Annotated in this window: 48 protein-coding genes (2 of these 48 only partly in view); 20 read left to right on the plus strand and 28 right to left on the minus strand. The window is 71.1% G+C overall.

Features of this window, described 5'->3' with window-relative positions:
• Both RBL05_RS09870 and RBL05_RS09875 read left to right on the plus strand, forming a co-directional pair.
• A protein-coding gene (locus tag RBL05_RS09870; RefSeq protein ID WP_308739643.1) for a hypothetical protein crosses the window boundary here: on the plus strand, positions 1–60 show its 3' portion. 852 nt of this gene lie to the left of the window's left edge; the window shows 60 of its 912 coding nt (coding positions 853–912); its start codon lies off the left edge, out of view; it ends in the stop codon at positions 58–60.
• Between the two features lie 57 nt (positions 61–117).
• Complete coding sequence (locus RBL05_RS09875; protein ID WP_308739642.1) at positions 118–1,335, plus strand: toxic anion resistance protein; 1,218 nt, start codon at positions 118–120, stop codon at positions 1,333–1,335.
• Positions 1,336–1,442: 107 nt separating this feature from the next.
• Here the strand turns inward: RBL05_RS09875 and RBL05_RS09880 are convergent, their stop codons facing one another.
• Complete coding sequence (locus tag RBL05_RS09880) at positions 1,443–2,468, minus strand: Gfo/Idh/MocA family protein (protein WP_308739641.1); 1,026 nt, start codon at positions 2,466–2,468, stop codon at positions 1,443–1,445.
• 330 nt (positions 2,469–2,798) lie between these two features.
• On the opposite strand from RBL05_RS09880, the gene RBL05_RS09885 reads away from it, so the two are divergent.
• The 4 genes from RBL05_RS09885 to RBL05_RS09900 all read left to right on the plus strand — a co-directional run bounded on the left by RBL05_RS09885 (position 2,799) and on the right by RBL05_RS09900 (position 8,546).
• The gene (locus RBL05_RS09885; RefSeq protein ID WP_308739640.1) at positions 2,799–3,788 is read left to right on the plus strand and encodes a sugar ABC transporter substrate-binding protein; all 990 of its coding nucleotides are present in this window, start codon (positions 2,799–2,801) and stop codon (positions 3,786–3,788) included.
• A gap of 158 nt (positions 3,789–3,946) precedes the next feature.
• On the plus strand, positions 3,947–5,077 hold the full coding sequence (locus tag RBL05_RS09890) for an ABC transporter permease (protein WP_308739639.1): 1,131 nt from the start codon (positions 3,947–3,949) through the stop codon (positions 5,075–5,077).
• Positions 5,074–5,892 carry an ATP-binding cassette domain-containing protein gene (locus RBL05_RS09895; protein ID WP_308739638.1) on the plus strand — a complete coding sequence of 273 codons (819 nt, stop codon included), beginning with the start codon at positions 5,074–5,076 and terminating at the stop codon, positions 5,890–5,892. The genes RBL05_RS09890 and RBL05_RS09895 overlap by 4 nt, the downstream gene beginning before the upstream one ends.
• A 305-nt stretch (positions 5,893–6,197) precedes the next feature.
• The gene (locus tag RBL05_RS09900) at positions 6,198–8,546 is read left to right on the plus strand and encodes an AAA family ATPase (RefSeq protein ID WP_308739637.1); all 2,349 of its coding nucleotides are present in this window, start codon (positions 6,198–6,200) and stop codon (positions 8,544–8,546) included.
• 150 nt (positions 8,547–8,696) lie between these two features.
• Here RBL05_RS09900 and RBL05_RS09905 read toward each other — a convergent pair whose 3' ends face one another.
• Entirely contained in the window at positions 8,697–9,770 is a 1,074-nt protein-coding gene (locus RBL05_RS09905; protein WP_308739636.1) for a LacI family DNA-binding transcriptional regulator, read from the minus strand.
• A 124-nt stretch (positions 9,771–9,894) separates the two neighbouring features.
• Between RBL05_RS09905 and RBL05_RS09910 the strand changes: the two genes are divergently transcribed.
• Positions 9,895–10,452 (plus strand): dihydrofolate reductase family protein, encoded by a 558-nt coding sequence (locus tag RBL05_RS09910; protein ID WP_308739635.1) that lies wholly within the window; start codon positions 9,895–9,897, stop codon positions 10,450–10,452.
• Positions 10,449–10,973 (plus strand): SRPBCC family protein, encoded by a 525-nt coding sequence (locus RBL05_RS09915; protein WP_308739634.1) that lies wholly within the window; start codon positions 10,449–10,451, stop codon positions 10,971–10,973. Before RBL05_RS09910 ends, RBL05_RS09915 begins: the two co-directional genes overlap by 4 nt.
• 15 nt (positions 10,974–10,988) lie before the next feature.
• Here RBL05_RS09915 and RBL05_RS09920 read toward each other — a convergent pair whose 3' ends face one another.
• From RBL05_RS09920 to RBL05_RS09940, 5 genes are all read right to left on the minus strand, one after another.
• Positions 10,989–13,772, minus strand: a complete 2,784-nt coding sequence (locus tag RBL05_RS09920) for a sugar-binding protein (RefSeq protein ID WP_308739633.1) — start codon at positions 13,770–13,772, stop codon at positions 10,989–10,991.
• 74 nt (positions 13,773–13,846) lie between these two features.
• Positions 13,847–15,031, minus strand: a complete 1,185-nt coding sequence (locus RBL05_RS09925; RefSeq protein ID WP_308739632.1) for a carbohydrate kinase family protein — start codon at positions 15,029–15,031, stop codon at positions 13,847–13,849.
• Positions 15,031–15,834 (minus strand): carbohydrate ABC transporter permease, encoded by an 804-nt coding sequence (locus tag RBL05_RS09930; protein WP_308739631.1) that lies wholly within the window; start codon positions 15,832–15,834, stop codon positions 15,031–15,033. The genes RBL05_RS09925 and RBL05_RS09930 overlap by 1 nt, the downstream gene beginning before the upstream one ends.
• Positions 15,831–16,730, minus strand: a complete 900-nt coding sequence (locus RBL05_RS09935; RefSeq protein WP_308739630.1) for a carbohydrate ABC transporter permease — start codon at positions 16,728–16,730, stop codon at positions 15,831–15,833. Before RBL05_RS09935 ends, RBL05_RS09930 begins: the two co-directional genes overlap by 4 nt.
• 4 nt (positions 16,731–16,734) lie before the next feature.
• The gene (locus RBL05_RS09940; protein ID WP_308739629.1) at positions 16,735–18,102 is read right to left on the minus strand and encodes an ABC transporter substrate-binding protein; all 1,368 of its coding nucleotides are present in this window, start codon (positions 18,100–18,102) and stop codon (positions 16,735–16,737) included.
• Positions 18,103–18,259: 157 nt separating this feature from the next.
• Between RBL05_RS09940 and RBL05_RS09945 the strand changes: the two genes are divergently transcribed.
• Positions 18,260–19,027: a DeoR/GlpR family DNA-binding transcription regulator gene (locus RBL05_RS09945; protein WP_308739628.1), complete on the plus strand. Its 768-nt coding sequence runs from the start codon at positions 18,260–18,262 to the stop codon at positions 19,025–19,027.
• Positions 19,024–20,463: a 6-phospho-beta-glucosidase gene (locus RBL05_RS09950; RefSeq protein WP_308739627.1), complete on the plus strand. Its 1,440-nt coding sequence runs from the start codon at positions 19,024–19,026 to the stop codon at positions 20,461–20,463. Before RBL05_RS09945 ends, RBL05_RS09950 begins: the two co-directional genes overlap by 4 nt.
• Before the next feature lie 49 nt (positions 20,464–20,512).
• Here RBL05_RS09950 and RBL05_RS09955 read toward each other — a convergent pair whose 3' ends face one another.
• The 8 genes from RBL05_RS09955 to RBL05_RS09990 all read right to left on the minus strand — a co-directional run bounded on the left by RBL05_RS09955 (position 20,513) and on the right by RBL05_RS09990 (position 29,183).
• A complete protein-coding gene (locus RBL05_RS09955; protein WP_308739626.1) occupies positions 20,513–21,346 on the minus strand; it encodes an aldo/keto reductase in 834 nt (277 codons plus the stop codon).
• A gap of 265 nt (positions 21,347–21,611) precedes the next feature.
• Positions 21,612–22,343, minus strand: a complete 732-nt coding sequence (locus RBL05_RS09960) for a GntR family transcriptional regulator (RefSeq protein WP_308741186.1) — start codon at positions 22,341–22,343, stop codon at positions 21,612–21,614.
• Positions 22,344–22,574: 231 nt separating this feature from the next.
• On the minus strand, positions 22,575–23,642 hold the full coding sequence (locus RBL05_RS09965) for a Gfo/Idh/MocA family protein (protein WP_308739625.1): 1,068 nt from the start codon (positions 23,640–23,642) through the stop codon (positions 22,575–22,577).
• Entirely contained in the window at positions 23,639–24,520 is an 882-nt protein-coding gene (iolB, locus tag RBL05_RS09970; protein WP_308739624.1) for a 5-deoxy-glucuronate isomerase, read from the minus strand. The genes RBL05_RS09965 and iolB overlap by 4 nt, the downstream gene beginning before the upstream one ends.
• Before the next feature lie 37 nt (positions 24,521–24,557).
• Positions 24,558–25,514, minus strand: a complete 957-nt coding sequence (locus RBL05_RS09975) for a deoxyribose-phosphate aldolase (RefSeq protein ID WP_308739623.1) — start codon at positions 25,512–25,514, stop codon at positions 24,558–24,560.
• Complete coding sequence (iolC, locus tag RBL05_RS09980) at positions 25,511–26,548, minus strand: 5-dehydro-2-deoxygluconokinase (protein WP_308739622.1); 1,038 nt, start codon at positions 26,546–26,548, stop codon at positions 25,511–25,513. Before iolC ends, RBL05_RS09975 begins: the two co-directional genes overlap by 4 nt.
• 340 nt (positions 26,549–26,888) lie before the next feature.
• Positions 26,889–27,278 (minus strand): tautomerase family protein, encoded by a 390-nt coding sequence (locus tag RBL05_RS09985; protein WP_308739621.1) that lies wholly within the window; start codon positions 27,276–27,278, stop codon positions 26,889–26,891.
• 294 nt (positions 27,279–27,572) lie between these two features.
• Positions 27,573–29,183, minus strand: coding sequence for an MFS transporter (locus RBL05_RS09990; protein ID WP_308739620.1), 1,611 nt, complete (start codon positions 29,181–29,183; stop codon positions 27,573–27,575).
• Between the two features lie 458 nt (positions 29,184–29,641).
• On the opposite strand from RBL05_RS09990, the gene iolD reads away from it, so the two are divergent.
• The 5 genes from iolD (at position 29,642) to RBL05_RS10015 (ending at position 36,635) form a co-directional block, all read left to right on the plus strand.
• Entirely contained in the window at positions 29,642–31,642 is a 2,001-nt protein-coding gene (iolD, locus tag RBL05_RS09995; RefSeq protein ID WP_308739619.1) for a 3D-(3,5/4)-trihydroxycyclohexane-1,2-dione acylhydrolase (decyclizing), read from the plus strand.
• 153 nt (positions 31,643–31,795) lie between these two features.
• Positions 31,796–33,292, plus strand: coding sequence for a CoA-acylating methylmalonate-semialdehyde dehydrogenase (locus RBL05_RS10000; protein ID WP_308739618.1), 1,497 nt, complete (start codon positions 31,796–31,798; stop codon positions 33,290–33,292).
• Between the two features lie 302 nt (positions 33,293–33,594).
• Positions 33,595–34,563 (plus strand): TIM barrel protein, encoded by a 969-nt coding sequence (locus RBL05_RS10005; protein WP_308739617.1) that lies wholly within the window; start codon positions 33,595–33,597, stop codon positions 34,561–34,563.
• 13 nt (positions 34,564–34,576) lie between these two features.
• Entirely contained in the window at positions 34,577–35,458 is an 882-nt protein-coding gene (locus RBL05_RS10010) for a sugar phosphate isomerase/epimerase family protein (RefSeq protein WP_308739616.1), read from the plus strand.
• Complete coding sequence (locus RBL05_RS10015) at positions 35,451–36,635, plus strand: Gfo/Idh/MocA family protein (protein WP_308739615.1); 1,185 nt, start codon at positions 35,451–35,453, stop codon at positions 36,633–36,635. The genes RBL05_RS10010 and RBL05_RS10015 overlap by 8 nt, the downstream gene beginning before the upstream one ends.
• A 12-nt stretch (positions 36,636–36,647) precedes the next feature.
• On the opposite strand, the gene RBL05_RS10020 is transcribed toward RBL05_RS10015, so the two are convergent.
• From RBL05_RS10020 to RBL05_RS10065, 10 genes are all read right to left on the minus strand, one after another.
• On the minus strand, positions 36,648–38,309 hold the full coding sequence (locus RBL05_RS10020) for an ATP-binding cassette domain-containing protein (protein WP_308739614.1): 1,662 nt from the start codon (positions 38,307–38,309) through the stop codon (positions 36,648–36,650).
• Positions 38,310–38,337: 28 nt separating this feature from the next.
• A complete protein-coding gene (locus RBL05_RS10025) occupies positions 38,338–40,017 on the minus strand; it encodes an ABC transporter substrate-binding protein (RefSeq protein WP_308739613.1) in 1,680 nt (559 codons plus the stop codon).
• Positions 40,014–41,066 carry an ABC transporter permease gene (locus RBL05_RS10030; RefSeq protein WP_308739612.1) on the minus strand — a complete coding sequence of 351 codons (1,053 nt, stop codon included), beginning with the start codon at positions 41,064–41,066 and terminating at the stop codon, positions 40,014–40,016. The genes RBL05_RS10025 and RBL05_RS10030 overlap by 4 nt, the downstream gene beginning before the upstream one ends.
• Entirely contained in the window at positions 41,063–42,016 is a 954-nt protein-coding gene (locus RBL05_RS10035) for an ABC transporter permease (protein ID WP_412523761.1), read from the minus strand. Before RBL05_RS10035 ends, RBL05_RS10030 begins: the two co-directional genes overlap by 4 nt.
• Positions 42,017–42,566: 550 nt before the next feature.
• Positions 42,567–43,448 (minus strand): NAD(P)-dependent oxidoreductase, encoded by an 882-nt coding sequence (locus RBL05_RS10040; protein ID WP_308739610.1) that lies wholly within the window; start codon positions 43,446–43,448, stop codon positions 42,567–42,569.
• 64 nt (positions 43,449–43,512) lie between these two features.
• A complete protein-coding gene (locus RBL05_RS10045) occupies positions 43,513–44,871 on the minus strand; it encodes a four-carbon acid sugar kinase family protein (protein ID WP_308739609.1) in 1,359 nt (452 codons plus the stop codon).
• A 133-nt stretch (positions 44,872–45,004) separates the two neighbouring features.
• A complete protein-coding gene (locus RBL05_RS10050) occupies positions 45,005–46,405 on the minus strand; it encodes a GntP family permease (protein WP_308739608.1) in 1,401 nt (466 codons plus the stop codon).
• Positions 46,406–46,656: 251 nt separating this feature from the next.
• Complete coding sequence (locus RBL05_RS10055) at positions 46,657–47,628, minus strand: 3-hydroxyacyl-CoA dehydrogenase family protein (protein WP_308739607.1); 972 nt, start codon at positions 47,626–47,628, stop codon at positions 46,657–46,659.
• A gap of 214 nt (positions 47,629–47,842) precedes the next feature.
• Complete coding sequence (locus RBL05_RS10060) at positions 47,843–48,646, minus strand: SDR family NAD(P)-dependent oxidoreductase (RefSeq protein WP_308739606.1); 804 nt, start codon at positions 48,644–48,646, stop codon at positions 47,843–47,845.
• Between the two features lie 37 nt (positions 48,647–48,683).
• Entirely contained in the window at positions 48,684–49,613 is a 930-nt protein-coding gene (locus RBL05_RS10065) for a sugar phosphate isomerase/epimerase family protein (protein ID WP_308739605.1), read from the minus strand.
• Between the two features lie 506 nt (positions 49,614–50,119).
• Between RBL05_RS10065 and RBL05_RS10070 the strand changes: the two genes are divergently transcribed.
• The 5 genes from RBL05_RS10070 to RBL05_RS10090 all read left to right on the plus strand — a co-directional run bounded on the left by RBL05_RS10070 (position 50,120) and on the right by RBL05_RS10090 (position 54,969).
• Positions 50,120–50,338 (plus strand): hypothetical protein, encoded by a 219-nt coding sequence (locus RBL05_RS10070; protein ID WP_308739604.1) that lies wholly within the window; start codon positions 50,120–50,122, stop codon positions 50,336–50,338.
• 97 nt (positions 50,339–50,435) lie between these two features.
• The gene (locus tag RBL05_RS10075; RefSeq protein WP_308739603.1) at positions 50,436–52,154 is read left to right on the plus strand and encodes a dihydroxyacetone kinase family protein; all 1,719 of its coding nucleotides are present in this window, start codon (positions 50,436–50,438) and stop codon (positions 52,152–52,154) included.
• Positions 52,155–52,328: 174 nt separating this feature from the next.
• Positions 52,329–52,796 (plus strand): ribose-5-phosphate isomerase, encoded by a 468-nt coding sequence (locus RBL05_RS10080; RefSeq protein WP_308739602.1) that lies wholly within the window; start codon positions 52,329–52,331, stop codon positions 52,794–52,796.
• A 222-nt stretch (positions 52,797–53,018) separates the two neighbouring features.
• Positions 53,019–53,792: a triose-phosphate isomerase gene (locus tag RBL05_RS10085; RefSeq protein WP_318603619.1), complete on the plus strand. Its 774-nt coding sequence runs from the start codon at positions 53,019–53,021 to the stop codon at positions 53,790–53,792.
• Between the two features lie 277 nt (positions 53,793–54,069).
• Positions 54,070–54,969, plus strand: coding sequence for a hypothetical protein (locus tag RBL05_RS10090; RefSeq protein ID WP_308739601.1), 900 nt, complete (start codon positions 54,070–54,072; stop codon positions 54,967–54,969).
• A gap of 141 nt (positions 54,970–55,110) precedes the next feature.
• Here the strand turns inward: RBL05_RS10090 and RBL05_RS10095 are convergent, their stop codons facing one another.
• The 3 genes from RBL05_RS10095 to RBL05_RS10105 form a co-directional block, all read right to left on the minus strand.
• The gene (locus RBL05_RS10095; RefSeq protein ID WP_308739600.1) at positions 55,111–55,824 is read right to left on the minus strand and encodes a GntR family transcriptional regulator; all 714 of its coding nucleotides are present in this window, start codon (positions 55,822–55,824) and stop codon (positions 55,111–55,113) included.
• 295 nt (positions 55,825–56,119) lie between these two features.
• Positions 56,120–57,139 (minus strand): Gfo/Idh/MocA family protein, encoded by a 1,020-nt coding sequence (locus RBL05_RS10100; RefSeq protein WP_308739599.1) that lies wholly within the window; start codon positions 57,137–57,139, stop codon positions 56,120–56,122.
• Positions 57,133–57,367 carry the 3' portion of a Gfo/Idh/MocA family oxidoreductase gene (locus RBL05_RS10105; RefSeq protein WP_318603622.1) on the minus strand. It continues 758 nt past the right edge of the window, so the window shows 235 of its 993 coding nt (coding positions 759–993); its start codon lies off the right edge, out of view; its stop codon occupies positions 57,133–57,135. The genes RBL05_RS10100 and RBL05_RS10105 overlap by 7 nt, the downstream gene beginning before the upstream one ends.

The raw sequence follows: 57,367 nt of genomic DNA on the forward strand, positions 1-57,367 counted from the left end.
TCCGAGTTCCTGCGCCGGCGCTTCGCCGACCAGCACCTGGACCCGATCATCGACGTCTGACCCGTCCCGCCGGCATCGACCACCAGCCATCACCCGCGACCCGCCCAGGAGGCACCGATGGACAAGCTCCAGCCGCCCACCCCCGCCCAGGACATCACCCCGGCCGAGCCGGTCGAGGAGATCAGCGACGACGACGCCGTCTCCGTGCTTCCCGACCTCCCTGCCGAGCAGCAGCAGGAGCTCGAGCAGCGGGCCGACGCCTGGGTCGACCAGGTCTCCCAGCTGAACCCCCACTCCCAGGAGTTCACCGCGCAGGTCAACGCCCTCGGCGCGGTCGCGCGGCGCACCTTCGAGCGCACCTCGCAGACCTCCTCGCGCTTCATGGAGCAGTCGCTGCGCGACGCGAAGGACAAGAAGGGCAGCGCCCAGGAGAACGTCGCGAAGTCGCTCACCGAGCTGCGCACCACCATGGAGGAGCTCGCGCCGAAGGAGGAGACCTTCGCCGACAAGGCGCTCGGCTTCCTGCCCGGCCGCAACCGCGCCAAGCGCTACTTCCGCAGCTTCGAGTCGAATCAGGACCAGCTCGACCACGTCCTCGGCGCGCTCTCCCGCGGCCAGGAGGGGCTCCAGCGCGACAACGCGGAGCTCGCCGTGGAGCGCCGCGCCCTCTGGGAGGACCTCGGCGCCCTCCAGAAGGCCTCCCACCTGCTGGGGCTGCTCGACGATCGGGCCGTGCGCAAGGCCGAGGAGATGCGCGCCTCCGGCAAGCAGGCCGACGCCGACGCGCTCGAGCGGGACGTGCTCTTCGCCGTGCGCCAGCGCCGTCAGGACGTCGCCACCCAGATCGCCGTGACCGTGCAGGCCTACCTCTCGATGGGCGTCATCGAGGACAACAACACCAAGCTCCAGCAGGGCGTGGAGCGGGCCCGCACCACCACCGTCACCGCGCTGCGCACCGCCGTGATCACCGCCCAGGCGCTCGAGAACCAGAAGCTCGTGCTCGACCAGATCGACGCGGTCAACGCCACCACCGACAACCTCATCTCCTCGACCTCGAAGATGCTCGCCGACAACTCGGTGAAGGTGCAGCAGCAGGCCGCGAACTCCGGCGTCTCCGCCGAGACGCTGCAGAAGGCCTTCGACAACCTGTTCACCACGATGGACGGCATCGACTCCTTCCGCACCCAGGCCAACCAGAACTTCCTCACCACGGTGACGAACCTGGAGCAGCAGGTCGAGCGGGCGCGGCCGTACATGGAGCGGATGCAGAAGGAGCGCCCGGAGCACGAGGAGATCGAGAGCGCCGCGAGCCTGCTGGAGATCGAGGACCGCTGAGCCCGGGCGGGGCCGGGAGGGGGATCCGCACAAAGGGGCTCCCAGCGGCACGCTGAGGAGCTGAGCTCCGCGGCGTGCCGCTGGGAGCCCCATTCTGCTGACGGGCCTCAGCCCAGCCGCACCGTCTCCCCAGTCTCGGCGGCACGGCGGGCGGCATCGAGCACCTCGAGCACGGCCACGCCCTCCTCGGCGGGCGACGGGACGGGGCCCTGCCCGGCGCAGGCCGCGGCGAACTGCTCGTAGAACGCGACGTAGCTGCCCTGCGCGGAGGGCACGATCTCCTCACCGTCGGCGGTATGGAGCGTGCCCCAGTGCTCGGGGGCGTCGTGCCCCCAGGCCACGGGGTCGTCCGCCGGGCGCTTCCCGGCGAAGATCGCGTCGGCCTGCACGTCGGTGCTGGCCACCTCGTAGGCGCCCTCGCTGCCGTAGGCGAGCAGGGTGCGGCGCTGGACGTGGTTCAGCTTGGTCGAGCTCGCGGTCGAGGTGACGCCGGAGGCGTGCTGCAACGTCACCATGAACGCGGCGTCGGTGCGTCCCTCGGGCAGGTCCACGTGGTCCAGCCGCGCGCTGACCGCGGTGACCGGACCGAGCAGCCACATCAGCTGATCCACGAGGTGGGTGCCGAGGTCGCGCAGCAGCCCGCCGTGGGGGCCGGCCTCGAGCTGCTCGGGCTGGTCGAGGTCGAAGCGGGAGTGGACGCGCCACAGCCGCCCGAGCCTCCCGCCCTCGAGCACACCGGCGAGGGTGCGGATGTCCGCGTCGAAGCGTCGGTTGTGGAACGCGGAGAGCACCACACCCGCCTCGCGCGCGGCGTCCTGCATCTCGCGGGCGACCTCGGCCGACGGGGCGAAGGGCTTGTCCGCGACGACGTGCACGCCCGCCGCGATCGCCTCGAGCACCAGGTCACGGCGGGTCTGCGGCGGAGTGGTGATGGTGACGGCATCGACCCCGGCTTCGAGCATCTCGGTGAGGGACGCGAAGGTCGGCACGCCCGGCAGGTCCTCCTCGACGGCGGCGCGGGTGGCCTCGGCCCGGGCCACCACCCCGGCGATCTCCACGCCGCGGGCGGCTTCGAGGAATGGGGCGTGGAAGTGCCGCCCGCCGTTGCCGTAGCCCACCAGTCCCAGTCGCATGGCTCCTCCTCGAGTCCGTCGGCCCGCGTGTCGCGAGCGCGTCCCCGCACAGTATCGCCATTTGTCCTACTGCTCCAGATGCTTTGTCCAGGGCAACCCCTTCGAAAGTTGGAGGACATTCCCCTCGAATGCTCACGTCGAGCCACCCGGCATACAAGTCGTTCCCGGCCTGCTCCTGAGCAGCCAGGCGTCGTGACCAAATCTTGTCCAGACATTGCCTTGACGGACTGTGTGGCCGGTGTCACTCTGTGCTCGAGTCGGCGATGGAGCCGACCCGGCCGACCGGCGAGGACGCCGCCCGGCCCCCATCCCAGAGAGGGCGTGATCCCCATGATGAGATCCCTGAAGAAGATGGCCGTCGGCGCCGCGGCGCTCGCACTGGTCCTCACCGCCTGCGGCACCGGCGGCAAGGCCCCCGAGGAGGCCGCCGGGAACGGCGATGCCGCCGGCGGCGCGGCCCGTGATCTGAACTACGCCGTGATCATCCACGGCGTCCCCGACGGCTCGTTCTGGAACGTCGTGAAGAAGGGCGCGGAGGACGGCGGCACCCAGTACGGCGTGAACGTCGACGTCACCGGCGACCCCGAGGGCTCGCGCCAGGCGCAGCTGATCGACTCCGCGGTCGCGGGCGACCCCGACGGCATCGTCGTGTCCATGGCGAACCCCGACGCGCTGCAGGGCTCGATCCAGGCCGCCCGCGACGCCGGCATCCCGGTGGTCACCATCAACTCCGGCGAGGACCGCTCGGCCGAGTTCGGCGCGATCGCCCACTTCGGCCAGTCCGAGGGCGTGGCCGGCGAGGGCGTCGGCGAGCGGCTGAAGGAGGAGGGCGCGAAGAAGGTCGTCTGCCTGATCCACGAGGCGGGCAACGTCGGCCTCGAGCAGCGCTGCCAGGGCGTGGCCGACGGCTTCGGCGGTGAGGTCCAGAACCTTCAGGTCGACCTCAACAACCCCCAGGGCATTCAGGCCACCGTCGAGTCCACCCTGATGGGCGACGAGTCGATCGACACCGTCGTGGGCCTGAACCCCTCGGTCACCACCGCGGCGCTCGCGGGCGTCACCGAGACCGGCAAGGACATCAAGGTCGCGAGCTTCGACATCGACACCGACGTGCTCGCCGGCATCCAGGACGGCTCGATCCTGTTCACCGTCGACCAGCAGCAGTACCTGCAGGGCTATCTGCCGATCGCCATGCTCGTGCTGTACCACGACAACGGCAACACCCTCGGCGGCGGGCACCCCGTCCTCACCGGCCCCGCCTTCGTGGACTCCGAGAACGTGGACCAGGTCGCCGAGTTCGTGGAGGCCGGGACCCGATGAGCGCCGCAGCCCCGGATCGACCGGCCCGGGAGCCGGTAAACCCGACCACCCCACCGTCCCGGACGCCGACGGGCGAGGCGGGCGCGGGCTCGTCCGCCCGTTCGTCGGCAGCAGGCCGGTCGGCCGACTCCTCGTCGAAGTCCGTGCCGACGGGCCCCGTGTCGTCGAGCGCCGCGGCGTCAGCCGGCTCCCCGACAGCGCCGTCGCCGTCCGCCGCGTCCCCGTCGGCCGCGCCCGGAGCCTCGGCGCCGACGCCCGGAAACCCCGCGCCCGGCGACGAGAAGGACGACCGCCTGGTCTCCGTCGGACGAGTGCGCCGCCTGCTGATGACCCCGGAGGTCGGCGCCGGTGGCGCCGCGATCCTGGTGTTCATCGGCTTCACCCTGATCTCGCCCGTCTTCGCCTCCCAGGCGGGGATCGCGAACTTTCTCGACCCCGCCGCGACCATGGGCATCATGGCGATCGCGGTGGCGCTGCTGATGATCGGCGGGGAGTTCGACCTCTCCACTGGTGTCCTCACCGGCTCCACCGCCCTGGTCACGGCGCTCGCGGTCACCGAGCTGAACATGAACGTGTGGCTCGGGATGCTGCTCTCGCTCGGCTTCGCCCTGGTGGTCGGCGCGATCAACGGCGTGATGGTGCACCTGACGAAGCTGCCCAGCTTCATCGTCACCCTCGGCATGATGTTCGTGCTGTGGGGCCTGAACTACGCCGTCACCCAGCGGCTGACCGGCCAGGTCACCGTCTCCGGGGTGCGGGAGTACGCCGGCTACGACAGTGCGCATGCGCTGTTCGGCAGCGCCGTCGGCCCGTTCCAGATCTCGCTGGTGTGGTGGCTGGTGCTCACCGCCGTCGGCGCCGTGATCCTGTTGAAGTCCCGCTGGGGCAACTGGATCTTCGCCCTCGGCGGCAACTCCGACGCCGCCCGCGCCGTGGGCGTGCCCGTGATGCGGGTGCGGGTGGGGCTGTTCATGACCACCGCGGCCGCGGCCTGGCTGGTGGGGACCCTGACCGTGATCCGCTACGGCAACGCGACCGTGACCAGCGGCATCGGGCTGGAGTTCTACTTCATCATCGCCGCGGTGATCGGCGGCTGCCTCCTCACCGGCGGCGCCGGCTCCGTGATCGGCGCGTCGATCGGCGCGCTCATCTTCGGCATGGTCCAGCAGGGCATGCCGCTGGTGGGCCTACCCAGCGAGTTCTTCCGCACCATCCTCGGCCTCGTGCTGCTGGCGGCGGTGCTGGTGAACCTGTGGATCAAGAAGCGAGCGATGAAGGTGACCTCATGAGCGACAACCCCGCCCTCACGGCCCCGCCGGACCATCGGACCACCACCCCGGTGCTCGAGGTCCGCGCGATCACCAAGAGCTTCGGCCGGGTCACGGCCCTGCGCGACGTGACCTGCGCGGTGCGCGAGGGGGAGGTGACGTGCGTGCTCGGCGACAACGGCGCCGGCAAGTCCACGTTCATCAAGACCCTCTCGGGCTACCACTCCCCCGACTCCGGCGAGATGCTGATCGACGGGGAGCCGGTGCGCTTCACCAGCCCGCGCGACGCCCTGGACCGCGGCATCGCGACCGTCTACCAGGACCTCGCGATCGCGCCGCTGATGCCGGTGTGGCGCAACTTCTTCCTCGGCTCGGAGCCGACGAGATTCGGCATGATCCGCACCCGGGAGGCGAAGCGGATCGTGGTCGAGGAGATGGCGAAGATGGGCATCTCCGTGCGGGATCCCGACCAGCCCATCGGCACCATGTCCGGCGGTGAGCGGCAGTGCGTCGCGATCGCCCGCGCGGTCTACTTCGGGGCGCGCGTGCTGATCCTCGACGAGCCGACGGCGGCGCTCGGCGTGCGCCAGTCCGGCGTGGTGCTGAAGTACGTGATGCGAGCCCGCGAGCGCGGCCTCGGGGTCATCTTCATCACCCACAACCCCAACCACGCCTACCTGGTCGGGGACCACTTCGTGCTGCTCAAGCGCGGCCAGACCGTCTCGGACATGACCCGGGAGGAGACCACCCTCGGCGGTCTCGCCCAGGAGATGGCCGGCGGCGCCGAGCTCGAGGCGCTCGAGCACGAGCTGGGCAGGGCGGCGCAGACGGCGTGAGGGGGCTGCGGGGCGAGTCGGCCGGACGGGGACACCACCCGTCTGGCCCACCTCGCTTGCATCCAACCGAGGAGCTTCGCCCACCCCACCTCAGATCAGGATCGAATTACCGGTCGATTAATGCAACTGCTCTCCAGATCCGATTCTCAGCGACCAGCAACTTCACTGCAGCCCGCAGAGCGGGACGGGACGCCGGGGTAGCTGACCGCTCAACGCTGTGCCAACACGCAACATCGCCCTCCCCAGCAACGGCAAGTCCGCTAAGCTTTGAACAAGTGTCATTTCAGGCCTGTAGATTGCAACCTATGGAATTGAGAGTTGACATGCTCGAGTCATTTCAGAGGATCAGTGGGATCGGACTCTTTCGTGACGCCACGGGAGGTCGCAATCTACCACTCAAACGCGTCACACTGATCTACGGGGAAAATGCTCGCGGCAAATCAACCCTTGCCGCAACTCTCGGCTCAGCCCAAAATAACGACCCCACGATCGTCACAGACCGAGCAACGATCGACACGGACAGCGGTCAACACGTTTCCATAACTAGAAGCGACGGAACTCGCCTTTCATTCAAGGACGGCGCATGGTCGGGGAATAACAACAATATCCGGGTCTTCGACTCTGAGTTCATTGAAAACAATGTGCATTCAGGACACGAGATAACTTCCGACCATCGAAAGAACCTACTTGCGTTTGCCCTCGGCGAGAAGGCTGTCGAAGCGGAGGCTCGCGAGCGGCGCGCAACTTCGTCCCACAAGGAAATCAGCGCCCAGCTTGAACTCGCGGTCCAGGAGCTGCTGACTGAGACTGACGGGATGGCCGAGCCTGAATTCACCGCCCTTACCCTCGTCGAGGGCATCGATGAAAAGATTAAGGCTGCCGAGGCTTCGGTCGAGAACGCCATATCTCGGCGCTCCATCATGAATCAATCTCTTCCCGCCCCGCCAGACACAGAAGACTTGGATCTTGATTACATCTTCGACCTATTGAACAAGACTCTCGAATCGGCGCACGCATCTGCGTCGCGGCTCGTCCTCGATCACTTCTCATCAAGAAGTAATCACAGCTTTGAAGATTGGGTCTCGGCAGGTCAACCATACGACGATTCTGAGACTTGCCCCTATTGCGGTCAAGTTGTCGAGGATCGCTCGCTTTTGGATGCCTACAAGCTTCACTTCAATAAAGCTTATCGAGATCTAAAGGCAGACATCGAGGGCGCGATCAATGACGTAGAGTCTGCAACGAGCCCTACGGTCATGGAGAATTTTGCGGCCGCAATCAACTCTGCCCGGGAGGCGACAACCATCTGGGAAGAGTGTGGGGTCGCGGTACATTCTCCCGGTGTTGCAAACCAGAAAGAAATGACGAAGGATCTTTCGGCTGTGCGAACTAATCTTCTTGAACTTCTCAACAGAAAGCAATCTGATTTAGACTGGAAGGGCTTCGATTCTGAGGTCGAGGGCGAAACGCGACGCACCTGGGAAAGGTTCGGTGCGGCAGTTCGCGCCGAAGCGCATGTCATAGGTCAAACCCTTACGGCTATTACCGATTTTAAGCGGACCCTCGAGGCTTCCGACGTCGACGTCGAGAGGCGAAATTTGCGACGACTGCGGCTTTCAAAGCTCCGCCATAGTGAGGTGATCGCCGCGAAGGTTGAACGCATTAGCTCTCTTCGTAAGGGTCGCGACAGGGCCGACACTGAGAGGCGAACTGCGCGTGAGGACCTTAAGAAACAGATGAATCACACCCTATCTACTTTTGGAGAAGATATAAACAAGTATCTTGCGATGCAGTTTGCGTCATTCAGGATTGATCGCCTCTCTTCGAACTTCATGGGTGGTTCCCCTCGCACAAACTACGGGATCCTCTTACGAGAGCGTGAGGTAGGCCTTACAGGAGTCAGTAAGTCATTTCGGACGGCTTTAAGTGAAAGCGACAAGCGAACCATGGCGTTCGCATTCTTCTTAGCATCGACCCTCTCGGATAGCAGGTTGCACGAGAGAATTGTCGTGGTAGACGACCCCATGAGCAGCTTGGACCGAAATAGACGCTCGACCACCGTCAAGCTTCTCCAGGAGCTTGCACCGAAGTGCGCCCAACTAATCGTCATTGCCCATGACCCACAGTTCCTCTTAGATCTAGACAGTGGGTTGGAGCGCGCCAAAGTAGTGGATTCGTCGGGCAAGAAAAGTCCAATCGAGCGTGCCCACCTCAAGCTGGTGCAGAAAGTACTGGATCCTACCCTCGAGCCCTACACCGACTTCGCCGAGTGCGATCTCGCGCGAGAGTGCGAGTCTAAGTACGCGAGAAACTACCGGACCGTTTCTGATTTCGTCACTAACCCCGTAGGCGATGGATACGCGGCCGCTACAGCGATTCGCCCGCTTCTCGAAGGCTTCCTACATCGCAGGTACCCAAAGCTATTGCCAGAGAACTGCATGTTTGGAAAAGCGGTTAGCGCGATTGAGAATGCGACCCATCCATCCCCACTTGTCAGTGCGCAGCATCTCGTTCCAGATCTACGTCGCGTTGCCTACTTCGGAAACGACAGCCATCACGACACCAGTCCGGACGCAATATGGGCAGGATTGAGCACAGTGGAGATTCGCGGATTCGCAGCCGAAGCACTTTCCATAGTTCATGGGGAGAGGTAGCCTGTAAATTCTACTCTCTGCATTTTACACCAGGCGCCTCCTAGCTCTGGCCCCTAATAATTGTTCCGGCCTCCTAGTGTGCTTTGAAATGCATCCTTCCTGGCGTTGAGGATCGACTGTCCCTGGTTGCGGCCGAGTTCTCCTTTCCATTCATGCACGCCTCTGCCCAGCGGTAGTGCGTCGGGTGATCAGCCTCGGCGCGATCGGTGCGACCGACGGGGCATCGGTGCTCCCGTCGGCCTCACCGCCCGCATCGCCCGCGTCGACCTGGGCGAGCGCGGTCCGGGCGGCGAGGCGGCCGACCTCGTGGGCGCGGCCGTCGACGGTGGTCAGCTCGATGCCGCGGAGCCCGGCGGCCTCCGCCTCGTCGTAGCCGACCACGGAGACGTCCTCGGGGCAGCGCAGGCCGAGGTCGGCGAGCGCGCCGAGCACCGCGACGGCGGCGCGGTCGTTGTGGACGAGGATCGCGGAGGGCCGCCCCTCCCCCGTCGGTCCCTCTCCTGCCAGCAGAGAACGGGCATCGGCCCGCACCTCGTCGGGATCGTAGCTGGTGACGTGCACCTGCGGCGCGAGGCCGGCCTCGGTCATCGCCTGCTCGAAGCCGCGGCGGCGCCCGAGATAGCCGTCCCCGGGCGGGTTCGCGAGGAAGGCGAGGCGGCGGTGGCCGAGGCCGAGGAGGTGCTCGGTCGCCATCCGTGCCCCTGCGACGTCGTCGGAGGAGGCGGAGAGCATCCCGGACACCGTGCGGGTCGCGACGACGAGGGGGCCGAGTCCGGCGCGCTCGTGCAGCTCCGCATCCGGCAGTCGCACGCCGAGTCCGATCGAGGCCCCGACGCGCGCCTCGAGCAGCCCGTCCAGGCCCGCGGTGTCGCGGGACCCGTCGGCCGCCCCGACGGTGAGCACGATCCGCCGCCCCGAGGGGTCGAGGATCTCGCGGATCCCGTCGAACACGTCGGCGTAGAGGTCGTTGTGCAGGTCGGCGACGAAGACGCCGATCGCGCCGGCGCCGCGCCCGGCGAGGTCGGCGGCGACGCGGTTGTGGCGGTAGCCGAGGCGGCGCGCGACCTCGAGGATGTGCTCGCGGGTGGCGGCGCTGACCCCGTGGGCGTCGCGCATCGCGATCGAGACGAGGGCGCGGGAGACCCCGGCCTCGCGGGCGTTGTCCTCCATGGTGATGCGGCGCGGGCGGGCTCGGCGCTGGGCCCCGTCGGAACTCCTGGTCACCCGGCCGACAGTAGCAGTGGAGCGCTCCAGCGGCCTGGCGTCGGACTGCGCAGGATCGGACCATCGCCGCCGCGCACCGCGGTCTAGCGTGGTCACCCCGAGGAACCCCGACGGAGGAGATCCCGTGCGCCCCTTGATCCTCACCCAGAACATCACCGCCGACGGCAGCATCGAGATGCTCGACGACTGGTTCGACCCGATGGCCCAGGACGCCGACCAGCTCGAGATCCTGAATCGCGACAGCGCCGCCTGCGACGCGATCCTGCTGGGCCGGCGGACCTTCGAGGAATTCCGCGGCTTCTGGCCGCAGCAGACCGAGGACACCACCGGGGTCTCCGACGAGCTGAACGCCCTGCAGAAGTACGTGGTCAGCTCCACGATGACGGATCCCGCCTGGCAGAACTCCACGATCCTCACCGGCGACCCCGTCGAGCAGGTGCGCGCGCTGAAGGAGTCGGAGGGCGCGGAGATCTCCCTGACCGGCTCGATCATGCTGTGCCATGCGCTGATCGCGGCCGGACTCGTGGACGCCTACTGCCTGTGGACCTACCCGTACGTGCAGGGGCGCGGGCGCCGCCTCTTCCCCGCCGGGCACAGCGAGTGGCTCGAGCTCGTCGAGCACCTCTCCTTCGCCTCCGGTGTCACCTACACCCGCTGGACCTCCCGGAAGGACCTCTCATGACCGCCGAGTCCACCGCCGCGCAGGGAAAGGATCCCGGCCGCTACGTCGTCTCCCGCACGATCCCCGCCGCCCCGCAGCAGGTGTTCGCCCTGCTCGCCGACCCGGCCCGGCACCACGAGACCGAGCCGACGGACTGGGTGCGCGGCTCCCTCGAGGAGGACCCCGCCCCGCTGACGGAGGTCGGCCAGGTGTTCGGCATCGAGATGTTCCATGTGAACACCCCCGGCCGCTACGACATGCACAACCGCGTGATCGCCTTCGAGCGGGACCGGACGATCGCGTGGGAGCCGGGGCAGTACGGCCCAGACGGCGAGCTCGGCACGGGCGGCTGGACCTGGCGCTACGACCTCGCCCCGGCAGGCGGGCAGGGCGACGGGAGCTCAGCCACCGAGGTCACGCTCATCTACGACTGGAGCGCCGTGCCCGACCCGCTCCGGGAGGAGTTCGGCCTGCCGCCGTTCCCGCCGAGCTTCCTGGAGGAGTCCCTGGCCGCGCTCGAGCGAGCGGTCACGGCGGAGTAGCCGACGCTCGCCCGCTCAGCGCACCGTCGCGGCACCCGCCCCGGCGCCGTCCTCGTTCTCCAGCGAGACGGCCACCGTCAGCGTCGCACCGGCCGGAACGTCCCCGACCAGCGGGATCGTCACGACCTCGCGGGCGGAGCGGACGTCGGTCGCCTCGAGCTCGCCGACGGTCCGCTCCCCGTCCCAGACAAACACACGCCGGGTGCCTGGCGCCGCGGTGCGCACCACGGCGCTGACCTCGCCGCGTCGGCGGGTCGCCTTGTCCACCCGCACCGCGTCCAGGCCGAGGGAGGGGAAGCCGCCGAGCCCCACCCCGTCGGCCGCGGACTGCAGGATCGACTGGGGCGAGGCGACGGAGCGGGCCGAGGTGTTCGGGATCCTGGGCTCGACCGGGGCCGACGGCTGGGCCTCGAGCTCCGGCAGCTCGAGCACGCCCCAGCGGAAGGGGTCGGCCTGCACGCCGGGGAAGGTGGACCAGCCGATGCGGGACTGGCCGGTGCGGTCCTGGGTGTCCGAGTCGTAGACGACCACGTTGAAGCCCATCCGGGCGGGGTCGATGCCGTCGGGCAGCTCCGCGAAGGGGATCGTCGCCTCGAGCACGTAGCCCTGGTAGGGCTCGGAGATCTCGGCGGCGATCCGCACCGAGGGCGCGACCTCCTCGATCGGGCCCTGGCGGTTGTCGTGGTCGCGGCCGGCGACCGGTCCGCCCACGCCGCCCGCGCCGTCGTCCGTGCCGGGCAGCACGCCGAGGATGAAGGTGGTGGAGGTGTTGTCGGAGGTGCCGCGCGGGTCGATCATGATCTCGACCGAGTCGGTGCGGAAGCGCTGCTTGTTGTCCTCCGCCGGCAGCAGCGTACCGAGCACGTCGTCGGTGACCTGCACGAATACGTGCAGCGCCGCGTCGTCGTAGGTGACCCAGGTGGAGCCGGAGGCGTCCTCGGGGGTGACCTCCGAGCCCTCCCACAGGGTGCCGATGTCGATCGGGTCGCCGGGGTACTCCCCCGTCCCGCGCGCCGCATCGACCTCGACGCCCTCGGTGCGGGAGGCGACCAGCCGCGGCACCAGGTGGAGGCCCTGCGCGGTCGGGGCGGCGACGCCTCCGGCCGACGCGGTGACCGTGACGGCGTAGACCCCGCCGTCCGGGGCGCGGTTCGCCGTCGGCAGCGCGGGATCGGTGTTCTCGATCCGCACCGTCGCCGTCGCCTCGCCGAGCGCGGGCACCTGCTCGACCAGCAGCTGAGCCGGCTCGGCGGTGAAGCCGTCGGGCAGGGCGAGGGTGACCTCCGCGTCCTGCACCTGCTCGGAGCGGTTGCGCACCACGAGCTCGAACTCCTCGGCGCGGCCCTGCCCGAGCGAGCGACGGGTGGGCACGAGCGCGTCGAGGCGCTGCATGCCGAGCTCCTCGGTCCAGTCCAGGAACGCGGCGATCTCGGCGCGGTCGGCGATCCCGGCCTCGACGACGCCCGCGGTGCGCAGCGGGAGCACGTTCTCGCCGCTGCCCTTGCGGGAGGTGACGCGGGCGCGCAGCAGCACGTGCTCGCCGGGGGTCGCGCTCTCCGGCACCTCGACGGTGAAGGTCACGGTGCGGGACTGCTTCGCGGGTATCGTGCCGAGGACCTGCCGGCGCCCGGCGTCCCAGCCGTCCGGGACCTCGAGCTCGACCTGCACGCCGGGCAGGGCGCTGCCCGGGGAGCCGATCTCCACCTCGACCTCGACGCTGCCGCCGGTCTGCACGGCGAACAGCTCGCTGCGCAGCTCGACGGTGGTGCCGAGCGGCAGCCCGCCCTCGACCGGGATGCTCGCCCCGCCGAGCGCGGCGGTGTCTCCGCTGGTCGGGTCCGGGAACGGGGTGCGGGAGTCGATCAGCGTGAACCAGGCGGCGGGGATCTTCGCGGGGTCCGTGGTGGTGGGCGGGAAGACGTGCCAGCCCTGGGTGCGGTAGGCGTGGATCGAGTCGTCGCGCACGGCCGACCAGCGCTTGCCGTGCTTCTCGGACTCGGTGCCGTTCCACGCCCCGAACACGACGTCGCTCGCCACGAGCGGGGTGAACCCGGTCGCGACGGCGTCGGGCCCGGTCGGCGCCTGCCCGTCGGAGCCGGAGCGCAGCAGCCGCTTCGGCGCGAAGGGCGTCAGCCCCTCGTCGAAGTGCTCGGGGAAGACGTCCTCGCGGCCGGCCAGGAGGTACGCCTCCACGGCGAACATCGCGGCCTGCTGGTGGTTGCCGTGGTTGCCCTGCACGGCCGAGGGGTTCATCGTCACGATCACGTCCGGCCGGGTCGCGCGCACGACGCGGATCACGCGGCTGAGCACGTCCCGCCCGCCCCACACCTCGTGGCTGAGCGGGGCGGAGAGGGTGTAGAAGAAGTCGACCGCGTCGAGGTTGAAGACGTGCTCGATCCCGGCGAAGCCGACGGCGGTGCGCTCCTCGCCCTCGCGGATCAGGCCCAGCGCCGGGCCCTCCTCGAGGCCGACGGCGTTCCCGCCGCCCTCGCCGCGGGTGATCGTGATGACCCCGGCAGTCTGGTCCTCGTACTCGTTCCACTGCCCGAAGGCGGCCAGCGTCCAGGCCTCGTCGTCGGGGTGGGCGCCGATGTAGAGGATGTCGAGGTCGACGCCGCCGTCGGCGAGGGCGCGCTCCATCGGCGGCAGCCCGCTGAGGTCCAGGGCGGTGGCGCCGGCGGCGAGGCCGAGCACGGCCGAGCCCTGCAGGAGGCGGCGGCGGGAGAGCCCGCGCGGGGCGGAGGCGTCGGTGACGGGCGCGGCAGAGGCGGGGCGGGCGGGGAGGGGATGGTGCGACATGATTCCTGACTTCTCTCGTGCGGCGGTGCGTCGATGCACCGATGGATGGGTCGGGGTCGCTCGGGCCTGCGGCGTCAGTGCCGGCCGGCGTCGGAGCGGAGGGCGAAGGTGCCCTGGGCGCGGCGTCGGCCGAGGACGGGGCGGTCGGGGACGACGTCGTCGAGGAACTCGTAGCCGCCGCGGGTGTAGGCGGCGCGGAGGTCCCCGTCGGCGGAGGCATCGCTGAGCTGGCGCCACCAGTCGGTGATGTCGCCCCAGCCCGGTGCGGCCAGCGACCCGCCGAACTGCTGCACTGCCAGCGCCGAGCACAGGGACGCGAAGCGAAGCCGCTGCTCGAGCGGCCACTCCGCGAGGGTGCCCAGCACCAGCCCAGCGGCGAACACGTCCCCGGCCCCGGTGGTGTCGATGGCGTGGACGGGCACCGCGGGGCAGAACGCCTCCTCGCCGGTGGAGGCGTCGATCGCGTAGGCGCCGTCGACCCCGTCGGTCACCACCGCCAGCGGCACCATCTCGGCGAGCGCCCGCACGGCGCGGCCGGGGCTGTCGGTGCGGGTGTAGGCCGTGGCCTCGAGAGCGTTGGGGGTGAAGGCGTGGCAGTGGGCGAGCGGGGCGAGGTCCGCGGGGTCCCAGCGGCCGGTCGCGTCGAAGCCGATGTCGGCGAAGATCAGCGCGCCGCCGCGGGCGAGCTCCGCCCACCAGGAGGTCTCCCCCGCGAGGTCCACGACGGCGGCGCGGGCGGCGGGGGCGCGGGCGATCATCGACGACAGCGGCTCGGGCAGGTCGTGGCCGTGGGTGGCCATGGCCCGGTCGCCGTGGGCGGCGATGGAGACGGTCAGCGCCGAGTGGAAGTCGTCGAAGCGTCGCGAGGCGGACAGATCGATGCCCTCCTCCTCGGAGAGGGTCTGCCACATCCAGTCGCCGTAGGCGTCGTCGCCGAAGCCGGCGACCAGGCCCGTGCGCAGGCCGAGCCGGGCGGCGGCGGTGGCGAGGTTCGCGATGCCGCCGGGGCTCGAGCCCATCCCCTTGGACCACAGCTCCTCGCCGGGCTGGGGCAGGCGGTCCAGGCCGGTGAAGACGATGTCGAAGAAGACGGTGCCGGAGAGCAGCACGTCCAGCGGCGGGTCCGACGGGCTGCGCAGCGCGGCCAGCGGGTCCCAGTCCTGCCTCTCGGCGGCGTGCGGCGGGGCGGGGGTCGCGGCGCCAGGGGCGTGCGAGGTGGCGGCGGGCCCGTCGGTCAGGGCGTCGGGGCGGTCGGTCATCACTTGGCGACTCCTTCGAGCATCCCGCGGATGAAGTGGCGCTGGAGGAACAGGAACAGGATCACGGTGGGCAGGGCGATGATCACGGCGGCCGCGGCGAGCAGCGCGGTCTCGGAGGTGTACTGGCCCTGGAAGGTCGCCAGGCCCAGCGGGGCGGTGCGTCGGCTGCCGCTCGGGGTCATGATCAGGGCGATGAGGAACTCGTTCCACGTCCACATGAACACCAGCACCACGAGCGTCACGATCGCGGGCCGCGAGGCGGGCACGAGGATGCTGCGCAGCGCGCGCAGGGGGCCGGCGCCGTCGAGCGCGGCGGCTTCGAGCAGGCTCGTCGGCATCGAGCGGAACTGCGCCCGCAGCCAGAACGTGCCGAAGGCGATGGACTGCGCGACCTGCGGCAGGGCGATCGCGAGATAGGTGTCGGTCAGACCCAGGGTGCGCAGGTCGAAGAACAGCGGGATGATCGTCGCCTCGGCGGGGATCATCATGCCCAGCAGGAACAGGTAGAAGATGATCGTCGCGCCGGGGAAGCGCATGGTCCCCAGCGCGTAGCCGGAGCCGATCGAGAGCACGGTCGCCAGGCCCACCACGATCGCGGCGACCACGACGGAGTTCCCGAGCGAGTGGCCGAAGCCGCCGACGGTCCACGCCTCGACGTAGTTGCCGGGGTAGAAGCCGGCCGGCTCCCCCAGCGGCGCCGAGACGGAGCCGATCAGGATCGTCATCACCGGTGCGAGCGCGAACAGCGCGAAGGCGATCAGGAGGACGTAGTTCATCACGACCTCGCCGCGGGTGACCCTCATGACTCACGCTCCCCGATGCGGGTGACGCCCACGTTGATCGCGAAGATCAGCAGCGTCAGCACGATCGCGACGGCGCTCGCGGACCCGACCTCGCGCAGGTCGAAGGCGCGGAAGTACACCTCGTAGCTGGGCACGGTGGTGGAGTTGCCGGGGCCGCCGGAGGTGGTCATGTAGACGAGGTCGAAGGTCTTCAGCGCCGCGATGATGGTCAGCACGAGCGCGACCGTGATCTCGCCGCGCACCGCGGGCAGGGTGATCGCGAAGAACTCCTTCACGGGGCCGGCGCCGTCCAGCCGCGCCGCCTCGAACAGCTCGGCGGGGATGCGGCTCATCCCGGACAGCATCAGCAGCATCACCAGCCCCATCTCGACCCAGGTGCCGATGAAACCGACGGACGCGAGCGCCGTGCCCGGGTCGCCGAGCCAGCCGCGGGTGAGTCCGCCGAGGCCGACGGCCTCCAGGATCTGGTTCAGCGGGCCGACGGGCGAGTAGATCTGCCGCCACGCGACCGCGACGACGACCAGCGCGATCACCTGCGGCAGGAAGATCACGGTGCGGAAGAAGCCCATCCCGCGCACCTGGCCGCGGCGCAGGATCGCGGCGAGCACGAGGCCGACGACCAGTGGGATCACCGCGTAGAACACGATCAGGACCAGGGCGTTCCCGATCGCGGCGCGGAAGGCGGCGTCCCCGGCGAGGTCGACGTAGTTCTGGAGGCCCACGAAGGTGGAGGCGCCGAAGCCGCGCCACTCGAAGAGGGAGAACTGCGCGGCGCGGCCCAGCGGGTAGAGCGCGAACGCGGCGTAGACCGCGAAGGCGGGCAGCAGGAACAGCAGCGGCGTGACCCACGAGCGGGCCACGGCCGAGGGCCTGCTCCGTCGCTTCCCTGACGCCATGGGGTCAGGACCCCTCGGTGAACGCGGCGTAGTCCTCCTGCAGCGCGTCGGCGGCGGCCTCGGGATCGGTCTGCCCGCCGATCACCTCCTGCAGGGCGGCACCGGCGGTGTCGGCGAAGGACGGGGTCGCGTAGTCGAGATAGGGCAGCAGGGTGCCGTCGGTGGAGACCGCGTCGAAGGCCTCGTAGACGTCCTTGTTCACCCCGGACTCCGGCGCGAGCTCGGCGGTGCGGTTCACGGGCATGCCGCCGTTGTCGGCGATCAGCTGCATCGCCTCGTCACTGGTGAGGAAGTCGATGTACGCGGCGGCGACGTCCTTGTTCTCGGCGGCGGCCGGGATGGAGAAGGGGATGCCGGTGCCGCCGGTGGTGGCGACCGCGCCGTCGACCCCGGGCGGCGGGGCCATGAAGCGCAGGTCCTCGCCCATCACGGCCTCCATGTCGGGGGCGAGCCAGGAGCCGCCGATGAGCAGCACGCCGGTGCCCTTCGTGTACAGCGGCCAGGCGTCGTCGTAGGCGAGGCCGTTGGGGGAGTCGCCCATCGCGCCGGTGGTGCCCCATTCGGCGAGCTGGGTGAGGGCGGCGACGTTCTGCTCGGTGGTCCAGTCGGCGCCGGCGTTGCCCATGCCGAGGGTGACGATCTCCTCGGCGGGCACGAAGTTCGCCTGCAGCGGGCCGAAGACGTGCAGTGCCGGCCACTGGTCGAGGTTGCCGAGCACGATCGGCTGCTCCCCGGCCTCCTTCGCGGCGTCGACCAGGGCGAAGAGATCGTCCCAGGTGGTGGGGGCCTCGAGGCCGAGCTCGTCGAGCTTCTTCTGGGAGTAGTAGATGCCGCAGATCTCGCCGGTCTGGGCGAGGCCGTAGAGGGCCCCCTCGCCGAAGGTGACCCCGTCGGCCGAGTAGCGCATCTTCGCCAGCACGCTGTCGCTGAAGCGGTCCTCCCAGCCGTAGGCCTCGGCGTAGCCGGTGAGATCGGTGAGCAGCTGGTCGGCGACGTAGGCGCCCATGTCGCCGCGGGCGTTGTTGACCTGGAGCACGTCGGGCACGTCGTTGCCGGACAGGGCCAGGCCCGTCTGCTGCTGGAGGTCGTCGAAGGACTGGCTCTGCCGGTCGACGGTGACGTTGGGGTACTTCTCCTGGAACGCGGTGATCAGCGCTTCGATCGCGTCGTTCTGCGCGCCGCGCACCTCCTGGTCCCAGACCGTGAGGGTCACGTCGCCGAGGGAGGCGATGTCGGTCTCGACCTCGTCGGCAGCCGGGCCGCCGCCGTCGGAGGCGCCGGAGCCGCCGCCGTCCGAGCCGGGGGCGCAGGCCGCGAGGAGACCCAGGCCGCCGAGCGCTGCGCTGGTCCCGAGGAAATGACGTCGTCGCATGGTGTCCTCCTGAAAGATCGGCGGGGCCGCTCCGTCGCGTCCGCCCGACTGGGCACCGGGGTGTGGTGCGCACCACCATGATGCCACGACCTGCGCGCCACTGCACGTTCTTGGTCGAAGCTGCGTGAAGTTGCGCGCTCGGTGCTACGGTATCGCCATGCTGAGCGAGGAGCGCCACCGGGCGATCGTGTCGGCGATCCGCCGCAGCGGTGCGGCGACCGTCGCCGGACTCAGCGCTGACCTGCACGTCTCCGAGGCGACGATCCGTCGGGACCTCGACGTGCTCGCCGAGCAGAGCCTGGTCCGACGGGTCCGCGGCGGCGCCACCGACCCCCGCGGCTCCGTGCGCCCCGAGGCCGATCCGCGCTCCTTCGCGGACGTCGCCGCCTCCGCCCCCGCCGCGAAGCAGGCGATCGCGGCGCTGGCCTGCACCCAGATCCGCGACGGCGAGGTGATCGCGCTGGACATCGGCACCACCGTCGCCGCGATGTGCCCGCTGCTGGCCGAGCGCTCCCTCACCGTCGTCACCGCCTCCCTCGCGGTGGTGCGGGCGCTCGCGAGCGCGCCGGCGATCGACATCGTCGTGCTCGGCGGGCTGCTGCGCCCCAACTACGACTCCCTCGTCGGCACCCTCACCGAGTCGGCGCTGCGCCAGCTGCGCGTGGACCGCGCCTTCCTCGGCACCGCCGGGGTGCGGGCCGACGGCGCGGTGCTCGACTCCACCCCCAGCGAGGTCCCGGTGAAGCGGGGCCTGCTCGACGTCGCCACCTGCTCCTACCTGCTCGCCGACCACGAGAAGTTCCCCGGCACCGGCTTCCTTGAGGTCGCCCGCCTGCCGCGCTTCACCGCCCTGCTCACCGACCGTCCCCTGCCCATCGAGATCGACCTCCCCGAGGGGGAGGACGTGGAGGTCCTGCTGCCATGAAGCTCACCATCCTGGGAGGCGGCGGGTTCCGCGTCCCCCTCGTCCACGAGGCGGTCGCCACCGCCGCCACCGGCCTCACCGTCGACGAGATCGCGCTGCACGACGTCGACCCCGAGCGCCTGGCGACCATCAGCGCGGTCGTCGAGGAGCAGGGCCAGCGCCTCGCAGCCGAGGGACGGGCCGTCGCCCTCCCCCGCCTGATCTCCACCACCGACATGCGCGAGGCCGTGACCGGCGCGGACTTCGTGTTCAGCGCCGTGCGCGTGGGCGGGGCGGAGGCCCGGACCGTCGACGAGCGGGTCGCACTCGGCCTCGGCCTGCTGGGCCAGGAGACGATCGGCCCCGGCGGCCTCGCCTACGCGCTGCGCACGATCCCCGTCGCCCTCGAGATCGCGCGGACCATCGCCGAGCTCGCCCCGTCGGCGTGGACCATCAACTTCACCAACCCCGCCGGGATCGTCACCGAGGCGATGCGCTCCGTGCTCGGAGACCGCGTGGTCGGCATCTGCGACACCCCGATCGGGCTGGTCCGACGCGTCGGCCGGCTGCTCGGCGCGGATCTCGTCGCCGGCGAGCGCGGCGCGGAGGTCGACTACGTGGGCCTGAACCACCTCGGCTGGCTGCGCTCGGTGCGGCTGGAGGGCACCGACCGCCTCCCGGGCCTGCTGGCCGACGACGCGGCGCTCGAGGAGATCGAGGAGGCGCGGCTGATCGGCAAGGACTGGGTGCGGGCCGACGGCGCGCTGCCCAACGAGTACCTCTTCTACTACCTGCACACCGCCGACGCGATCGAACGGATCACCGGCGCCGCGACCACGCGCGGGGAGTTCCTCGCCAAGCAGCAGGGCGACTTCTACCTCGCCGCCGCAGAGGCCGACGGGCGGGGACCGGAGACGCGCGCCGCCGACTCCTGCTGCACCTCCCCGCTGGACCTCTGGCGCGAGACGCTCCACGAGCGGGAGGCGACCTACATGGCCGAGTCCCGGGACGAGGAGCGACGCGAGGAGGACGTCGCAGGCGGCGGCTACCAGGAGGTCGCCATGCGGCTGATGACCGCGCTCGCCACCGGCCGGAGCGAGCGGATGATCCTCGACGTCGGCAACATCGCCGCCGGCCGCGAGGACGCCCCCGCGAGCGAGCGGATCGTGCCCGAGCTGCCCGCGGACTGCGTGCTCGAGGTGCTCTGCGAGGTGGACGGCGAGGGGGTGCACCCCCTGCCGATCGCGCCGGTGGAGCTGGGGAGGCTCGGGATGATGTCGACCCTCCGCGCCGCCGAACGGAAGATCCTCGAGGCCGCGACCACCGGCTCCCGCGAGGCGGCCTGGCAGGGCTTCGCCACGCATCCGCTGGTCAGCTCGCCTGAGCTCGGCCGGAGGCTGCTCGACGGGTACGAGGCCGGGCACCCGCAGATCGCGGCGCTGTTCTCCGGCCGCTGAGGCTGGGGCCGATCCCTCACAGGGGCCCCGCCGGTCGGGACCGGGCGAGTCAGAACCCGGGGTTCGCGGGGTCCGCGCCGATCCGTCCGTCCGCGCGGTCCAGGCCCTCGATGCGCTCGACCTCCTCCTCGGTGAGGACGAGCTGCGCGGCGGCGAGGTTCGAGACGATCCGCCCGGGCGTGACGGTCTTCGGGATCACGACGTTCCCGATCGCCAGGTGCCAGGCGATGATCACCTGCCCGGCATCGACGCCGTGGGCCTCGGCGATCGCGGTGATCACCGGATCCTTCAGGATGTCGCCGCCCTGCCCGAGCGGCGACCACGCCTCGGTGAGGATGCCCTTCTCGGCGTGGTAGCGGCGCAGCTCGGACTGCTGGAACTCCGGGTGCAGCTCGATCTGGTGCATCACGGGGACCACCCCGGTCTCGGCGATGATCTCCTCGAGCTGCGGGATCGGGAAGTTCGAGACACCGATGGACTTCGCCTTCCCCTCCTGCTGCAGCTCGATCAGGGCCTTCCAGGACTCGAGGTACTGCCCGCGCTGGGGGCTGGCCCAGTGGATGAGATAGAGGTCCACGTAGTCCGTGTCGAGCTTCTCGAGCGAGGCGTCGAGAGCCGCCTTCGCAGAGTCGAATCCCTGATCCTCGTTGGCGAGCTTGGTGGTGATGAACAGGTCCTCGCGCGGGACGTCCGCGGCCTTCACGGCGCGGCCCACGCCGCCTTCGTTCTGGTAGCCGGCCGCGGTGTCGATGTGCCGGTAGCCGGCGTCGATCGCCTGGCGGACGACATCGGCCGCGACATCGTCCTCGACCTGCCAGACGCCGTAGCCGAGCTGGGGGACGGACCTGCCGTCGTGGAAGGGCAGTGCGGGAACAGCGGTCATGGGCGGAGCCTCCTCGGTATGCGTTTGCCAACTCAGCCTATGCCGGTGAGCAACGGACCGACAGTCCGTGATCGCCCGGCGATGGGCCATCGACGGCCGAGCGGGGACGGTGATCGGATCCGCGCCTCGGGCCCCGGCGGGAGCGAGCGGCCACTCGGTCCCTCAGTCGGGCGAGTGCGGCCGTTCACCGGCACCGGTCCCGCTCTCGAGCGCACGACGAGCTGCATGCGGAGACGCCGACCGATCGGAGGCGGCGCCGGGCAGCTCAGGAATCGACGAGCGTGACCTCGAACGAGTACCGCGAGGCGCGATACACGTGGTAGCCGAACTCGATCACGCCGCCGTCGTTCGCGAAGGACTTGCGCTCCATGGTCAGCAGCGCCGCGCCGATCTCCTCCTCGAGCAGCTCGGCGTGCTCCTCGTCGGCGACGGTCGCGCCGATCCGCTCATGGGCGAGGACGGTCGTGATGCCGCGCTCGCGCAGGCAGGCATACAGACCGGAGGCGGCGAGCGCCTCGCGCGAGGGCGCGATCCGCTCGGGGATCGTGTTGCGCATGACGGCGAGGGGCTCCCCGTCGGCGTAGCGGACGCGGATCAGGTCCAGCACCTGCTCGCCCGGGGAGAGCTGCAAACGGTCCAGCGCCTCCGGGGAGGGCCGGCCGATGCGGTACTCGATGATCTCGGTGCGCGGAGCCTTCCCGGCGGTGCGCAGGTCGTCGTACAGCGAGGTCAGCGCGACCTGCCGGTTCACGGGGGCCTGCACCACCTGGGTGCCGACGCCGCGCTTGCGCACCAGCATCCCCTTGTCCACGAGCTCCTGGATGCCCTGGCGCACGGTGGGCCGGGACAGCTTCAGCCGCTTGGACAGGGCCAGCTCGTTCTCGAGGCGGCTGCCCGGGGGCAGCACGCCGGAGCGGATCGCGTCCTCGATGCCGCCGGCGAGCTGCAGGTACAGCGGGGTGCTGGTATCGCGCTCGATCGTGAGGTCCAGGGTGATCGCGCCGTTCTCCGACGCGGCGCCACCCGCCGCGCCGTTCCCCGGCGCCGCGTGCTCCGTCGTGCTCTCGACCGCGTCGCTCGTGCTCTCGCTGTCCACGTCTGTCTCCTCGTCCTCCGGGTCTCCCCATCGAGTTCCGGGTCCTCCCCCGCCGCGGCGCTGGCCCGCCCCGCAGGATACGGGGCGGGCCGAGCCGTGGTGCCGCGGGCAGGGCTCCTCGACCACGCCGCCTCAGGCGGGGCGCTCCTGCAGGGTCACGTCCACGGCGCCCTCGGCCGTGAGCGACCGCTCCGCCGCCTCGCACACCGCCGCGGCGGCATAGCCGTCCCAGGCGGTCGCCGAGCGGGGCGCGATGTTGCTGCCGTCGGCCACCGCGGCGACCCACGCCTGCACCTCCGCGTCGTACGCGGCGATGAAGCGGGGGCGGAAGTCCAGCGGCACCTGCCCGCCCCAGCGGGAACCCGCCTGCTGGGTGGTGACCATCCCGGACTCCTGGCCCACGGTCGCCGCGCCCTTCGAGCCGACGAGCTCGGTGCGAACCTCGTAGCCGGCATCCGTGCTGACCCACAGCTCGTCGGTGACCACGGTGCCGGAGGCGGTGCGGAACAGGAACAGCAGCGGGTCGTGCAGCCCCTCGGGCGCCTTCTCGGTGCTGCGCGGCATGACGGTCTGCACCGAGACCACCGGCTCCTCGAGGAAGAAGGAGATCGCGTCGATCTCGTGCACGGCCGAGTCGTAGACCATGTGGGTGTCGGTGAAGCCGGGCAGCACCGAGGCGTTGCGGTGCTTGCAGTTCAGCAGCATCGGCGTGCCGAGCTCGCCGGCCTCGAGGGCGTCCTTCAGCTCGCCGTAGCCGACGTCGAAGCGGCGCATGAAGCCGAGGGAGACCAGCGGGGTGCCGGCCTCGGCCTCGGCGCGGACCACGTCGTAGGCGTCGGAGGGGTTCATCGCCAGCGGCTTCTCGCAGAGCACCGGCTTGCCCGCCTCGATGCAGGCCAGGACCTGCTCGCGGTGGAACTCGCCGGGGCTGGCGATGAGCACGGCGTCGACGTCGCCTGCCGCGACGACCTCCTGCCAGGTGTCGACGACGCGGGAGCCGGCGGCCGTGGCGGAGACCTTCTCGGCGGTCTCGCGCAGGTAGTCGCTAAGCACGCTGACGCGCGCGCCCTTGATGCGGCGCGTGATGCGCTCGACGTGGTCGGCGCCCATGCGGCCCACGCCGATCACGCCGACGCGGACGTCCTGCGGGGGTGCGGTCTGCGGGCCGGGCTGCACGGGTGCGTCCTGCTCTGCGGTCATCGGGCCTCTCCTTCGAGTCGGGGGTCGATCCCGGCGTCGGCCCAGGTGTCGCGCACCCAGCCCTGCTCGGGATGGTCGGTGATGTTCCAGGCCCGCTCCGCCTCGGGGCCGGCCATGACGTTGAGGTAGTACATGTCGTGGCCGGGCGCGGCGGCGCAGGGGCCGTGCCAGCCGTGCGGAACCAGGACGGTGTCGCCGCTGCGCACCTCGGTGAGCACGTCGATCGGCTTGTCCTCGCCGCTGGAGGTGGTCTGGTGGAAGCCGAAGCCGGGTCCGGCCGGGCCGTCCTGGATCTCGTAGTAGTAGATCTCCTCGAGCTCCGATTCCGTCTCGGTGGTCTCGTCGTGCTTGTGCGCGGGGTAGCTGGACCAGTTCCCGCCGGGGGTGATGACCTCGCAGGCGATGAGGGAGTCCATCTGGTCGAAGGCGCCGACGGTGCCGAAGTTGCGCACCTTGCGGGTCATGTTCCCGCCGCCGCGGATCTCGACGGGGACGTCCTCGGCGCGGATCAGCGCGACGGGGTGGGCGCCGGTGGCGACGGCGGTGGCGAGCGCGAAGCGGCCCCCGTCCTTCGAGGAGATCGTCAGCTGGGAGCCGACGGGGACGTAGAGCACGTCGGTCGCGGAGGCGAAGACGTCCTCGCGGCCGCGCAGGTGGTGGGTCTCACCGGCCACGGTGACGTCGCACGCCCCGTTCAGCGGCACGACCATCGCCTCGACGCCGCCCGCGGTGACCAGCTCGCTGCCGCCCGGGGCGAGGGCGAGGACGCGCAGGCCGGTGTGAACCCAGCCCTCGCGGGCGCCCGGGTCGATGATCGTCTCGTAGTTGCCGCGGCCGGTGGACCCGGCCGGCAGGTGGAGCTGCTCGGTGGTGCTCATGGATGCTCTCCTGTTCTCGATGCTGCGGGCGGGACCGTCAGGACGCGCTCGCGGAGCGGATCATGTCGACCGAGGCGGAGACCGCCGCGGTGACGTCGCCGCCCGCCGGGTACAGCAGGGTCCGTCCGACGACGAGGCCGCGCACGTTCGGGCGGGCCAGAGCCCTCCCCCACGAGGCGCGGATCGTCTCGGGATCATCGTCCACCGGGTCGCCGCCGAGGATCAGGGTGGGCATGGTGGTCGCGTCCATGACTCGCTCCATGTCCTCGACCGCGGGCAGCTTCAGCCAGGTGTAGGCGCTGGTCGCGCCGAGGCCCTGAGCGATGTGGATGGACTTGATGACCGCCTCCGGGGAGAGGTCGTTGACGACCTTCGTGCCCGGCCCGCCGGGACGGGACGACATGAACGGCTCGACCATGGCGATCAGCTCGTGGCGGGCGAGGTCGGTGACCGCGTTCGCGCTCGCCTCGAGGATGAAGGAGGTGCGGTCGTCGTCGAGGTCGATGCGGGTGAGCATCTTCCCGCCGTCGAAGCCGGCCTGCTTGATCGAGGCCGCGTCGTAGGCGGTGAAGCGGTCCTCGATCTCCCAGGACCCGCCCTGCAGGCCGCCGCGGTTCATCGAGGCGAACACGACCTTGTCCTCGAGCGCGCCCATGACCAGCAGGTCCTCGAGGATGTCGGCGGTGCCGAGCACCCCGTCCACGCCGGGCACGGCGAGCGCCTCGCGCATGCGGTCCAGTAGCTCGGTGCGGGAGGCCATGGCGTCGGCGCGGGAGCCGACGCCGAGCGCGCCGCGGGCCGGGTGGTCGGCGGCGATGATCATCATCGTGCCGTCGGTGTCGGCGACGGTGCGGCGGGAGCGGGTCGCGGCCAGGCGGGCGAAGCGGCCCGGATCCTCGATCCGCACGCGCGTGACCTCGTCGTAGGTCGAGACGAAGCCGTCGGCGCCGGTGCTGGGGCCGGTGGCAGCGGTGCTGGTGGCGCTGGTGGTCATCGCTGCTCCGCCCCGACGGTGCCGCGACCCCGCAGGGCGCCGAGCATCTCGTCGACCGTCTGGCCGTGGTTGGGGTCGCCGCCCGCGATCAGCAGGTCGATCTCCTTGGTGGTGGGCATGGCGGTGGAGCACTCGAGGCGCGAGGTCACGATGGCGCCGGCCGCGTTGCAGCGGGTCAGCGTCTCCTCGAGGGACTGGCCGGTGAGAAGGCCGTGGCAGAGCGAGCCGCCGAAGCTGTCGCCGGCGCCGAGGCCGTTGATCACCTGGATCAGGTTCGGGGCGACCACCACGCGCTCGTCGGCGGTCTTGCCGAGCACGCCCTTGGGGCCCTGCTTGACGATCGCGATCTTCACGCCGGCCTCGAGCAGCGCGTCGGCGGCGCGCTCAGGCTCGGTCTCGCCGACGGCGACCTCGCACTCCTCCTTATTGCCGACGGCAACCGTCGCGTACTGCAGCGCCTCGCGGTACTGCTCCCGGGCTTCCTCGATCGAGGACCAGAACATGGGCCGGTAGTCGAGGTCGAAGACGGTGTGCCCGCCCTCGGGACCGCCGTCCGCGCCGCGCGCCTCGAGCGCCGCGTGGTGGGCGGAGCGGCTGGGCTCCTCGGACAGACCGGTGCCGGAGAACCAGAACAGCGGCACCTCGCGGATCGCGTCGAGGTCGAGGTGCTCGGGCGCGACCTGCAGGTCGGGGGCGCTGGGCTTGCGGTAGAAGTACAGCGGGAAGTCGTCCGGCGGGAAGATCTCGCACAGCGTGATCGGGGTGTTCAGCTCGTCGTTCTTCACGACGAAGCGGCCGGAGACGCCCAGTCGCTCCATCTCCTTGACCACGTAGCGGCCGAAGGGGTCATCGCCCACGCCCGTGATCACGGCGGGCGTGTGCCCGAGCCGGGCCGCGGCGACGGCGACGTTGGTGGGGCTGCCGCCGAGGAACTTGCCGAAGCTGTGGATGTCCTCGAGACCCTTCTCGATCTCCAAGGGGTAGATGTCCACGCCGCTGCGGCCGAACGTGATGATGTCGAGATCAGATGCCATGGCTCTCCATGCCTCCCTGCGTCAGAACCTGGTGCGGTGTCGCGGGCCGCTCTGCCCCACGACCCTCCGGTCACCACCCATGATCACATGGGGAACGGTCTTTGTCCATACAAATATCGGTGATTGTCGGGCGGGTGTGCCCACGGCGGCGATCCGGGGGCCTCCCGCTGCCTGAGCCCGCCCGTCGGCCGCCCTCGGGCGCCCGCCGTCCCGCCGGCCGCCCGAGCGGCCCGTCGGCCTGAGCGGACGTCCCCGGCCGACGGCCCGCCGGATCGAGTGGCGGATCTCGACCACTTCGAGTGAGGCCGAGGGCAGATGCTCGGCAGCCGGGCGCCCGGCCTCAGAGCTCCCCGGTGAGGAACTGCGCACGGCCCCGGCCGAAGGACCAGTCCTCGTGGCCGTTCTCCACGACGGAGATGATCAGGTCATCCTCGCGCACGAGACCTGCGGCGGCGAGACGCTCCGACAGCGCCGCGTAGATCGCCGTCTTCTGCTTCTCGCCCCTCCCCTGCTGGGTGATGTGGATGATGACCACGCCGTCGCTGCGCTCGAGGCCGAGACCGGTGTCCTCGGCGATGATCGAGCCGACGGGCAGGGTCTCGAGGATCTGGTAGCGGTCGCCGGGCGGGGCGGCGAACAGCTCGAGCATGACGTCCTGGACGATGTCGGCCATCTGTCGGGACTGCTCGGGGATGCGGACGTCCTGCTGGGTGATGCGCACGAGCGGCATGGGGGTGCTCCTTCTGGGGACTGGGAACTGCAGATCGGGGAACAGCGGCTGGGGGACTGCGGTGCGGGGGACTGCGACGACGGGGGCTGCGAAGAGGGGGCCTGCGAAGTGGGGAACTGCGAAGAGGCGGCTGCACCGACCACGGGGCCTCCGCCCCGCACCGAGATCTCCATCTGGACCGTCACCGAGCCGCTGTGGCGGTCCAGATGCAGCGCTCGGCGACGGTGCGAACCACGGGGCGGAGCCGCGGCGGGGTGCTGACAAAGCCGGCGGGCGGGGCCGACGGCGGCGCGATCAGCGCAGGCGGATGACGCCGCCGGCCTCGCGGAACTCCCACTCGATGCGCTCGAGGCTGAACTTCCGCGTCTCCGGCACCCGCAGGAAGTACCAGATGACGGCGAAGATGTTGATCGCCGCGAACAGGCCGTAGGTGAACGCCGGGCCGACACCGTCCATCAGGACCGGGAAGACGACGGTGACCGTCATGTTCGCGAGCCACAGGAGCATGACGGCGAATCCGTTGGCGGCGCCGCGGATCGAGGCCGGAAAGATCTCCGAGAGCATCACCCACATGACCGGGCCGGGGCCCGACTGCATGCCGAGCATGAACAGCACGATCACGACGACGACGAGATAGGGGAGGAAACCGGGGATGTCCGGCGAGACGGTGCCGTCGAGGTTGATGTACGGGTTGATGCCGAGCAGGAAGATCGCGGTCATCGCGATGAGGGACAGGGTGAGGATCACCTGGCCCACGAGCAGCACCTGGCGTCGGCCGAAGCGGCGCAGCGCGAGCAGGCCCGCGGCGGAGCCGATCACGGAGGCGACGCCGGTGAAGACGTTGAGGATGATCGAGGCCTGCGAGTCGAAGCCGGCCGCCATCAGCACCTTAGGGGCGTAGTACATCATCGTGTTCACGCCGGTGAGCTGCTGCAGGATCGCGAACGTCCCGCCGAAGACGATGATCGAGCGCAGCCAGGGCACCTTGAAACCGTCGCGCAGGCTGAGCTTCCGCCGCTTGGCCTCGAGGCGACGAGCCTCCTCCATCTCGGCGACCTCGGTGAGGACGTCGTGCTTGCCCTCGACGCGCAGGCGCTTGAGGGAGCCGATCGCCTCCTTGATCTCGCCGCGGCTGACGTGCCAGCGGGCGGACTCCGGCATCAGACGGATCCCGATCCACAGCGCGATCGCGGGGACCGAGCAGAGCACGAGCATGTAGCGCCAGGCGTGGCCGTTGCCCTCGGAGACGCTGACCCCGGCGATGCCGGCGAGCAGGTCCCAGGAGACCGTCTCCCCCGCCTGGTAGGTGCCGGAGGGGTCGTTCTCGACGACGGCCTGGGGCCCGCCCTGCAGCGAGGCGATCACGGCGTTGAAGGCGAAGGCGGCGAGCTGGCCGGTGACGATCATGAGCTGGTCGACCGCGACGAGCATGCCGCGCTGCTCCTTGGGCGCGGACTCGGAGAGGTAGACCGGCACGGTGGTGGAGGCGCCGCCGACGGCGAGGCCCAGCACGAAGCGGGCGATGTACATCAGGACGATGTTCGGGGCGAGGGCGCAGCCGACGGCGCCGACGAAGAAGAGCACCGCGAGCAGCAGGATGTTGTGGCGTCGGCCGTAGCGGTCCGAGAGCCGGCCGCCGAGGACCGCGCCGACGGCGCACCCGAACAGCAGGAAGCCACCGATCAGACCCTCCTCGAGGGAGGTCAGGGCGAGGCCGCCCGCCTCGTAGGGCAGGTGCATGTAGGGCAGGGCGCCGGAGATCACGCCGGTGTCGTAGCCGAAGAGGAAGCCACCGAGACACGCGACCACGGCGAGGAATCCGATCGAGCGCTTCTTCCCGGAGGCGGGGGTCTTCGCGACCAGCTCGCGTAATCTCTCGGTGGATTGCGACGGGGTGAGGCTCATGTTCCCTCCTTGGAACCTGAGACCGACGCCGGGGCGCCGGTGCGCGGTGCCGCCGGGCACCTGCGCGCTGTGCGGGGTCGCTCCCCGTCGATCCGCGGCGTCCTGATATGTCAGGACGGAGGAGCGCTGGAGAGGCTTGATTGTCCTGTCTTAATGACCGAACAACACTGACGAGACGGCAAGCTAACACAGGATCCTGGCGCCGGGAAGGGCTGTTCGGCCCGAGATCCCGAGCGCAGATCGCGCCCACCAGTAGCTTTACCGCAGACACCTGCAGGCATTCTTGTCATGACAAAGTGTTGACATGGGTCGCCCGGCGGGCCATGCTTGTCCCACGAGCTCATCGTCGAGTGGCCCCGCGCGGGCCCCGGCGGTGACGACGAATCCGCCCGCCGGCGTGCACGGCGGGTCCGACCTCCCCGCCCCATCGTGCGGCGGGCCTGCATCACGGAGGCAGCATGAGCGAGACCCCTTCGGCCCAGGTCGCGGCATCGGCCGTCGGCGCATCGTCGGCGCCCACCGCATCGTCAGTCCCCGCCGGCACGATCCGGCTCACCGTCGCCCAGGCCCTGGTGCGCTTCCTCGCCGCTCAGCACAGCGAGCGCGACGGCGTGCGGCAGCGTCTGATCCCCGGCGCCTTCGGCATCTTCGGCCACGGCAACGTGGCGGGCGTCGGTCAGGCGCTCCTGCAGAACGCGCTGGCTCCCGCTCCCGCCGAGGCCGCCGCGCCCGTCGAGGCTGCTATCCCCGCCGAGGCGGAGATGCCCTACTACCAGGCCCGCAACGAGCAGAACATGGTCCACACGGCCGTGGCCTACGCGCGCACGAAGAACCGTCTGCAGGCCATGGCATGCACCGCCTCGATCGGCCCGGGCTCGACGAACATGGTCACCGGCGCGGCGCTGGCGACCATCGACCGGATCCCCGTGCTGATCCTGCCCAGCGATGTCTTCGCCAACCGCGCCGTGGACCCCGTGCTGCAGCAGCTCGAGGACGAGCGGGCCATGGACGTCACCGTCAACGACGCCTTCCGCCCCGTCTCGCGCTACTTCGACCGCATCTGGCGGCCCGAGCAGCTGATCCCCTCGCTGCTGGCCGCGATGCGCGTGCTCACCGACCCCGCCGAGACCGGCGCCGTGACGATCTGCCTCCCCCAGGACGTGCAGGCCGAGGCGCACGACTGGCCCGCAGAGCTGTTCGCCGAGCGCACCTGGCACGTCGGCCGCCCCGTGCCGGAGCCCGCGGCGCTCGACCGCGCGCTCGAGGTGATCCGCGGGGCGCAGCGCCCCGTCGTCATCGCCGGCGGCGGCGCGATCTACTCCGAGGCGAGCGAGGCGCTCGCGGCCTTCACCGACGCGACCGGCATCCCGGTGCTGGACACCCAGGCCGGCAAGGGCGCGCTGAGCGCCGACCACCCGCTGTGCATCGGCGGCGTCGGCGCGACCGGCAACGACGCGGCGAACACGCTCGCGGCCGAGGCCGACGTGGTGATCGGCGTGGGCACCCGCTACACCGACTTCACCACCGCCTCGCACACCGCCTTCCGCAACCCCGACGTGCGCTTCGTGAACCTCAACGTCAAGGCCTTCGACGCCGCGAAGCACTCAGCGACCATGCTGGTGGCCGACGCCCGCGAGGGCCTCGCCGCGCTGCAGGCCGGGCTCTCCGACTGGCAGGCCCCCGCCGCGCACGGCGAGCGGGCCAGGCAGCTCCGCGCCGACTGGGAGCGGCTCGTCGAGCCCTGCTTCCAGCCCCATGACCAGGAGCTGCCCGCCCAGACCGAGATCTTCGGCGCGCTGAACGAGCTGATGGGCGACACCGACATCGTCATCAACGCCGCCGGGTCCATGCCCGGCGACCTGCAGGCGCTGTGGAAGGCCCGCTCCCCGCAGCAGTACCACCTCGAGTACGGCTACTCCTGCATGGGCTACGAGCTGCCGGCCTCGCTGGGAGCGAAGATGGCCGCGCCGGAGTCGGAGGTCGTCGCGATCATCGGCGACGGCACCTTCCAGATGGCGCCGCAGGAGATCGCGACCATCGTCGCCGAGCGGATCAAGGTCATCCTGGTGATCCTGCAGAACCACGGCTGGTCCTCGATCGGCTCCCTCTCGGAGTCCCACGGCAGCCAGCGCTTCGGCACCAAGTACCGCATGCGCGACGAGCAGAGCGGGATGCTCGACGGCGACAAGCTGCCCTTCGACATCCCCGCGAACATCCGCTCCTACGGGCTCGAGGTGCAGGAGGTCTCCGACACCCAGTCCTTCCGCGAGGCGTACCGCCGCGCGGAGCAGTCCGAGGAGGCGACCGCGATCGTGGTCAACACGAACCTGTACGGCCCGAACCCGCCCGGGATCGGCTGGTGGGACGTGCCGGTCAGCGCCGTCTCCCGCCTGGAGTCCACCCAGCAGGCCCGCGCCCAGTACGAGCAGGACCTCGTCCCGCAGCGCCACTACCTCTGAACCGTTCCAGGCCGCGCACAATTCTGCGTCCTGTGCGTGACCTCAACTCCATATACGTCCTGAGGTCACGCCTGGAGCGCAGAAGTTCGCGCAGCGCCCCCTCTGACACACCACAAGACCACCACGACACCCCCACCCCCGAGGAGAGACACCATGGGATACGAGATCACTCACTGGATCGACGGCCGCGAGGTCGCCGGCGCCGGCTCCACCCAGCCGATCATGAACCCCGCCACCGGCGGCGAGGTCGGCACGCTGCAGCTCGGCGACGCCTCCACCGTCGACCAGGCCGTCGAGGTCGCCCAGCGCGCGCAGAAGGAGTGGGCGAAGGTCTCGCTCGCCAAGCGCACCCAGATCCTCTACCGCATGCGGCAGCTGATGATCGAGCACACCGACGAGATCGCCGTCGTGATCTCCCGCGAGCACGGCAAGACCGTCGGCGATGCGAAGGGCGAGATCGCCCGCGGCCTGGAGACGCTCGAGTTCGCCACCTCCATCACGCAGGACCTCAAGGGCGGCTTCTCCCAGAACATCTCCACCGGCGTGGACGGCCACACCCTGCGCCAGCCGCTCGGCGTCGTCGCCGGGATCACCCCCTTCAACTTCCCGGCGATGGTGCCCTTCTGGATGCACCCGATCGCGATCGCGACCGGCAACGCCTTCATCCTCAAGCCCTCCGAGCGCGACCCCTCCGCCTCGAACATCGTCGCCCGCCTCTACCAGGAGGCCGGCCTGCCCGACGGCGTGTTCCAGGTGGTCCACGGCGGCAAGACCGTCGTCGACGCGCTGTGCGAGCACGACGGGATCTCCGGGGTCTCCTTCGTCGGCTCCACCCCGATCGCCAAGCACGTCCACGCCACCGCCTCCGCGGCCGGCAAGCGCGTCCAGGCCCTGGGCGGCGCGAACAACCACGCCGTGGTGATGCCGGATGCGAACATCGAGTTCGCCGCCGCGCAGGTCGCCTCGGGCGCCTTCGGCTCCGCCGGCGAGCGCTGCATGGCCGTCCCGGTCGCGGTGACCGTGGGCGACGTCCACGAGGAGTTCCTCGCCGCGATCAAGGCCGAGGCGGAGAAGCTCGTGGTCGGTCCGGGCGACGACGAGAAGACCGACATGCCGCCGGTCATCACGCCCGACGCGAAGGCGCGCGTGATCCGCATGACCGACGAGGCCGAGCAGGCCGGCGCCACCATCGTCGTCGACGGCCGCGGGCTCGTGGTCGAGGGCTTCGAGAACGGCAACTTCGTGGGGCCGACGGTCATCACCGATCTCGTCGCGGACCACCCGACCTACACCGAGGAGGTCTTCGGCCCGCTGCTCGTGGTGATGCACGTGAACAACTTCGACGAGGCGGTCGACCTGGTCAACGCCTCGCCGTTCGGCAACGGCACCGCGATCTTCACCGACTCCGGCCACTACGCGCGCCGCTTCGAGGACGAGATCCAGGTGGGCATGATCGGCATCAACGTGCCGATCCCGACCCCGGTGGGCTACTACTCCTTCGGCGGATGGAAGGACTCGCTGTTCGGCGAGCACCACGCCCACGGCCCCGAGGGCGTCTCCTTCTACACCCGCCAGAAGGCCGTCACCACCCGCTGGCCCTCCCAGAACGAGACGGTCGAGTCCTCGATGAGCTTCCCGACCCACGACTGAGCAGCCGCACGGGCGGCCGACGGGGCCGGACAGCCCCGTCGGCCCCGGCCCGTCGGCCACCCGGCCCGTCGGCCACCCGGCCCGTCGGCCGCCCGTCCCGTCGGCCGCCTGGCCGTCCCGTCGCCGCCCGCCCCGTCGGCCCCGGCTTCCCGTTCCCGGCAGGTTTTGCACCCGTGACGACTCATGGCAGCGCCAGCATGAGTCGTAGCGACAGCAAAACCTCATCAGCAGCCGCGCCGCCGCCGGCTCCACGGCCGGCCCCCCGGCCCCACGCCCCGCATGACCTCCGAAGGAGCAGAGTCTTGACCACCACCTCGTCCTCCCCCGCACCCGGCCCCGCCGCCGGCGACAAGTCGCGCAACCCGCAGGCGCCCTACGACAAGCTCACCATCGGCGTCTGTCCCGACCAGTGGGGCGTGTGGTTCCCCGAGGACGAGAAGCAGATCCCGTGGCGCACCGCGCTCGGCGAGATGGCCGAGGCCGGCTTCTCCGTGATGGAGACCGGGCCCTGGGGCTACTTCCCGAAGGACGCGAAGGAGCTGCGGTCCGTGATGGACGAGCACGGCTTCCGCGTCGTGGCCGGGACCGGCTGGGGCATCCTGCACAAGGAGGAGGCCTGGCCGGAGACGGAGAAGACCTTCCGCGCGATCGCCGAGACCCACGCCGCCGTCGGCGCGGAGTACATGGTGCACCTGCCGCCGATGTACCGCGACGAGAAGACCTGGCAGTTCACCGACGACCGGGAGCTGACCGGCGAGGCGTGGCGGCGCTACGTCGAGAACGCCAACGAGCTGGGCCGCATCATGAAGCAGGACTACGGCCTGACGATGGTGCTGCACCCCCACGGCGACTCCCACATCGAGACGCCCGAGGAGATCGCCCGCGTCTTCGAGGCGACCGACCCGGAGCTGGTCAGCTTCTGCCTGGACACCGGCCACATCGTCTACGGCGGCGGCGACCCGATCTCGATGATCGACGAGTACCCCGAGCGGATCGGCTACGTGCATATCAAGGCCTTCGACCCGGACATCACCCGCGAGGCGCACGAGAAGGACTGGCCCTTCGGCGAGGCCGTCGCCAAGGGCGCGTCGGTGAAGCCGCCGGCCGGGCTGCCGGACATGAAGGACCTGGTCGAGAAGCTGGTGACCCTCGACAAGGAGCTGTACGTGATCTGCGAGCAGGACCTCTACCCCTGCGATCCGTCGCTCCCGCTGCCCAACGCCATCGCGACCCGCGAGTTCCTGGCCGAGTGCGGCCTGGGCGTGAAGTGAGAGGAGACCTCCCATGGTGAAGATCCTGCTGGACCCGTCCATGTACCACCCGCACCTCAGCGTCGCGGAGGAGCTCGCGAAGGCCGCCGAGCTCGGCTACGAGTACCTCGAGCTCTCGCCCCGCGCCGACTTCCACGAGTGGCACCACTACCCCAAGGTGGACAGCCACCAGATCGCCGAGGTGAAGCAGGCGATGAAGGACACCGGGGTGAAGATCTGGACCTTCAACCCCGTCTTCGACTGGGCGAGCCCCGACGAGCAGGAGCGCCAGGCGCAGGTGCGCAACTGGAAGCGGCTGCTGGAGATCGCCGACGCCCTCGAGGTGCCGCTGATCGCGACCGAGTTCTCCGGCGACCCGAACCGTCCCCGGCAGAGCGAGGGCCAGTTCTACAGGTCGATGGAGGAGCTGATCCCCGTCTTCGAGAGGTACGGCCTGGAGTGCACGATCGAGGCGCACCCCTACGACTTCGTCGAGGAGAACGACCGGGCCGTGCAGATCATCCGCGGCGTGGACCGGGACTGGCTGAACTACGAGTTCTGCTTCCCCCACGCCTACCACCTCGGCCAGGGCGCGAGGGACCCGCGCGAGATGATGGACTACGCCGGGGACCGGCTGAAGCACCTGCACATCGCGGACGTCTTCGACCACACCGCGAACGTCGGCAACCGCTACATCATGAACCCGCCCGGGGTCGACGCCCGCATCCACCAGCACAACGAGATCGGCAACGGCGAGATCGACTGGGACGCCGCCTTCGCCTACCTGCGCGAGCGCGAGTACGACGGGCCCGTGTCCGTGTGCGTGTTCGGCTGGGAGGAGGAGGCCGACGCGATCAACGTGCGGATGCGCGAGCGGATCCAGAAGGAGCTCGGCCAAGGAGGCGCTCATGCGTGAGATCGGCATCGGCGTGGTGAGCCTCGGCTGGATGGGGCGGCTGCACTCCGCGTCCTACCAGCGGATCCCCTCCCGCTTCCCCGAGCTGGGCATCCGCCCGCGGCTCGTCGTCGCGGCGGACCCGATCGAGGAGAACCAGAAGGCCGCCGTCGAGCAGTTCGGCTTCGAGAGGGCCGTCGCCTCGATCGACGAGGTCCTCGCTGATCCGGAGGTCGAGGCGATCTCGATCTGCTCCCCGAACTTCCTCCACCGCGACTTCGCGGTGAAGGCGGCCGCGGCGGGCAAGCCGTTCTGGATCGAGAAGCCGATGGGCGTCTCCGCCGCGCAGTCCCGCGAGATCCGCGACGCTGCGGCGGCGGCCCGGGACGGCGCCGGCATCGCGACCGCGGTGGGCTTCAACTACCGCCACGCCCCCGCGATCGCGCACCTGCGCGAGCTCGTCGCCGGCGGGCGTCTGGGCCGGATCACGAACGTGCGCTGCTGGCTGATCGCCGACTACGCCTCCTCCCCCGAGGGGCCGCTGACCTGGCGATACGACCGGGACAAGGGCGGCAGCGGCGTGATCGGCGACCTGCTCTCCCACGGCGCGGACCTGGTCCAGCACGTCACCGGACAGCGGATCGCCGAGGTCTCCGCGACCACCGACATCTTCGTCCGCGACCGGCCGATCCCGACGAAGCTCGGCGTGGGCCACGGCGGCTTCGAGGTCGGCGAGGAGCGCGGGGAGGTCGAGAACGAGGACTGGGTCGCGGCGCTCGCCCGGCTCGACGGCGGGGCGCACGCGACGCTGGAGTCCTCCCGCGTCGCCCGCGGCCATCGCAGCGACTACGCGCTGGAGGTGTTCGGCACCGAGGGCTCGGCCCGCTGGTCCTTCACCCGCATGAACGAGTTCGAGGTGATGATCGGCGAGGGCGGCACCGAGCACGGCTACACCACCGTGCTCGCCGGTCCCGGCCACGGGGATTACGCTCGCTTCCAGCCCGGCCCTGGCATCCCCATGAGCTTCGACGACCTCAAGACCATCGAGGGCGCCGCCTTCCTCTCCGACGTCGTGGACGGCACGCACCGCGCCCCGAGCGCCGAGGACGGGGTCAGCGCCGCCGAGATCTGCGAGGCGATCGTGCGCTCGGCGGCGAGCCGGGCCTGGGAAGACGTCGCGCAGGATGAGAGGGCCTGAGAGCGGTGCGTCCTACGCCGCCCGTCCCTCGTCGCCGCGCAGCCGCCGTTCGGGGTCCGGGACGCTCGCGAGCAGGGCGCGGGTGTACTCGCGCTGCGGATTCCCGAGCACCTGCTGAGCGCTGCCCTGCTCGACGGCCCTCCCCTGGCGCAGCACCGTGACGTGGTCCGCGAGGGAGCCGACCACGGCGAGGTCGTGGCTGATGAACACGCAGGCGAAGCGGGCCTCCTCGATCGCGTCGCGGAGCACCTCGATCACGTGGGCCTGGATGGTGACGTCCAGGGCGCTGGTGGGCTCGTCGGCGATGAGCAGTGCCGGCTCGAGGATGAGCGCGCGGGCGATCGAGACGCGCTGGCGCTGCCCGCCGGAGAGCTCGTGCGGGAGCCGGCTCGCATAGGAGGCGGGCAGGCGCACCACCTCGAGGGCGTGTCGCACCCGTCGGCCGATCTCCGCTCGGGAGGTGCGACCGGCCAGCTTCAGCGGCTCCCCGATGCTCCAGCCCACGGTGCGTCGCGGGTTCAGCGAGGAGGCGGGGTCCTGGAACACCAGACCCACGCGCGCATAGGCAGCACGACGCTCCGCGGCCGACAGGGTGCGCGGGTCCACGCCGTCGAGCTCGAGCCTCCCCGCCTCGAAGGGGACCAGTCCCGCCAGGGCCTTGCCCCAGGTGGACTTCCCGGACCCGGACTCACCGACCAGGCCGTGGATCTGCCCGCGGCGGATCTTCATGGACACGTCCTCCAGGGCGAGGTGCGCACCGCCGCGGCGGCGGTACTCCACCGACAGCCCCTCGACCAGCACCGCCGGCGGCTCGGGGGCGCTCGCCCCCGCGGTCTCGACGGCGGCGCCGGAGGTCTCCGCGCCCTCGTCCGGCGCGCTCCGCTCGAGGCTCTCGGCCAGGCGCGGCACGGCGGAGAGCAGCTCCTGCGTGTAGGGCTCCGAGGCGGCGGAGAGGACCCGGCGGTAGCCGCCCTGCTCGACCGCGTCCCCGTCCTTGAGCACAACCACCTCGTCGGCGATCTCGCCCACCACGCCCATGTCGTGCGTGATCAGCAGGATCCCGATCCGGCGCTCCTGCACGATCCGCACCAGGAGGTCCAGGATCCCGCGCTGCACGGTGACGTCCAGGGCGGTGGTCGGCTCGTCGGCGATGAGCAGCGAGGGGTCTCCGCTGAGGGCCAGCGCGATCATCACGCGCTGCATCTCCCCGCCGGAGAGCTCGTGCGGGTAGGAGCGGGCGGTGCGCTCGGGATCGGGCAGACCCACCGCGGTCAGCAGCTCCCGGGTGCGCTCGGCAGCCCGCGCCCCGCCACGCAGCCCCTCGCGCTGGGCCAGCACGTCCCGGAACACAGCGGAGACCTTCATGACCGGGGACAGCGACTGCGAGGGCTCCTGGAAGACCATCCCGATCCTCCCGGACCGGATCCGGCGCATCTCCTGCGCGGGCCGGCCCACGAGCTGCTCGCCGTCCAGCAGGGCGCTGCCGCTCACCTCGGCGACGCGCGGCTGCAGGCCGATCGTGGCCAGGGCCGTCATCGACTTGCCGGACCCGGACTCGCCCACCAGGGCGGTGATCCGCCCGGCCCGCACGGCGAGGTCCAGCCCGGCCACCACGGCGCGGCCCCCGATCGTCACCCGCAGGCCGTCGAGGACGAGGAGCTGATCGGTGGTCATGACGGGAGGCTCATGGGATCGGGGCGGCTCATGCGCTCAGCGTGACCGTGAGGTAGTTCGGGTAGGCCGGGAACTCGCCGATCACGAAGTTCTCGACGCCCGATCCGTGGAGGAAGGAGTTCTTCGAGTAGATCAGCGGCACCACCGGCGACTGCTCAAGGATCTGCTTGTCCACGGCGGCCCACAGGGCGTGCGCCTCCTCGGGATCGACGGTCGAGGAGGCCTCGAGGAGCGCCTCGTCCACCTCGGGGTCGTCGAAGCGGGCGAGGTTGTAGTTGCCGCCGCCGATCTGGCTCGAGTGGAACAGCGGAGTGAGGTTCGCGTTCGGGGAGGGGACGTCCGGCTGCCAGGAGCTGAGCACCAGGTCGTAGCCGCTGCCGTCGCCCGCGGTCACCTCGGAGGAGTACGCGTTCTCGTCCAGCGGCTGGATCGTCACCGTGATGCCAGCGCGGGAGAGGCCCTGCTGGATCGCCTCGGCGGCCCCGGTCTGGTCGTCGGTGATGACCAGGCGCAGGTTCAGCTCCCCGGCGCCCGCCTCCTTGAGCAGGCGCTCGGCCTCCTCGGGATCGCCCGCGGGCTCGTCCGCGTACAGCGAGTACTCCTCGCGGCCGGCGATGCCGGGGGTGATCAGCGTGGTGGCGTAGTCGCCGGAGATCTCACCGCCCTTGGCGGTCAGGTAGGCCTGCTTGTCCACGGCGTACTGGATCGCGCGGCGCACGGCCGGGTCCTTCAGCGCCTCGGACTCGGTGTTCAGGGCCAGGTACTCCAGCGCTCCCGGCCCGGAGGTGACCAGCCGGTCCCCCACGTTCGGGTCGTTCTGCGCCTGGACCAGCTGGGCGGTGGGCACGAAGGTGGACAGGAACGCGTCCTGCGCATCGGACCGGTCGGCGATGAGCGACTGCGCGACCACGCTCGCGTCCTGGGCGAGGGCGAACTCGATCCGGTCCGGGCCGCCGGTGCGGGCCTGGTCGGTGGCCGGATCCCAGTTCTCGTTGCGCACGAGCACGGCGCGGCTGCCGGGGGCGTAGGACTCCAGGCGGTACGGGCCGCTGGTCACGGGCTCGGTCGCGTAGGTCTCGGGCTCCCCGGACTCCTCGGGGACCGGGGCGAAGGCGGGCGTGGAGGCAATCCAGCCGAAGTCGCCGTAGGGACGGTTCAGATGGAAGACGAGCGTCAGGTCGTCGGGCGTCTCGATGGAGTCGAGATGCTCTCCGGAGAACGGGCCGGAGTAGTCCTGCCCGCCCTCGAGGAGCACCTTGTGGTAGGTCAGACCGCCGGTGAGCTCGGAGGCGAAGGAACGCTCCAGGCCGTACTTGACCGTCGCCGCGGTGATCGGGGTGCCGTCCTCGAACTGCAGCCCCTCCTGGAGGGTGAAGGTCCAGGTCGCACCGTCGTCGGACGGGGTGCCGACATCGGTGGCGAGATCCGGGATCAGCTCGGTGGGGGCGTCCGCGGAGGTCTTCCACGCGGTGAGCCGACGGGCCGTCAGGCCCAGCGTGGTGATCGCAAGGTTCTGACTGGTCGCCGGGTCGAAGCTCATCTCCTCGCCGGTGGAGAAGATGGTCAGCGTGCCGCCGCTCTCGCCGTCGCCGTCGGATCCGGAGCCGCTGCCGGAGCCGTCGCTCGAGCAGGCGGCGAGCGCGCCGGTTGCCAGCACGAGCGGCGTGGCGGCGAGGACGCCGCGTCGGGTGAAGGGTGTCGGGGTCATGGCGTGGTCTCCTGGGGATCCGGATCGGACGGGACGGTCTGGGCGGTGGGTCGGCGCAGGGATCGGCCGCCGACGGCGAGGCGGCGGTCCAGCAGAGGGCGGGCGAGGTCGGCACCGAGGTTCGCGAGTACGATCAGCAGCGAGCCGACGAGGGTGGTGCCGACGATGACGGGCAGGTCGGCGGTCGAGGTCGCATCCAGCAGCAGGGCGCCGAGGCCCGGCTGGCCGAAGATGCGCTCGGTGATGACCGTGCCGCCCAACAGCGCCCCGATGTCCAGGGCGATGAGGGTGGTCAGCGGCAGGGCGAGGTTGCGCAGCGCGTAGCGGTCGATGCGCCGCTCGGGGAGCCCGGAGGCACGTGCGGTGCGCACGTAGTCCAGTCCGAGCTGCTCGATCATCGAGGAGCGCACCAGGCGGGCGTAGATCGCGCCGTTGAGGAAGGCGAGGGTCGCCCAGGGCAGCACCAGGTGACGCGCCCACTCCAGCGGCCCCTCGGAGAAGGGCACGTACCCGCCGCTGGGCAGGAGGTCCAGACGCAGCGAGAAGACCACCAGGACCAGCAGGCCCACCACGAAGGCGGGGGCGGAGGCGGCGATGACGGACACGCCGGTCACCACCCGGTCCAGGAGCCCGCCCTGGCGTCGGGCGGCCAGGGCGCCGGCGGCGATCCCGAACAGGGCCTGCAGGGCGACGGCGCCGATCGCGATCGAGAAGGAGACCGGGAACCGGTCGGCGACCAGGGCGGTGACGCTCTCGTGGAGCTGGAAGGAGTAGCCCAGGCACGGGGCCGCGCACTCGACGACCACGTCGGCCGATCCGAAGGTGCGCCCGGTGACGATGGCGCCGAGGAAGGTGGCCAGCTGGATCCACCACGGCTGGTCGAAGCCCATGAAACCGCGGGCGGCCTCGAGGTCCTCGGGCGAGCAGGGCTTGCCGCACATCTGCAGGGCGGGGTCGATGGGGGCGACGTAGAAGATCGCGAAGGTGAGGCCGACGACGACCAGGAGCACGCCGAGGCTGCGGCCCACGCGCCGGAGAGCGGAGATCATGAGCGCCCTCCTCGCGGGTCCAGGGCGTCGCGCAGGGTGTCACCGAGGATGTTGAAGGAGAAGGTGACCAGGAACAGCGCCGCGGCAGGGAACAGCAGGAAGGCCGGATCCACCAGCAGCCAGCTGATCGCGTCGCCGATCGACCGCCCCCAGGACGGGGTGGGCGGCAGCACGCCGACGCCGAGGAAGGACAGCGTGGCCTCGGCGCTGATCCTGCCCGGCAGCGAGATGCAGGAGAAGACGATCACGGTCGAGGCGACGTTGGGCAGCACCTGGTGGCGAAACACGTGGAAGAAGCGGGCCCCCATCACGCGGGAGGCGACCACGTAGGGCTGGCGCACGATGACCCGGGTCTCGGCGGCGACCACGCGGGCGATCCCGGGCCAGCCGAACATGCCGATCACCAGCGTGAGCAGCAGCGCCCTGGGGGCCTCGAGGGGGAACAGCGCGCTGAGCGCGATGGCGAAGATCAGGAAGGGGAAGCCGAGGGTGACGTCGGTGGCGAAGTCCACGAGCTTCTCCACCGCTCCGCCGACGGCACCGGCGACGATGCCCAGGACGACGCCGATGATCGTGGCGAGGATCGTCGAGGCGATGCCCACCAGGAGGGAGACACGGGCTCCGTGGACCACGAGCGAGAAGAGGTCACGGCCCGTCCCGGGCTCCACGCCGAACCAGTGCTGTGCGCTCACGCCGCCCAGGGATCCCGCGGGGGCGGTATCCGGTCCGAGAGCTTCAGGGTGATAGGTGAAGGGGTCGTTGCCGCTGAGCGCGGAGAGCTGACCGGCGAAGACGGCTGCCAGCAGGCTCATCGCCACAAGGACTGCGGCTGCAAGCGGAACAGGGCGGAGGAATGCGCGCCACACTCCCGGACGGGAGGGACGCTCGTCCGGCAAGACGGCCGCTTCCGTCGGAAGAGCATCGCTAGGTGCCATCACTAGAACCTTCATCCGTGCAAACTTGAGCGATTGACAGTATCGCACCATCCGGGACCCGCCCCGGCCACGATGACGGAGGAGGTCGCCTGCCTGCTCGAGCGGACGACGCGACCGCGGCCGGCCCGGCGTCCTCGCCGACGAGGCTCACCTCGACCCCGCCCGTCGGCCGGTCGAAGCCTTCGAGCGACAGCTCGCCGAGGCCGCGGGACCGGCCAGGTGCACCTTGTGCTCGGCCATGAACTCGCCGAGGGACTCCAGCGCCGCGACCCGCAGCTCGTGGAAGGAGCCGTCGGCGTAGGGCCGACGTTTCCAGCACCCGGCCGTCCTTGGGGACCGCGTCGACGACGTGGCGCACAGCATGTGCGGGGACCGCACCGAGCTCTGCGGCGGGCTCGGCCCAGGCGGGCACGGAGTACGGCGAGCGGCGCGTCGCGGAACCAGTCGGGCAGTCGCTGCGGGAGGGAACCCCAGGTCGAGGGGCCGCTCATGGCGATGGGGCTCTCCTTCTGGCGAGGGCCTCCGGTCTGTCGCGGGGGAGGTCCGTTCCGAGTGTCCTCCCCGATCAGCCCTCCCGCAGCACCTCGTGCACGATCGAGTCGTCTCGGCGGTCCCAGCCGAGCTCGCTGCCCCGCTGGTAGAGCTGCTGGGCGGCGGTCGCAAGCGGCACCTGCTGCCGCACCTCGTCGGCGGCCTCGGCCACCAGCCCCATGTCCTTGACGAAGATGGTGAGCGCGGAGCGGACATCGTCGTAGGCGCCGTCGACCATGCGCGCGCCGCGGTCGGCGAACATGAAGGACGCGGCCGCGCCGGTGCCGAGCACCTCGTGGACCTGGCGGAGGTCGAGTCCCATCGAATCGGCGAGCGCGAGCGCCTCGCCGGCGGCGGCGATGTGCACACCGCACAGCAGCTGGTTGACGATCTTGAAGCGCTGCCCGTCCCCGGGCCGCGGGCCGACGACGGGGGCGTTCGACGCGAGGACGTCCAGGACGGGGCGCGCGGCGGCGACGTCGGCCTCGGCGCCGCCGACCATGACCAGCAGGTCGCCGTCGGCCGCGCGGGCGGCCCCGCCCGAGACGGGCGCATCGACGATCCGCACGCCCGTGCCCTCGAGGCGGGCCGCGGTCGCGTCGAGAGCGGCGGGGCCGACGGTCGACATGATCAGCAGGATGGTCCCGTCGGCGAGCTCCCTGGCGATCCCGTCCTCCTCGCCGAAGAGGACGGCGTCCAGCTGGTCGGGGGTCGCGACCATGACGGCGACGACGTCGGCGCCTCGCGCGGCCTCGCGCGCTGTCTCCGTCGTGGCGGCGGCCTCGGCGATCGCCTCGCGGGCGGCGGGGAAGAGGTCGTAGGCGGTCACGGGCAGCCCGGCGCCGGCGAGGGCGCGGGCCATGGGGGCGCCGATCGCGCCCAGTCCGATCCAGGCGACTGCGGGGGTGGTGGTCATCGGGGGCTCCTCGGAGTCGGGTCGGCGGCGGGTGATGCGGCGTGCGCGGCGGTGTCGGCGGGGATCACGGGGCGCTCACCGCGGCCGTGAGCACGTCGACCACGTCGGCGAGGGCCTGCTCGCCGCCGACGTTGCCGGGGAAGACGACGTAGGGCGCACCCATGACCTCGTCGGGCGCCTCCTGGGCGGAGAACAGCGAGACCTGCCCGGGCCAGAACTGCCCCTCGACGCGGGCGCGACGGATCCCGAGGCCGTTCTCGGCGACCTCGTGGGAGGTGATCCCGCCCTTGGCGACCACCCAGGCGGGCTTCGCCTCGCGCACCCGGCGCACCACCTCGACCACGGCGTCGGAGACGCTGCGGGCGATGGCGAGGGACTCAGCGGGATCGTCGGTGCGCACCAGGTCGCGGCTGGTGAAGACGACGCAGTCGGAGCTGCGGAGGGTCTCCGCCACCCGCCCGGCGACGCCCGCGAGGTGCTGCTCGCGGCGCTCGTCGAGCACGGAGGGGACGTGGATCTCGAGCTCGGCGAGGGTGCCGCGCGCCTGGACGGCGCGCAGCTGCGTGGTGGTGAGGCCGACGTGGGAGCCGACGACGACGAGGCCGTGGTCGAGCCGCCCCTCCGGGATCGTGATCGAGTCGGGGTCGACGACGCGTGCGCCCTGCTGTCCGACGAGCGGCCGCACGAAGGAGGGCGCGCAGCGGGTGACGAAGGTGCGCCCCTCCGCCTCCAGCAGCGCCATGGCCTCGGCGACGACCTCGAGGTCGGTGTACTCGGTGGCGTTGACGACCACCCAGCGTCGGTCGCAGGCCCCGGAGAGGATCTCCCGCACCCGGCCTGCGCCGGCACGGATGTCCTCGAGGGAGAGGGAGAGGACGTCGTCCGCGCGCACCGCTCCCCCGGAGCGCTCTTCGAGGAAGGCGCGCAGGTCGGAGCTGGTGAACCCGAAGGTGGCGTCGCGGGCGAAGTCCGTCTCGGCGACCTCGACGGCCTCCCCGCCGACGGTGGCGTAGTGGACGTCGCCCTCCGTGAAGCGGCCCGCCTCGAGCATCGCGGGGCAGAGCACGAAGGCGTCGACGTCGATGCCGCGCGCGGCCAGCTCGTCAGCGATCGCGACCGGTTCGGCGATCACGTGCCCGCGCAGGGTCGAGTCGGAGCGGGAGACGACGTGCAGCCCGGCGGCCGGCACACCCCCGTCGAGCACCCCGGCGAGGACCCGCCGGTTCAGCGAGACCGCCTCCTGCTCGTCGAGCGCGCGCGTGTTCGTCAGCACGAAGCAGGCGCTGCCGGGGCCCTCGAGCACGCCGACGGGGAGCGCCGGATCGAGGTCGAAGGCGACGTCGATCCCGGCGACGCACTGCGAGCCGGTGGGGTCGTCGTCGAGGATCAGCAGGCGACGGTCGGAGGGCGAGGTGGCGGTCACGGGTCCTTCTTCCAGGAGGCGGGACGAGGCGGGCAGCACGGGGCAGATTCCGCTTCACGAGCAGGGCCGGGACAAGGCGAAGCAGGGACGACGAGCGCCCCTGCTTCCACCTTGTCAGATCTGCACCGGTCGTCTACGCGGCGATCACAAACACGACCGAGGACAGCGCGAAGCCGAGCAGCGAGATCGTGGTGCCGACCAGCGACCAGGTCTTGAACGTGGTGATCGTGTCGAAGCCGCAGAACTTGCCGATCAGCCAGAAGCCGGAGTCGTTCACGTGCGACCAGCCGATGGACGCGGCGCCGATCGCGATGACGACGGCGGCGACCGCGATGGCCCCGAAGTCGCCGGCCATGATCGCCGGCGCCATGATCGAGGCGCCGGTGGTCGCGGCGACGGTCGCCGAGCCCTGGGCGATGCGCATCGCCATGGTCACCAGGTACGCGGCGATGATCAGCGGGAGCCCCATCGCATCCAGGCCCTCGGCGACCTGTCCGCCGATGCCGGTCTCGGTGAGGACGCGGCCGAAGGCGCCGCCGGCGCCGGTGATCAGGATGATCGAGCAGACGGGGGCGAGCGCGTCGTCCACGAGCTCCTCGAGAAGTCCGCCCACCTGCTGACCGGAGCGACGGCGCGGGATCACATAGAGCAGCACCATCGCGGTCAGCGCGGACAAGGCCATCGCGACCGGGGTCGCCCCCACTAGCCGGGAGAGCTGGTAGAGGACGTTCTGGTCGGAGACGGAGCCGGAGGCCTCCATGGTCGAGAGCCCGGTGTTGAAGAAGATCAGCACCAGCGGCATGAGGAGGACCAGCAGGATCGCCCCGAAGGCGGGCCGTTCCTCGACCGGGACCTCGCGCGGCTCGCCGAGCAGGGCCGGCACCGGGGTGTTCGGGAAGCGCTTCGAGATCGCCCGGGCGACCAGGTAGCCGCCGAAGTACCAGGTGGGAAGCCCGATCAGAAGCCCGACGAGGATCACGAGACCGATGTCCGCGCCCATCACCGTCGCGGCGGCCGTGGGCCCGGGGTGGGGCGGCAGCAGCGCGTGCATCATCATGAACGACGCGATCGAGGGGAGCACGTAGAGCATGAACGAGCCGCCGAGGCGTCGGGCGACCGTGTAGATGACCGGCAGCATCACGATGAAGCCGGCGTCCAGGAAGATCGGGAACGCGTAGAACAGCGAGGCGACCGAGAGGGCGAGCGGCGCCCGCTTCTCCCCGAAGGTGTCCAGCATCTTGTCGGCGAGCACCTGCGCGCCGCCGGTGACCTCGATGATGCGTCCGAGGACCGCACCGAAGCCCACGAGCAGGGCGACTGTGCCCACGGTGCTGCTGAAGCCGGCGATGACCACGTCGATCACGTCGGCGACGCCGATGCCGGCGGCGAGGCCGGTCAGAACGGCGACGATCAGCAGCGAGAAGAAGGCGTGCAGGCGGGTCTTGATGATCAGGAACAGCAGGAAGGCGATCGCGACGACGGCGATCGTCAGGAGCAGCCAGACAGGCCGCTCCGCGAGGACGAGTTCTTCCACGGGAGTGTCTCCAGGGGTGTGGTGGCGGTGCTCGTCGGGTGCCGTCACGCCGGAGCGCTCGGGACCCGGGCCGACGCGCGGGTCCCGAGCGCTCGCTCGAGTCCCGGGCGTCGATGCCCGGCCGACGGGCGGAGCCCGCAGGATGGATGGGTGGGTTACGGCGTGATCCTGTCCGACGGGCAGAGCCCGCAGGACTGATCGAAGAGGTGCGGCGCGGGCCCGGCCGATGTGGTGTCGGCCGGCCCCCGTCGTCAGGAGTCCTTCGGCGTCGCCTTCGGCGCGGGACCGAGCTCGGCCAGGAGCTGCGACATCTTCGCGTAGGCCTTGTTGCGGTAGGCGATCAGCTCAGCGGCGGTCTTCTCGTCGTAGTCGCCGAGCAGGCCCTTGCCGTTCTTGACGCCCTTGCGGTCCGCCGCGACGGCGTCGGTGAGGATCGTCGGGGTGGCGAGGCGGTCGCCGAAGGCGTCCTCGAAAGTCACGAAGCAGTTCGCGTAGACGTCCAGGCCCGCCTGGTCGGCGATCGCGAAGGGGCCGAAGAAGCCCAGGCGGAAGCCGAAGGTGGTGCGAACGATGGTGTCGACGTCCTCGGCGGTGGCGACGCCCTCCTCGACGATGGAGGTCGCCTCCTTCAGCAGCGCGTACTGGAGGCGGTTCAGGACCATGCCGGGGGTGTCGGCGACCTGGGCGCCCTCGTTCCCCGACTTCTCCAGCAGCTCCTTGACCGCGGCGACGGTCTCGGGCGTCGTGGCCTCGCCCGCGACGAGCTCGACGCCGGGGATGAAGGGGGCGGGGTTGGAGAAGTGGACGGTGAGGAAGCGCTCAGGGTTCTTCACCGCGCTGACCAGCTCCTTGACCGGGATGGTCGAGGTGTTGGTGCCGATGATCGCGTCGGGGCGGGCGTGCTGCGAGATGGTGCCGAGCACGTCGCGCTTGACGTCGAGGCGCTCGAAGACGGCCTCCTCGACGAAGTCGACGTCCGCCACGGCGTCCTCGAGGCTCTTGCCCGCGGAGATGTTCTTCGCGACGAGGTCGGCGGAGCCCGGCGAGAACAGGCCCTGCTCCTCGAACTCGCGCGCCTCGCGCTGCAGGCGCTCGAGGGAGGCGTTCGCAGTGTCGACGCTGACGTCGGCGATGGTCACGTCGAAACCGGCGATGGCGAGGACCTGGGCGATGCCGCCGCCCATGTATCCGGCGCCGACGATGGTGACGGTCGAGATGGTCATTCGGGGAACTCCTTCGTCCGGGGGCGCCTCTCGGACGAGGGCGCCGGCGCTGCCACGCCCGACGCCGTCTTCGTGGAGACGTTCCGTGGGCTCGTGACAGCCATGGTAGCTATCCTATTGGATATTGACTAGGGGTGGTCCTGCGACGCGATACAGCCGCAGAACCGAGGACCGAGGCGCCTTATGGGCGCCTTGCCCCTGCCTGTCGCGAAGGTCAGTGCATGTGCTTGCCGCCGTCGACGTTGATCGACGTGCCGCTGACGAAACTCGAGTCCTCGCCGACGAGGAACGCGATCAGGCCGGCGACCTCCTCGGGCTGGCCCACGCGCTGCAGCGGGATGTTCGAGCTCATGCCCTCCTTGCGCTCGTCGGTGAGGGTGCCGCCCATGATGTCGGTGTCGATCGGGCCGGGGAGGATGACGTTCGCGGTGATCCCGTACTGGCCGAGCTCGCGCGCGAAGCCGCGGGTCAGGCCCTGCACGGCGGCCTTCGCGGCGGCGTAGCCGGTCTTGGAGAAGGTGCCGCCGCCGTCGAGGGCGGTGATCGAGGCCGTGTTGACGATGCGCCCGCCGACCTCGCCCTCGATCATGCGCGTCGCCGCGGCCTGGGTCATCAGCAGCGTGCCCTTGGCGTTGACGTCCATGACGCGGTCCCAGATCTCCGAGGTGAGCTCGAAGAACGAGTGGGGGCTGGGGATCCCGGCGAGGTTCACCAGGCCCACCACCTGCGGCAGCTCCGCGTCGATGCGGGCGAAGGCGGCGTCGACCGAGGCCTGGTCGGAGATGTCGACGCCGACCCCGATCACCTTCTGCTCCGAATCGGCGGGCAGCTCGGCGCTCAGCCCGGCGGCGAACTCCTCGACGGCCGTGCCGTCGATGTCGGCCGCGGCGACGCTCCACCCCTCGACGAGCAGCTTGCGGACGACGCGTCGGCCGATGCCGCGGGGCGCGCCGGCGCCGGTGACGACTGCGGTGCGGCGAGAGGGGAAGGGCTGGATGGTGCGGGTCTCGATGGTCATCTGGAGGTTCTCCTTCGAACGAGGTGCGGAACGGGGCTCAGGCGTCCTCGGCCAGCGCCGAGCTCAGCACCTGCCGGATGTACTGGACGTTCTCGGCGATCACGCCGAGGGAGTCGGAGCCGTAGTGCTCGCAGCAGAAAGGGCCGGTGTAGCCGAGGTCGAGGGCTCGGCGGATGACCTGGCGGTAGTTGATGTAGCCGTACTTCAGCGGCATGGGCGCGCTCGAGTAGGCGCCGGTGACCGGGTCCAAGTCGCGGGTGTAGTTCTTGATGTGCCAGAAGTTCGAGTGCGGCAGCACCTTCTCGAACATGTCCGGCCACGGCTCGACCTCGCGGTGCAGGCGCACCAGGTTGCCGAGGTCCGGGTTCAGGCCCACGGCGTCGTGGTCGACGTCGCGCAGGAAGGCGACGGCCTCGTCGGCGGTGCCGATGTAAGTGTCCTCGTACATCTCGAGGCTGACCTCGATGCCCTGCGCCTTCGCGGCGTCGCCGAGGGTGCGGATCCGCTCGATCGCGAGGTCGCGCAGCGCCGGGTCGTCGACGTGCCCGTCGGCGAGCCAGAACCAGATGGCGCGGGACTGCTCCTCGGTGAGTGCCTGCATGAAGCCGGTGTTCACGACGGTCACGCCGAAGCTCGGGGCCAGCTCGATGAAGCGCAGCGCGTCGGCGAGGTTCTCCTCGCCGTTCTCGACGTCGACGACGGAGTTGCGGGTCATGGAGATCGAGGAGAGGGTCAGCCCCTCGCCGTCGAGCACCCGACGGAACTCCTCGACGCGATCGTCGCTGAGCTTCGCCAGCGGCAGCCAGGCGTCGGTGGGGTCGATCTGGTCGACGCCGAGCTCCTTGACCTGTCGCAGCTGCGAGGCCCAGACGCTCGAGGAGGCCTCAAGGGTGGGAGTGCCGTCCGGCGTGGTGCTGCCGAACGAGAGCATGTTGGCGCCGATCGGCCAGGTCTCTGCGGTGAACATCGTCGTCCTTTCACGGGGTCACTCGTGCCATCGATCCTATAGGAACTTACGACCGATGGGAAGAGCGAAGGGAGGGGCGCCGGCGGACCCGTGCCGTCCGCGGATCGGGAGCCCCGTCCGCTCGGCACCTCTTCTGGCATGCCCGCTCTCTCCGACGACGCCTCCGACACCTTCGCCGAGGCGCTGTCGGCCGTCCCCGCGGGTTCACCGATCTCCGGCGTCACGGGCCGGATGCTCGAGCAGTTCACGGGCGGGGGCCTTGAGCCGGGTACCCGCCTTCCCCGGAGCGGAAGCTTGCGAGCGCGCTCGGCGTGGGCCGCTCGGCGGTGAGCGGGGAGCTCGCGGTGTTCGAGATCCTCGGGATCCTCGCCGTGCGCCGCGGCTCGGGCACCTCACTGCGAGGCCGAGCGAGCGAGCTGCTCCTCCAGTCCTTCAGCTGGGGCTGATGATCAGCGGGCGCCCGACCCCGCCCTGGTGACCCTCTCCGCATCGTGCTCGCGATCCCGATGTGTCTGCTCGTCCGCCTCGTCGGCAAGCGCGCGACCTCGAAGGGCTTCGCGCTCTCCCCGGAGATCGGGGAGAAGTACGCCGGCACCGGCGCCGCCGAGCTCGGCAGCGGTGGGCATGGTCGCCTCGCCGCCGTCAGGGCGGCCGTCGGTGCGTTTGACGGCGCAGCGGCCGACGGGCCTCTCCTGCCGATCGGCACCCCCTGCCCTATCGCGTAGTTTTCCTATAGGATCATTCTGCTGCGGCGCGGTGCGCCCGGCTCCCCCACGACCCCGCGCCGTCGACCCCGCACGGCAGCTCCCGGAGGAATACACGATGACGTACCTCTTCAACGACCCGGCCGCCTTCGCCGCCGACGCGGTCCAGGGCCTGGCCCTGTCCCATCCCGACCATGTGGCCGTGGTCCACGGCGGCGTGGTCCGCGCGACCGAGACCCCCGCCGGCCAGCCCGCCCTCGTGATCGGCGGCGGCTCCGGCCACTACCCCGCCTTCGCCGGCTGGGTGGGCCCGGGCATGGGCCACGGCGCCCCCTGCGGCAACGTGTTCGCCTCCCCGTCGGCCTCGCAGGTGTACTCCGTCGCGCGCAACGCCGAGAACGGCGGGGGCGTGGTCCTCGGCTTCGGCAACTATGCCGGGGACGTGCTGCACTTCGGCGCCGCGGCCGAGAAGCTGCGCGCCGAGGGGATCGACGTGCGCATCATCAAGGTCAGCGACGACATCGTCTCCAACACCCCCGAGAACCACCGCGACCGCCGCGGCATCGCCGGCGACCTGCCCGTCTTCAAGATCGCGGGCGCCGCGATCGAGGCCGGCGCCGACCTCGATACGGCCGAGCGGATCGCCTGGAAGGCCAACGACGCTACGCGTTCCTTCGGTGTCGCCTTCGACGGCCCCACCCTCCCCGGCGCCGGCGAGGCCCTCTTCCATGTGCCCGAGGGGCAGATGGGCGTGGGCCTGGGCATCCACGGCGAGCCCGGCGTGCGCGACGAGCCGATCGGCACCGCTGACGAGATCGCGACGATGCTGGTCGAGGGCGTCCTCGCCGAACAGCCCGAGCGCACGGAGGGCGGCTACCAGGGCCGCGCCGCGGTGCTGGTCAACGGCCTCGGCACCGTGAAGTACGAGGAGCTCTTCGTCGTCTACGCGAAGGTCGCCGCGCTGCTCGAGGACGCGGGCATCACCCCCGTCCGCCCCGAGGTGGGCGAGCTCGTGACCAGCCTCGACATGGCCGGCCTGTCGCTGACCCTGGTGTTCCTCGACGAGGAGCTCGAGCAGCACTGGCTCGCGCCCGTCGACACCCCCGCCTTCCACCGCGGCGCGATGACCGGCGCGGCGGAGCGCCCGCGCCGCACCTCCTTCTGGGAGGCCGGGGCCGACGAGACCCCTGCGGCGAGCAGCGAGTCCCGCGAGGTCGCCGAGAAGGTCGCCGGCGTACTGGACCTGTTCGCGGGCGTGTGCGCGCGCGAGGAGGCCGAGCTGGGCCGCATCGACGCGATCGCGGGCGACGGCGACCACGGCCAGGGCATGGCCTACGGCTCCAAGGGCGCCGCGGCCGCCGCACGCCAGGCGCTCGAGGACGGCGCAGGGGCTCGCACCCTGCTGGTCCGCGCCGGTGAGGCCTGGTCCGAGTCCGCCGGCGGCACCTCCGGCGCGCTCTGGGGCGCGGCCCTCATCGCGGCCGGCGCCGTCTACGACGACCAGGCCGGTTCGGAGGCGCGCACCGTCGTGGACGCGGTGGACGCCGGGATCGACGCGGTCCAGCGCCTCGGTGGAGCCCAGGTGGGCGACAAGACCATGGTCGACGCCGCCGCGCCCTTCCGCGAGGAGCTCGCGAAAGCCTTCACCGGCGAGAACGCGGCCGAGGCGATCCTGCAGGCCGCGGAGGTGGCCCGCGAGGCGGCCGAGGCGACCGCCGAGATCACCGCGACCCTCGGCCGTGCCCGCGTGCTCGGCGAGAAGTCTGTCGGCACCCCGGACCCGGGGGCGATCTCCTTCTCGATCCTCATGCGCGAGCTCGGCCAGCACCTGTCCTGACCCGGGCAGAGGCCTACCCTCGAAAGTGTGCAGTTCTGAACCAGTTCGGGCCCCGAAGCGGCTCAGAATCGCACCCGACTCGACCCGCCCCCGGCCTGCTGCCACCTGACCGCGTTCCATCACCCCTGGAACAGCTCCACCGACCCCTACCCCTCGACTCCGAAGGAGAACATCATGGCTCTAACCATCGTCACCGGTTCCGACAACGCCGGCTACGGCCACAAGTCCGCGCTCAAGGAGCTGCTCGAGAACGATCCCCGCGTCGAGAAGGTCATCGACGTGGGCGTGACCGGCCGCGAGGACGGCACCTACTACCCCAACGTCGCCGTCGAGGCGGCGGAGAAGATCGCCGCGGGCGAGGCGGACCGTGCGCTGCTGATCTGCGGCACCGGCCTCGGCGTCGCGATCGCGGCGAACAAGGTCTCCGGCGTCCGCGCCGTCACCGCGCACGACCTCTACTCCGTGCAGCGCTCCGTGCTCTCGAACAACGCGCAGGTGCTGTGCATGGGCGAGCGCGTGATCGGGCTGGAGCTCGCGAAGGAGCTGGTGAAGGTGTGGCTCGACCTCGAGTTCGACCCCGAGTCGTCCTCGGCGGCGAAGGTCGACGCGATCTGCGCCTACGACGGCTCCCTCGAGAAGTGAGCTGAGCCCGGGCCCCGGCTCAGAACCCCGGGCTCGGGCTCGGGATGACCGGCTCGGGCTGGGCACCCGGGCCGGCGGCGCACTCTCACCCCGAGCGCGCCCCCACAGGCCAGTTGTTCGACGTCCGGTACCAGGACCCGACCAGTTGTTCGACGTCCGGTACCAGGAAACTGGTACCGGACGTCGAACACCCCCCATGGCACGTCTCGTCGAAGGAGCATCATGTCCCCCCTCTGGATCGGCACCAGCTGGAAGATGACCAAGACTCTCGCCGAGGGCCGCGCCTGGGCCGAGGGCCTGCGCGATCACCTCGCGAGCGAGCACAGCCGGCAGGCCCCTGCCGGCGTCCAGCCCTTCGTGATCCCCTCCTTCACCGCCACCACCACGGTGCGGGAGGTCCTCGGCGAGGACTCCCCCGTGCTGCTCGGCGTGCAGAACGCGCACTGGGAGGACGAGGGCGCGTGGACCGGCGAGATCTCCGTGCCGCAGGCGAAGGACGCCGGCGCCCAGGTCGTCGAGATCGGGCACTCGGAGCGTCGCGAGCACTTCGGCGAGACCGTGGAGACCACGCGCCTCAAGGTCGCCGCGGCGCTCCGTCACGGCCTCACCCCGCTGCTGTGCATCGGCGAGAGCGCCGAGGTGAAGGAGGCCGGCGACTCGAGCGCGTTCATCCTCGAGCAGGCCGCGGGCGCGCTCGAGGGGCTCTCCGCCGAAGAGCTCGCCCGCGTGGTGATCGCCTACGAGCCGATCTGGGCGATCGGCGAGAAGGGCCGCCCCGCGACGGTCGATGAGCTCGTCGAGCCCTTCGCCGCGCTCGGAGGACGGTACTCGGGGAAGGTCACGGGGCTGCTCTACGGCGGATCGGTCAACCTCGACAACGCCGCCGGCTTGCTCGGGATCGAGCACGTGACCGGCCTTTTCGTCGGCCGCACCGCGTGGAAGCTGGAGGGCTACCTCGAGCTGCTGCGGATCGCCGAGGCGCACGCGGCGGCCTGATCCCTCACCCCGCGCCGGGATGTGCTGCGGTGGGGGCATGGACACCTCCTCCGCCCTCCCCGAGGACGCCGCCTGCCCCGGGCCTCCCTCCCAGGATCAGGGGGACATCCCCCAGGGGATCCTCACGGTGCCGCGATAGCCTGGGAGCCGTCGACGACGAGGGCCCACGCCGGGTCCGCGGCCGCGCAGGTCGCCTCCCGCGATCGCCTCGAGGCCCGACCGCAGGGCCCTCCCCGTCGAGACCTCAGCTCCGTCCACAGAGAGGTCCGCGGTTCCCATGAGCCCCCAGAGCCCCTCGCCCCGCCAGCACCCGGAACGTCCCGGCGGGACGCCCTCGCGCCCCGGCCCGCGGGCGCACCCCGGCCTGCGCGCCCCGGCGCCGCCCGCGCCCGGGTCATGGGCCGCCGGCACCGCACCCCTCGAGGGCACGGTCCATGCCCCGCGCTCCCGCTCGGTCTCGCTGCCCCGCAGGCGCGGGCGCTGGCTGACCGTCGGCGTGCCGGTGGTGCTCGCGGGAGTGCTCGGGATCAGCAGCTTCATGCTTCTCGGCGTGAGCGCCCTGGTGGGCGGGGCCGGTCTGCTCACCCCGTTCCTGGCGAGCCTCGGCATCGCCGCGGTCGCGGGCGGCGGCAGCGCCTTCCTGCTGCGCAATCGTCGACCGAGGCCGACGCGCCTGGGCCGCTCCGCGGAGGAGATCTCCTCCGGCACCCGGGCGATGCTGGAGAAGATCGTCAAGGACTCCACCCAGCAGCGCCGGCGCATCCATCGGATGCGCCGCGGGATCCAGGGGCCGACGGAGAAGCGCCTGCTGGACCGCGCCGAGACCCTCCTGCTGCGGGTCGACGCACTGCTGGGCTCGGCGGCCCTGCAGTCCCGTCGCGCCTCGGACCCCGACGTGATGCTGCTGGAGGGCATGACCGAGCGCTACGTCCCCGAGCTGGTGGGCGCGCTCGAGGACACGGTCGGCTTCCTGACCCCCGGGTCGACGGAGGACACCCGCGCCCGCGCGGCGGGGAACCTGCAGCGCATCGACGAGCAGCTCGCGGTGCTGGACGGGCGCCTGGACCGGCTCGAGCACGAAGTCGTCTCCGGCGTCTCGCGCACCCTCGACGTGCACTCGGAGTTCCTGCGCGCCCGCTTCTCGGAGCCGTCGGCGGATCCGGCCGCCGACCGCTGAGCCCCGGCCGAGACAGCGCGCGCACCAGGTCCCCGGACTCTCCGTCGAGCGCCGCCGCCCGACGGGAGGCGACGGCCGTCGCGCAGGACAGTTCATCTCGGCGCGCGCCCGGGCGTGCGGACCCCCGGCTCGCGCCGCGTCTCAGGTCGCCGCGTCCGCGTCCTGTTTCGCCGCCTCCGCCTCGGCGACGGCGTGGGAGCGCTCGAGAACGGCGGCGAGGTGCTCGTCCAGGGCCTGCAGCGCGCCGTCGTGGTGGTGGCGGCGCACCTTCTCGAGGATCCTTCCGTGCTCGGTATAGGCCTCGTGGACGTCGAGCGCGGCGGGGCCGCCCACCCAGGTCTGCCGCATGCGGTGGGTGTGGGCGCGGACCGTTTCGACCATCGTGGAGAGGTAGCGGTTCCCGGAGTGGTCGAAGAGGGCCTGGTGGAAGGACCAGTCGGCGTGGAAGTGCTCCTGGAGAAGCTCGATGCTCACCTCGCCGGCGGCCTCGATCCGGGCGATGACGGCGCCGTGGGCGGCGTGCGCCTCCTCGAGGGCGGCGAGCAGCGCATCCACGTCCTCGAAGGCCCGGCCGAGCGCGGCGGTCTCGACGACGCGTCGGGCATCGAGCAGCTCGGTCATCTGCTCGGCGTCGAGCATCGGCGCGACGACGTACCCGCGCAGCGCCACGTACTCCACCAGCCCGGAGCGCTCGAGGGACACCATCGCCTCCCGCACCGGGGTCGGGGAGACCTCGAGGTCGCGGGCCAGCCCGTCGATGCTCAGACGCGCCCCCGGGGGCCAGCGGGCCTCCAGCAGCCGCTGCAGGATCAGCTCCTCGACCTCGGCGCGCAGCACCTGCCGTCGCACAGCCATCACGGCACTCCTCTCTCTTCCCGGGCCCGGCGTCATCGCCTGTCCCGGCGGCGTCGCTCGTCGCACGGGCGGGACGCTCCCGGCGACGTACCCGCTCGACCGGCACCCTATAGGAAGTGTGGCTGCGGGGCCGACGGATCGCTGCGACCCGGCACCTCACGCCCCGGCACCTCACACCCCGGCGCCGTGCGGCCCTCGGCACCGCTGGGCTCGCAGCACCGCACGTTCCCCGGCGCCGTGCGGCCCTCGGCACCGCTGGTCTCTCACCACCGCACGTTCCCCGGCGCCGCTCCCCTTATCCCGCCAGCGCCACCGGCTGCCCGGCCCGCACGGACTCCTGCGCGGCGGCGACGACGCGGACGGTCCGCAGCCCCACCTCGCCCGTCGGCGCGGCCGCCTCGCCCGCGCGGACCGCGTCGAGGAAGGCGTCCAGCAGCAGGGCGTCGAGGTCGGTGCCGTAGGGCAGCCACTGGCCGGGCCCGCCCACGTGCTGGGCGAAGGCGTCGATCTGGAGCTGGCCGCCGGTGCCGAGGGCCTGGAGGGTGAGCCCGCCCCAGGTCGGCGCGTCGGCCGGCATCGACCAGGAGCAGTCGATGGTGGCGACGACGCCGGAGGCATAGGTCAGGGTGACGAGCCCGCCGGTCTCGGCGCCATCCCCCGCGCGGTCGGCGTACAGGATCCGGTTGGAGACGGCGTGGACGCTCTCGGGCTCCCCGAGCACGGAGTCGAGGATCTCGGCGAGGTGCACGGTGTGGTCCACGAGGGAGCCGCCGCCGGCGAGCGCGACGTCGGTGAACCAGTCGCGGCCGGCGGGGAGCTTGCCGTTGTTCGTGCCGGTGAGGCCGACGATCTCGCCGAGGGTGCCGTCGGCGACCGCGGCGCGCAGCGCCTGGACGGCGGGCGAGAAGTGGACGGGGAAGGCGGTCATCAGCACCACGCCCGCCTCACGGCAGGCGGCGACCATCTCCTCGGCGTCCGCCACGGTGGTCGCGAGCGGCTTCTCGCACAGCACGTGCACGCCGCGGCGGGCGGCCTCGAGGACGAGCTCGCGGTGGTGGGCGTTCGCACTGGTGACGACGATGGCGTCGGGGCCTTCCGGCCAGGCCTCCCAGGCGTCCTGGTAGCTGCCGACGACCCGCACCCCGCGCACGTCCCCGTAGCCGTCGGGGTCGGCGACGACGAGGTCCACGTCGGCGCGGGCCTCGAGCAGCGCCGCGTAGGAGAAGGCGTGGGTGTGGGCGCAGCTCATCAGCGCCACGCGCAGCGGGGCGTCGGCCGATGTGTTCGCGGGGTCCTGACCTGGGGCGTTCAGCATGGTCTGCTCCGTCCGGTGCGCAGGGAGTCGAGGGCGGCGCGGGAGACCTCCACGGCGCGGGCGCCGTCGGCCGCCTCGACGCGGGTGGCGCCGCCGACGGTGACCGCGCGGGCGAACTCGGCGATCTCGGCGGCGTAGGGGTCCTCCATGGTGGAGACGTCGGGCAGGAAGCCGTCGCCGCTCGCCTGCCGGGCGGAGGCGACGTCGTCGAAGGTGATGCCGGCGTCG

Origin of the sequence: Brachybacterium sp. GU-2 (assembly GCF_030866705.2) — a bacterium.
GTDB classification, from domain to species: domain Bacteria; phylum Actinomycetota; class Actinomycetes; order Actinomycetales; family Dermabacteraceae; genus Brachybacterium; species Brachybacterium conglomeratum.

Coding starts and splice junctions, on each gene's coding strand:
- RBL05_RS10095 (WP_308739600.1), bottom strand. CDS start 55,824: ATGGCTGTGCGACGGCAGGTGCTGCGCGCCGAGGTCGAGGAGCTGATC.
- RBL05_RS10070 (WP_308739604.1), top strand. CDS start 50,120: ATGTGTCTGCTCGTCCGCCTCGTCGGCAAGCGCGCGACCTCGAAGGGC.
- RBL05_RS10055 (WP_308739607.1), bottom strand. CDS start 47,628: ATGACCATCTCGACCGTCACCATCGTCGGCGCCGGATACATGGGCGGC.
- RBL05_RS10035 (WP_412523761.1), bottom strand. CDS start 42,016: ATGAAGGTTCTAGTGATGGCACCTAGCGATGCTCTTCCGACGGAAGCG.
- RBL05_RS09975 (WP_308739623.1), bottom strand. CDS start 25,514: ATGACCACCAGCGCCACCAGCACCGCTGCCACCGGCCCCAGCACCGGC.
- RBL05_RS09875 (WP_308739642.1), top strand. CDS start 118: ATGGACAAGCTCCAGCCGCCCACCCCCGCCCAGGACATCACCCCGGCC.
- RBL05_RS09990 (WP_308739620.1), bottom strand. CDS start 29,183: ATGAGCCTCACCCCGTCGCAATCCACCGAGAGATTACGCGAGCTGGTC.
- RBL05_RS10025 (WP_308739613.1), bottom strand. CDS start 40,017: ATGACCCCGACACCCTTCACCCGACGCGGCGTCCTCGCCGCCACGCCG.
- RBL05_RS10000 (WP_308739618.1), top strand. CDS start 31,796: ATGGGATACGAGATCACTCACTGGATCGACGGCCGCGAGGTCGCCGGC.
- RBL05_RS10065 (WP_308739605.1), bottom strand. CDS start 49,613: ATGTTCACCGCAGAGACCTGGCCGATCGGCGCCAACATGCTCTCGTTC.
- RBL05_RS10100 (WP_308739599.1), bottom strand. CDS start 57,139: ATGCTGAACGCCCCAGGTCAGGACCCCGCGAACACATCGGCCGACGCC.
- RBL05_RS10040 (WP_308739610.1), bottom strand. CDS start 43,448: ATGACCACCACCCCCGCAGTCGCCTGGATCGGACTGGGCGCGATCGGC.
- RBL05_RS09895 (WP_308739638.1), top strand. CDS start 5,074: ATGAGCGACAACCCCGCCCTCACGGCCCCGCCGGACCATCGGACCACC.
- RBL05_RS10020 (WP_308739614.1), bottom strand. CDS start 38,309: ATGACCACCGATCAGCTCCTCGTCCTCGACGGCCTGCGGGTGACGATC.
- RBL05_RS09940 (WP_308739629.1), bottom strand. CDS start 18,102: ATGCGACGACGTCATTTCCTCGGGACCAGCGCAGCGCTCGGCGGCCTG.
- RBL05_RS09925 (WP_308739632.1), bottom strand. CDS start 15,031: ATGACCGACCGCCCCGACGCCCTGACCGACGGGCCCGCCGCCACCTCG.
- RBL05_RS10015 (WP_308739615.1), top strand. CDS start 35,451: ATGCGTGAGATCGGCATCGGCGTGGTGAGCCTCGGCTGGATGGGGCGG.
- RBL05_RS10010 (WP_308739616.1), top strand. CDS start 34,577: ATGGTGAAGATCCTGCTGGACCCGTCCATGTACCACCCGCACCTCAGC.
- RBL05_RS09955 (WP_308739626.1), bottom strand. CDS start 21,346: ATGACCGCTGTTCCCGCACTGCCCTTCCACGACGGCAGGTCCGTCCCC.
- RBL05_RS09900 (WP_308739637.1), top strand. CDS start 6,198: ATGGAATTGAGAGTTGACATGCTCGAGTCATTTCAGAGGATCAGTGGG.
- RBL05_RS09920 (WP_308739633.1), bottom strand. CDS start 13,772: ATGTCGCACCATCCCCTCCCCGCCCGCCCCGCCTCTGCCGCGCCCGTC.
- RBL05_RS09915 (WP_308739634.1), top strand. CDS start 10,449: ATGACCGCCGAGTCCACCGCCGCGCAGGGAAAGGATCCCGGCCGCTAC.
- RBL05_RS09885 (WP_308739640.1), top strand. CDS start 2,799: ATGATGAGATCCCTGAAGAAGATGGCCGTCGGCGCCGCGGCGCTCGCA.
- RBL05_RS09965 (WP_308739625.1), bottom strand. CDS start 23,642: ATGACCGCAGAGCAGGACGCACCCGTGCAGCCCGGCCCGCAGACCGCA.
- iolB (WP_308739624.1), bottom strand. CDS start 24,520: ATGAGCACCACCGAGCAGCTCCACCTGCCGGCCGGGTCCACCGGCCGC.
- RBL05_RS10080 (WP_308739602.1), top strand. CDS start 52,329: ATGGCTCTAACCATCGTCACCGGTTCCGACAACGCCGGCTACGGCCAC.
- RBL05_RS10090 (WP_308739601.1), top strand. CDS start 54,070: ATGAGCCCCCAGAGCCCCTCGCCCCGCCAGCACCCGGAACGTCCCGGC.
- RBL05_RS09930 (WP_308739631.1), bottom strand. CDS start 15,834: ATGAGGGTCACCCGCGGCGAGGTCGTGATGAACTACGTCCTCCTGATC.
- iolD (WP_308739619.1), top strand. CDS start 29,642: ATGAGCGAGACCCCTTCGGCCCAGGTCGCGGCATCGGCCGTCGGCGCA.
- RBL05_RS10075 (WP_308739603.1), top strand. CDS start 50,436: ATGACGTACCTCTTCAACGACCCGGCCGCCTTCGCCGCCGACGCGGTC.
- RBL05_RS10060 (WP_308739606.1), bottom strand. CDS start 48,646: ATGACCATCGAGACCCGCACCATCCAGCCCTTCCCCTCTCGCCGCACC.
- RBL05_RS10030 (WP_308739612.1), bottom strand. CDS start 41,066: ATGATCTCCGCTCTCCGGCGCGTGGGCCGCAGCCTCGGCGTGCTCCTG.
- RBL05_RS09935 (WP_308739630.1), bottom strand. CDS start 16,730: ATGGCGTCAGGGAAGCGACGGAGCAGGCCCTCGGCCGTGGCCCGCTCG.
- RBL05_RS09945 (WP_308739628.1), top strand. CDS start 18,260: ATGCTGAGCGAGGAGCGCCACCGGGCGATCGTGTCGGCGATCCGCCGC.
- RBL05_RS10085 (WP_318603619.1), top strand. CDS start 53,019: ATGTCCCCCCTCTGGATCGGCACCAGCTGGAAGATGACCAAGACTCTC.
- RBL05_RS09985 (WP_308739621.1), bottom strand. CDS start 27,278: ATGCCGCTCGTGCGCATCACCCAGCAGGACGTCCGCATCCCCGAGCAG.
- RBL05_RS09880 (WP_308739641.1), bottom strand. CDS start 2,468: ATGCGACTGGGACTGGTGGGCTACGGCAACGGCGGGCGGCACTTCCAC.
- RBL05_RS09950 (WP_308739627.1), top strand. CDS start 19,024: ATGAAGCTCACCATCCTGGGAGGCGGCGGGTTCCGCGTCCCCCTCGTC.
- iolC (WP_308739622.1), bottom strand. CDS start 26,548: ATGGCATCTGATCTCGACATCATCACGTTCGGCCGCAGCGGCGTGGAC.